General features: G+C 48.2%; 59 protein-coding genes (2 of these 59 cut by a window edge). 38 read left to right on the top strand and 21 right to left on the bottom strand.

Annotation, left to right across the window (positions count from 1 at the left end):
• The 6 genes in view from fliE to AC5YBX_RS17255 are tightly spaced (at most 22 nt apart) and all read left to right on the top strand, a layout consistent with a single transcriptional unit that may run on beyond the window.
• Nucleotides 1–70, top strand: partial view of a flagellar hook-basal body complex protein FliE gene (gene fliE / locus AC5YBX_RS17280; protein WP_494520514.1) — the end only. The gene continues 269 nt to the left of window position 1, outside the view; only the last 70 of its 339 coding nucleotides appear in the window; its start codon lies beyond the left edge, outside the window; it ends in the stop codon at nucleotides 68–70.
• 12 nt (nucleotides 71–82) lie between these two features.
• Entirely contained in the window at nucleotides 83–1,768 is a 1,686-nt protein-coding gene (gene fliF, locus AC5YBX_RS17275) for a flagellar basal-body MS-ring/collar protein FliF (protein WP_494524144.1), read from the top strand.
• Nucleotides 1,769–1,790: 22 nt separating this feature from the next.
• Entirely contained in the window at nucleotides 1,791–2,777 is a 987-nt protein-coding gene (locus AC5YBX_RS17270) for a flagellar motor switch protein FliG (RefSeq protein ID WP_494521559.1), read from the top strand.
• The gene (gene fliH / locus AC5YBX_RS17265) at nucleotides 2,777–3,484 is read left to right on the top strand and encodes a flagellar assembly protein FliH (protein ID WP_494524143.1); all 708 of its coding nucleotides are present in this window, start codon (nucleotides 2,777–2,779) and stop codon (nucleotides 3,482–3,484) included. The genes AC5YBX_RS17270 and fliH overlap by 1 nt, the downstream gene beginning before the upstream one ends.
• Nucleotides 3,462–4,817, top strand: coding sequence for a FliI/YscN family ATPase (locus AC5YBX_RS17260; RefSeq protein WP_494520517.1), 1,356 nt, complete (start codon nucleotides 3,462–3,464; stop codon nucleotides 4,815–4,817). The genes fliH and AC5YBX_RS17260 overlap by 23 nt, the downstream gene beginning before the upstream one ends.
• A complete protein-coding gene (locus AC5YBX_RS17255; protein WP_494520518.1) occupies nucleotides 4,789–5,223 on the top strand; it encodes a hypothetical protein in 435 nt (144 codons plus the stop codon). The genes AC5YBX_RS17260 and AC5YBX_RS17255 overlap by 29 nt, the downstream gene beginning before the upstream one ends.
• A gap of 18 nt (nucleotides 5,224–5,241) precedes the next feature.
• Here the strand turns inward: AC5YBX_RS17255 and AC5YBX_RS17250 are convergent, their stop codons facing one another.
• From AC5YBX_RS17250 to flgA, 3 genes are all read right to left on the bottom strand, one after another.
• Entirely contained in the window at nucleotides 5,242–5,703 is a 462-nt protein-coding gene (locus AC5YBX_RS17250) for a flagellar protein FlgN (RefSeq protein WP_494520519.1), read from the bottom strand.
• The gene (gene flgM / locus AC5YBX_RS17245) at nucleotides 5,696–5,983 is read right to left on the bottom strand and encodes a flagellar biosynthesis anti-sigma factor FlgM (protein ID WP_475515294.1); all 288 of its coding nucleotides are present in this window, start codon (nucleotides 5,981–5,983) and stop codon (nucleotides 5,696–5,698) included. Before flgM ends, AC5YBX_RS17250 begins: the two co-directional genes overlap by 8 nt.
• Before the next feature lie 94 nt (nucleotides 5,984–6,077).
• On the bottom strand, nucleotides 6,078–6,692 hold the full coding sequence (gene flgA, locus AC5YBX_RS17240; protein WP_494520520.1) for a flagellar basal body P-ring formation chaperone FlgA: 615 nt from the start codon (nucleotides 6,690–6,692) through the stop codon (nucleotides 6,078–6,080).
• A gap of 221 nt (nucleotides 6,693–6,913) precedes the next feature.
• On the opposite strand from flgA, the gene flgB reads away from it, so the two are divergent.
• From flgB to AC5YBX_RS17125, 23 genes are all read left to right on the top strand, one after another.
• Nucleotides 6,914–7,264: a flagellar basal body rod protein FlgB gene (gene flgB / locus AC5YBX_RS17235; RefSeq protein ID WP_110458435.1), complete on the top strand. Its 351-nt coding sequence runs from the start codon at nucleotides 6,914–6,916 to the stop codon at nucleotides 7,262–7,264.
• A gap of 8 nt (nucleotides 7,265–7,272) precedes the next feature.
• On the top strand, nucleotides 7,273–7,692 hold the full coding sequence (gene flgC, locus AC5YBX_RS17230) for a flagellar basal body rod protein FlgC (protein WP_494520521.1): 420 nt from the start codon (nucleotides 7,273–7,275) through the stop codon (nucleotides 7,690–7,692).
• Complete coding sequence (locus AC5YBX_RS17225) at nucleotides 7,693–8,355, top strand: flagellar hook assembly protein FlgD (protein WP_475515291.1); 663 nt, start codon at nucleotides 7,693–7,695, stop codon at nucleotides 8,353–8,355.
• A gap of 23 nt (nucleotides 8,356–8,378) precedes the next feature.
• The gene (gene flgE, locus AC5YBX_RS17220) at nucleotides 8,379–9,587 is read left to right on the top strand and encodes a flagellar hook protein FlgE (RefSeq protein WP_494524142.1); all 1,209 of its coding nucleotides are present in this window, start codon (nucleotides 8,379–8,381) and stop codon (nucleotides 9,585–9,587) included.
• Nucleotides 9,588–9,598: 11 nt separating this feature from the next.
• Entirely contained in the window at nucleotides 9,599–10,333 is a 735-nt protein-coding gene (locus AC5YBX_RS17215; RefSeq protein WP_475515289.1) for a flagellar basal body rod protein FlgF, read from the top strand.
• A 13-nt stretch (nucleotides 10,334–10,346) separates the two neighbouring features.
• Complete coding sequence (gene flgG / locus AC5YBX_RS17210) at nucleotides 10,347–11,132, top strand: flagellar basal-body rod protein FlgG (RefSeq protein ID WP_475515288.1); 786 nt, start codon at nucleotides 10,347–10,349, stop codon at nucleotides 11,130–11,132.
• A 9-nt stretch (nucleotides 11,133–11,141) separates the two neighbouring features.
• A complete protein-coding gene (gene flgH, locus AC5YBX_RS17205) occupies nucleotides 11,142–11,816 on the top strand; it encodes a flagellar basal body L-ring protein FlgH (protein WP_475517066.1) in 675 nt (224 codons plus the stop codon).
• Between the two features lie 15 nt (nucleotides 11,817–11,831).
• Nucleotides 11,832–12,947, top strand: a complete 1,116-nt coding sequence (locus tag AC5YBX_RS17200; RefSeq protein WP_475515287.1) for a flagellar basal body P-ring protein FlgI — start codon at nucleotides 11,832–11,834, stop codon at nucleotides 12,945–12,947.
• A complete protein-coding gene (locus AC5YBX_RS17195) occupies nucleotides 12,947–13,351 on the top strand; it encodes a rod-binding protein (protein WP_110458427.1) in 405 nt (134 codons plus the stop codon). Before AC5YBX_RS17200 ends, AC5YBX_RS17195 begins: the two co-directional genes overlap by 1 nt.
• Nucleotides 13,348–14,721, top strand: a complete 1,374-nt coding sequence (gene flgK / locus AC5YBX_RS17190) for a flagellar hook-associated protein FlgK (protein WP_494520525.1) — start codon at nucleotides 13,348–13,350, stop codon at nucleotides 14,719–14,721. The genes AC5YBX_RS17195 and flgK overlap by 4 nt, the downstream gene beginning before the upstream one ends.
• Before the next feature lie 23 nt (nucleotides 14,722–14,744).
• Entirely contained in the window at nucleotides 14,745–15,650 is a 906-nt protein-coding gene (flgL, locus tag AC5YBX_RS17185; protein WP_494524141.1) for a flagellar hook-associated protein FlgL, read from the top strand.
• Nucleotides 15,651–15,662: 12 nt separating this feature from the next.
• Nucleotides 15,663–16,673, top strand: coding sequence for a hypothetical protein (locus AC5YBX_RS17180; protein WP_494524140.1), 1,011 nt, complete (start codon nucleotides 15,663–15,665; stop codon nucleotides 16,671–16,673).
• Between the two features lie 316 nt (nucleotides 16,674–16,989).
• A complete protein-coding gene (locus tag AC5YBX_RS17175; protein ID WP_494524139.1) occupies nucleotides 16,990–17,790 on the top strand; it encodes a flagellin N-terminal helical domain-containing protein in 801 nt (266 codons plus the stop codon).
• Between the two features lie 296 nt (nucleotides 17,791–18,086).
• On the top strand, nucleotides 18,087–19,436 hold the full coding sequence (fliD, locus tag AC5YBX_RS17170; protein ID WP_494524138.1) for a flagellar filament capping protein FliD: 1,350 nt from the start codon (nucleotides 18,087–18,089) through the stop codon (nucleotides 19,434–19,436).
• A gap of 16 nt (nucleotides 19,437–19,452) precedes the next feature.
• Nucleotides 19,453–19,833: a flagellar export chaperone FliS gene (gene fliS / locus AC5YBX_RS17165; RefSeq protein WP_494520530.1), complete on the top strand. Its 381-nt coding sequence runs from the start codon at nucleotides 19,453–19,455 to the stop codon at nucleotides 19,831–19,833.
• Nucleotides 19,802–20,128 carry a hypothetical protein gene (locus AC5YBX_RS17160; RefSeq protein WP_494524137.1) on the top strand — a complete coding sequence of 109 codons (327 nt, stop codon included), beginning with the start codon at nucleotides 19,802–19,804 and terminating at the stop codon, nucleotides 20,126–20,128. Before fliS ends, AC5YBX_RS17160 begins: the two co-directional genes overlap by 32 nt.
• The gene (locus AC5YBX_RS17155; protein ID WP_494524136.1) at nucleotides 20,118–21,395 is read left to right on the top strand and encodes a flagellar hook-length control protein FliK; all 1,278 of its coding nucleotides are present in this window, start codon (nucleotides 20,118–20,120) and stop codon (nucleotides 21,393–21,395) included. Before AC5YBX_RS17160 ends, AC5YBX_RS17155 begins: the two co-directional genes overlap by 11 nt.
• Nucleotides 21,396–21,410: 15 nt before the next feature.
• A complete protein-coding gene (locus AC5YBX_RS17150; RefSeq protein WP_494524135.1) occupies nucleotides 21,411–21,869 on the top strand; it encodes a flagellar basal body-associated FliL family protein in 459 nt (152 codons plus the stop codon).
• A gap of 10 nt (nucleotides 21,870–21,879) precedes the next feature.
• The gene (locus AC5YBX_RS17145; RefSeq protein ID WP_494520534.1) at nucleotides 21,880–22,593 is read left to right on the top strand and encodes an RNA polymerase sigma factor FliA; all 714 of its coding nucleotides are present in this window, start codon (nucleotides 21,880–21,882) and stop codon (nucleotides 22,591–22,593) included.
• A gap of 27 nt (nucleotides 22,594–22,620) precedes the next feature.
• Nucleotides 22,621–23,478, top strand: coding sequence for a flagellar motor stator protein MotA (motA, locus tag AC5YBX_RS17140; protein WP_494520535.1), 858 nt, complete (start codon nucleotides 22,621–22,623; stop codon nucleotides 23,476–23,478).
• Nucleotides 23,478–24,470 carry a flagellar motor protein MotB gene (locus tag AC5YBX_RS17135; protein ID WP_494520536.1) on the top strand — a complete coding sequence of 331 codons (993 nt, stop codon included), beginning with the start codon at nucleotides 23,478–23,480 and terminating at the stop codon, nucleotides 24,468–24,470. The genes motA and AC5YBX_RS17135 overlap by 1 nt, the downstream gene beginning before the upstream one ends.
• 19 nt (nucleotides 24,471–24,489) lie before the next feature.
• Nucleotides 24,490–24,936 (top strand): PilZ domain-containing protein, encoded by a 447-nt coding sequence (locus AC5YBX_RS17130; RefSeq protein WP_494520537.1) that lies wholly within the window; start codon nucleotides 24,490–24,492, stop codon nucleotides 24,934–24,936.
• 8 nt (nucleotides 24,937–24,944) lie between these two features.
• Complete coding sequence (locus AC5YBX_RS17125; protein ID WP_494520538.1) at nucleotides 24,945–25,232, top strand: hypothetical protein; 288 nt, start codon at nucleotides 24,945–24,947, stop codon at nucleotides 25,230–25,232.
• Nucleotides 25,233–25,296: 64 nt separating this feature from the next.
• Here the strand turns inward: AC5YBX_RS17125 and AC5YBX_RS17120 are convergent, their stop codons facing one another.
• Nucleotides 25,297–27,099 carry a DUF885 domain-containing protein gene (locus tag AC5YBX_RS17120; RefSeq protein ID WP_494520539.1) on the bottom strand — a complete coding sequence of 601 codons (1,803 nt, stop codon included), beginning with the start codon at nucleotides 27,097–27,099 and terminating at the stop codon, nucleotides 25,297–25,299.
• Between the two features lie 273 nt (nucleotides 27,100–27,372).
• Here AC5YBX_RS17120 and add point away from each other — a divergent pair, with 273 nt between their 5' ends.
• A complete protein-coding gene (gene add / locus AC5YBX_RS17115) occupies nucleotides 27,373–28,368 on the top strand; it encodes an adenosine deaminase (protein ID WP_494520540.1) in 996 nt (331 codons plus the stop codon).
• A gap of 88 nt (nucleotides 28,369–28,456) precedes the next feature.
• Here add and hemN read toward each other — a convergent pair whose 3' ends face one another.
• The 5 genes from hemN to AC5YBX_RS17090 all read right to left on the bottom strand — a co-directional run bounded on the left by hemN (nucleotide 28,457) and on the right by AC5YBX_RS17090 (nucleotide 33,149).
• Nucleotides 28,457–29,833, bottom strand: coding sequence for an oxygen-independent coproporphyrinogen III oxidase (gene hemN / locus AC5YBX_RS17110; protein ID WP_110458411.1), 1,377 nt, complete (start codon nucleotides 29,831–29,833; stop codon nucleotides 28,457–28,459).
• 176 nt (nucleotides 29,834–30,009) lie between these two features.
• Nucleotides 30,010–30,477 (bottom strand): DUF2489 domain-containing protein, encoded by a 468-nt coding sequence (locus AC5YBX_RS17105; RefSeq protein WP_494520541.1) that lies wholly within the window; start codon nucleotides 30,475–30,477, stop codon nucleotides 30,010–30,012.
• An 84-nt stretch (nucleotides 30,478–30,561) separates the two neighbouring features.
• Complete coding sequence (yihI, locus tag AC5YBX_RS17100) at nucleotides 30,562–31,095, bottom strand: Der GTPase-activating protein YihI (protein ID WP_475515272.1); 534 nt, start codon at nucleotides 31,093–31,095, stop codon at nucleotides 30,562–30,564.
• A gap of 47 nt (nucleotides 31,096–31,142) precedes the next feature.
• Nucleotides 31,143–31,811, bottom strand: coding sequence for a methyltransferase domain-containing protein (locus AC5YBX_RS17095; protein ID WP_494520542.1), 669 nt, complete (start codon nucleotides 31,809–31,811; stop codon nucleotides 31,143–31,145).
• Nucleotides 31,812–32,528: 717 nt separating this feature from the next.
• On the bottom strand, nucleotides 32,529–33,149 hold the full coding sequence (locus AC5YBX_RS17090) for a c-type cytochrome (RefSeq protein ID WP_494520543.1): 621 nt from the start codon (nucleotides 33,147–33,149) through the stop codon (nucleotides 32,529–32,531).
• A 168-nt stretch (nucleotides 33,150–33,317) separates the two neighbouring features.
• On the opposite strand from AC5YBX_RS17090, the gene yihA reads away from it, so the two are divergent.
• Nucleotides 33,318–33,974: a ribosome biogenesis GTP-binding protein YihA/YsxC gene (gene yihA, locus AC5YBX_RS17085; protein ID WP_110458406.1), complete on the top strand. Its 657-nt coding sequence runs from the start codon at nucleotides 33,318–33,320 to the stop codon at nucleotides 33,972–33,974.
• Between the two features lie 726 nt (nucleotides 33,975–34,700).
• Here the strand turns inward: yihA and polA are convergent.
• Nucleotides 34,701–37,460: a DNA polymerase I gene (gene polA / locus AC5YBX_RS17080; RefSeq protein WP_494520544.1), complete on the bottom strand. Its 2,760-nt coding sequence runs from the start codon at nucleotides 37,458–37,460 to the stop codon at nucleotides 34,701–34,703.
• A gap of 386 nt (nucleotides 37,461–37,846) precedes the next feature.
• On the opposite strand from polA, the gene elbB reads away from it, so the two are divergent.
• Nucleotides 37,847–38,500, top strand: a complete 654-nt coding sequence (gene elbB / locus AC5YBX_RS17075) for an isoprenoid biosynthesis glyoxalase ElbB (protein WP_494520545.1) — start codon at nucleotides 37,847–37,849, stop codon at nucleotides 38,498–38,500.
• 31 nt (nucleotides 38,501–38,531) lie between these two features.
• Here the strand turns inward: elbB and glpG are convergent, their stop codons facing one another.
• The 5 genes from glpG to AC5YBX_RS17050 form a co-directional block, all read right to left on the bottom strand.
• Complete coding sequence (gene glpG, locus AC5YBX_RS17070) at nucleotides 38,532–39,368, bottom strand: rhomboid family intramembrane serine protease GlpG (RefSeq protein ID WP_494520546.1); 837 nt, start codon at nucleotides 39,366–39,368, stop codon at nucleotides 38,532–38,534.
• A 19-nt stretch (nucleotides 39,369–39,387) separates the two neighbouring features.
• Entirely contained in the window at nucleotides 39,388–39,693 is a 306-nt protein-coding gene (gene glpE / locus AC5YBX_RS17065) for a thiosulfate sulfurtransferase GlpE (RefSeq protein WP_475515266.1), read from the bottom strand.
• An 88-nt stretch (nucleotides 39,694–39,781) separates the two neighbouring features.
• The gene (tdh, locus tag AC5YBX_RS17060; protein WP_475515265.1) at nucleotides 39,782–40,807 is read right to left on the bottom strand and encodes an L-threonine 3-dehydrogenase; all 1,026 of its coding nucleotides are present in this window, start codon (nucleotides 40,805–40,807) and stop codon (nucleotides 39,782–39,784) included.
• A 90-nt stretch (nucleotides 40,808–40,897) separates the two neighbouring features.
• Entirely contained in the window at nucleotides 40,898–42,094 is a 1,197-nt protein-coding gene (locus tag AC5YBX_RS17055) for a glycine C-acetyltransferase (protein ID WP_475515264.1), read from the bottom strand.
• Between the two features lie 436 nt (nucleotides 42,095–42,530).
• On the bottom strand, nucleotides 42,531–43,184 hold the full coding sequence (locus AC5YBX_RS17050; RefSeq protein WP_494520547.1) for a TetR/AcrR family transcriptional regulator: 654 nt from the start codon (nucleotides 43,182–43,184) through the stop codon (nucleotides 42,531–42,533).
• A gap of 302 nt (nucleotides 43,185–43,486) precedes the next feature.
• On the opposite strand from AC5YBX_RS17050, the gene waaA reads away from it, so the two are divergent.
• Nucleotides 43,487–44,752, top strand: coding sequence for a lipid IV(A) 3-deoxy-D-manno-octulosonic acid transferase (gene waaA, locus AC5YBX_RS17045; RefSeq protein WP_494520548.1), 1,266 nt, complete (start codon nucleotides 43,487–43,489; stop codon nucleotides 44,750–44,752).
• A 77-nt stretch (nucleotides 44,753–44,829) separates the two neighbouring features.
• Here the strand turns inward: waaA and AC5YBX_RS17040 are convergent, their stop codons facing one another.
• Nucleotides 44,830–45,555, bottom strand: a complete 726-nt coding sequence (locus tag AC5YBX_RS17040; protein WP_494520549.1) for a 3-deoxy-D-manno-octulosonic acid kinase — start codon at nucleotides 45,553–45,555, stop codon at nucleotides 44,830–44,832.
• 462 nt (nucleotides 45,556–46,017) lie between these two features.
• On the opposite strand from AC5YBX_RS17040, the gene AC5YBX_RS17035 reads away from it, so the two are divergent.
• The 3 genes from AC5YBX_RS17035 (at nucleotide 46,018) to AC5YBX_RS17025 (ending at nucleotide 49,365) form a co-directional block, all read left to right on the top strand.
• Nucleotides 46,018–47,061, top strand: coding sequence for a glycosyltransferase family 9 protein (locus AC5YBX_RS17035; protein ID WP_494520550.1), 1,044 nt, complete (start codon nucleotides 46,018–46,020; stop codon nucleotides 47,059–47,061).
• Between the two features lie 112 nt (nucleotides 47,062–47,173).
• On the top strand, nucleotides 47,174–48,250 hold the full coding sequence (locus AC5YBX_RS17030) for a hypothetical protein (RefSeq protein WP_494520551.1): 1,077 nt from the start codon (nucleotides 47,174–47,176) through the stop codon (nucleotides 48,248–48,250).
• Complete coding sequence (locus AC5YBX_RS17025) at nucleotides 48,247–49,365, top strand: glycosyltransferase (protein WP_494521561.1); 1,119 nt, start codon at nucleotides 48,247–48,249, stop codon at nucleotides 49,363–49,365. The genes AC5YBX_RS17030 and AC5YBX_RS17025 overlap by 4 nt, the downstream gene beginning before the upstream one ends.
• Before the next feature lie 139 nt (nucleotides 49,366–49,504).
• Here the strand turns inward: AC5YBX_RS17025 and AC5YBX_RS17020 are convergent, their stop codons facing one another.
• Genes AC5YBX_RS17020 through AC5YBX_RS17000 form a run of 5 tightly spaced genes read right to left on the bottom strand, consistent with a single transcriptional unit; the run spans nucleotide 49,505 to nucleotide 54,364 of the window.
• On the bottom strand, nucleotides 49,505–50,641 hold the full coding sequence (locus AC5YBX_RS17020) for a glycosyltransferase family 9 protein (RefSeq protein WP_494520552.1): 1,137 nt from the start codon (nucleotides 50,639–50,641) through the stop codon (nucleotides 49,505–49,507).
• 8 nt (nucleotides 50,642–50,649) lie between these two features.
• Nucleotides 50,650–51,426, bottom strand: coding sequence for a glycosyltransferase family 25 protein (locus tag AC5YBX_RS17015; protein ID WP_494520553.1), 777 nt, complete (start codon nucleotides 51,424–51,426; stop codon nucleotides 50,650–50,652).
• Between the two features lie 18 nt (nucleotides 51,427–51,444).
• Nucleotides 51,445–52,290, bottom strand: coding sequence for a glycosyltransferase (locus AC5YBX_RS17010; RefSeq protein ID WP_494520554.1), 846 nt, complete (start codon nucleotides 52,288–52,290; stop codon nucleotides 51,445–51,447).
• 43 nt (nucleotides 52,291–52,333) lie between these two features.
• A complete protein-coding gene (gene rfaD, locus AC5YBX_RS17005) occupies nucleotides 52,334–53,287 on the bottom strand; it encodes an ADP-glyceromanno-heptose 6-epimerase (RefSeq protein WP_494524134.1) in 954 nt (317 codons plus the stop codon).
• Nucleotides 53,288–53,347: 60 nt separating this feature from the next.
• On the bottom strand, nucleotides 53,348–54,364 hold the full coding sequence (locus AC5YBX_RS17000) for a glycosyltransferase family 9 protein (protein ID WP_494524133.1): 1,017 nt from the start codon (nucleotides 54,362–54,364) through the stop codon (nucleotides 53,348–53,350).
• A 361-nt stretch (nucleotides 54,365–54,725) separates the two neighbouring features.
• On the opposite strand from AC5YBX_RS17000, the gene coaD reads away from it, so the two are divergent.
• Together coaD and AC5YBX_RS16990 are read left to right on the top strand one after the other, a co-directional pair.
• Nucleotides 54,726–55,202: a pantetheine-phosphate adenylyltransferase gene (gene coaD, locus AC5YBX_RS16995; protein ID WP_494520557.1), complete on the top strand. Its 477-nt coding sequence runs from the start codon at nucleotides 54,726–54,728 to the stop codon at nucleotides 55,200–55,202.
• Between the two features lie 10 nt (nucleotides 55,203–55,212).
• A protein-coding gene (locus tag AC5YBX_RS16990) for a capsule assembly Wzi family protein (protein WP_494524132.1) crosses the window boundary here: on the top strand, nucleotides 55,213–56,231 show its 5' portion. 490 nt of this gene lie beyond the right edge of the window; only the first 1,019 of its 1,509 coding nucleotides appear in the window; the start codon lies at nucleotides 55,213–55,215; its stop codon lies off the right edge, out of view.

The raw sequence follows: 56,231 nt of genomic DNA, 5'->3' as shown, positions 1-56,231 counted from the left end.
TTCGGCCATGATGCAAATCCGTAATCGATTGGTGCAAGCCTTCGACGATGTAATGAAGATGCCTTTGTAAGGAAATTGTTGTATGTCTACTTCTGTTATTCAATCTAGCCCGGACATCAACGCCGATGCCCGTACTAGCCCGTTGGCGAGTGTGGCGCAAAAGTGGCGTCAGTTCACCAATGGTGACCGTCAGGTGATGGTATTGGCGCTGCTGTCCAGTGTGGTGGCGAGCGTGATCGTGCTTATGCTATGGACCGCCAGTCAAGGGTATCGCCCGCTGTATGGCAGCCAAGAAAACGTTGAAACCTCGCAAGTTATTGAAGTGCTTGAGGCGGAGGGTGTTAATTATCGACTCGAAGCCAATACCGGTTTAGTGCTGGTGGCCGAAGATCAACTCGGCATGGCGCGGATGTTACTCGCTGCCCGTGGTGTAAAGGCTAAAGTGCCATCAGGGATGGATCAGCTCGACAACGCAGGTCTGGGCACCAGCCAGTTTATGGAGCAGGCGAAATACCGTCACAGCCTCGAAGGCGAATTATCGCGCACCATTATGGCACTCAAGCCGGTTCGTGCCGCACGAGTGCATTTAGCTATCCCTAAGCGTACCCTGTTTATCCGTCAGCAGCCCGAACTCCCCACGGCTTCGGTGATGGTGCAACTCTATTCTGGCTCGACATTGAACGAAGCTCAAGTAGAGTCGATTGTGAACCTAGTGGCGGGCAGCGTCACAGGTATGACGCCGGCTAACGTTAAAGTGGTCGATCAAAACGGTAACTTTTTAAGTGCCGCTATCGCTGATAATCAAGATATTACTCAGGCGCGCGACCGCCAACTGCAATACACCCGCGAGTTAGAGCAGAGCTTAATCGCCAACGCTTCATCTATGTTGGCGCCTGTACTAGGGGCTGAAAATTTCCAAGTCAGAGTGACCGCCAAAGTTAATTTTAACCAAGTGGAAGAGACCAAAGAGTCACTCGATCCACAAGCCGTGATGACCCAAGAGCGCACCAGTTTAGACGATAACAATGCCGCCATTGCGGCAGGCATCCCTGGCGCCTTGAGCAATCAACCACCGCAGCCAAACGAAGAGGATGCAGGCACAGATACTAACCGAAATGTGCGTCAAGAAGAGAGCCGTCAATATGATGTTGGCCGCTCAGTACGCCATATCCGTTATCAGCAGATGCAGTTAGAAAACCTCTCTGTGTCGGTATTGGTCAATAGTGCCACTATCGCCGATGCTGCGCAGGAAGAGGCGCAGCTACTCAAATTAGGCAACATGGTGAAAGATGCCATCGGCTTTTCAGCTCCGCGAGGCGATAGCTTTAGCATCAATGCGTTTGCTTTTGCCCCCATTACCGTGGCCGAATTTAGCCCAATGCCTTGGTGGCAGGCTGAGCATTATCAAACTTACCTACGCTATCTGATCGGTGGATTGTTGGGGATCGGCCTGATCTTCTTCGTGTTGCGTCCACTGGTGAAGCACTTGACTCGGACCTCACAGAAGAAAGCCGACAACACCGAAGCCGAAAACCAAGCTGCACTCCCCACCGCGGCTATCAGCGAGCCCGCGCCAGCGGCCTTACCGCCAAAAGCCAGTGGTGACAAACAGCTTGCCGACGCCGATTGGCTGGGTAGTCAAGGATTGCCAGAGCCGGGTTCACCCTTAACGGTGAAGATGGAGCACCTCAGCATGCTGGCAAATAAGGAACCGGCACGGGTTGCCGAAGTAATAGCTCATTGGATAGGTAATAAAGACGGTGAATGATAATAACGATCTCGACATCAAGATGGACAACTATTCGCAAGCGGCCATGTTGCTGCTGAGCATGGGTGAAGAAGGCGCAGCGATGGTGATGGCGCATCTCGACCGTGATGATGTCCAGCACCTGAGCCACAAAATGGCTCGCCTCTCCAGCATCACTCAACAAAAAGCGGAAGCGGTATTGAGCCGCTTCTTCGAGCGCTATAAAGAGCAGTCGGGTATTGCCAGAGCCTCACGCTCTTATTTACAAAAAACCCTCGATATCGCCTTGGGTGATCGCGTGGCTAAAAGTCTGATCGACAACATCTATGGCGATGAAATTAAAGTGCTGGTGAAACGCTTAGAATGGGTGGAACCTAAACTGCTTGCCAGAGAAATTGCCCACGAGCATAGCCAGCTACAGGCAGTGTTGCTGGGCTTGCTACCACCAGAAAGTGCCGCCGAAATTTTAAAAATGTTGCCAAGCGTCAGCCAAGACGAGGTGTTAATTCGTATTGCTCAGCTGGGCGATCTCGACCGCCACGTGGTCGATGAACTGCGTCAGCTGGTGGAGCGCTGCATGCTGATGGCGATGGAAAAGAGCCACACTCAAGTGGCAGGCGTTAAGCAAGTGGCCGATATTCTTAACCGTTTTGAAGGCGACCGTGAGCAGTTGATGGAGATGATTAAACTGTTCGACAAACAGTTGGCCAGCGATGTTACCGACAACATGTTCGACTTTATTATTTTGGGGCGTCAAAAGTCAGATACTTTGCAGACCTTATTAGGACAAGTGCCAGGTGAAACCTTAGCCCTAGCCCTAAAAGGGATCGACTTAGAGCTTAAAGACGCGCTACTCGATGCCTTACCTAAACGTATGTCATCGGCGATTGAAACTCAGGTCGATGCCCTGGGGAGTGTGCCGGTAAGCCGCGCCAACGGTGCGCGCAAGGATATTATGACGCTCGCCAAGCAGATGGTGGCAGATGGCGAAATTGAGTTACAGCTATTTGAAGAGCAGGTGGTGAGCTAATGGCGGACAAACCTACCCGCTGGCGCTTAGATGACAAGCTAGCACGACGCTATCGATTTCCGCCGCTCTCCAGCGCTGGCGAGCCCGGCAGTGAAGGCTCTGGCTGGCAAGATTATCAGCAAGCGTTCGAGCAAGGCTACGATGAAGGCATGCAGCAAGGCCGCGACGCTGGCTATGAAGTAGGCTTGCAAGAGGGCACAACCGCTGGGCATGCCGCCGGTTTTTTGCAAGGTAAACTTGAAGGCCAGCAAGCAGGCAAAGCCAGTATCGATGAGCAGCTCAATGAGATAATTGCTCCCCTGGGGGCGCTCAAAGCCTTGCTAGAAGAAGGTCATTGCAAACAGGTCAGTGAACAGCAGAGCCTGATTTTAGATCTGGTTCGCCGCGTCTCACAACAGGTGATCCGCTGTGAATTAACCCTGCAGCCGCAGCAAATCCTTAAGCTGGTGGAAGAGACCTTAAGCGCACTGCCCGATGATCAAAGTGACGTTAAAATTCACCTTGAGCCTTCGGCCGTGACCAAGTTAAAAGAGCTGGCCGAAGATAAAATCCGTGGCTGGAACCTAGTACCAGACGCCAGTATTTCTGCTGGCAGCTGCCGCATTGTCAGCGATAAATCTGACGCCGATGCCTCGGTAGAAACGCGGCTCGATGCCTGCATGCAGCAGGTCGAAGCCAAATTGAATGAGGCGGAACTTGAAGCCTGAGTTAGCACCGCAGGACTGGCCTAATGTGCCCGTTGCCCGTGTCTATGGACGGTTGACTCGAGTCAACGGCCTGTTGCTGGAGGCCGTTGGCTGCCAGCTTGGCATGGGCGATCGCTGCCAAATCGAGGGGCGTAATGGCCGGCTTATCGAAGCCGAAGTGGTGGGCTTTCATAAGGATGTGCTCTGTCTCATGCCGATTGAAACCACCCAAGGGCTGATGCCCGGCGCCCGCGTGCTACCCATGGTCGAGCAGCAAACGCTAACCATAGGTGAAGGGCTGCTCGGACGGGTACTCGATGGATTAGGTCAGCCGTTAGACACCTTAGGCGAGTTAACCGGTATCGCCCGCGTGCCACAATCAGACACCAGTTATAACCCCTTGTTGCGTCAGCCAATAAAACAAGCGCTGGATGTTGGTGTGAGAGCCATCAACAGTTTATTGCCCATAGGCCGTGGCCAACGCTTAGGCTTGTTTGCCGGCTCAGGCGTGGGTAAGAGTGTGCTCTTGGGCATGATGACCCGCTTCACCGAAGCCGATGTGGTGGTGGTGGGATTGATTGGCGAGCGTGGCCGCGAAGTACGCGAATTTATTGAAGAGACTCTTGGCGAAGCTGGCCGGCGCCGCGCGGTGGTGATTGCCGCACCCGCCGATACCACGCCCTTGATGCGCCTGCGCGCGATGCGTTTATCCCATGCCATTGCCTGTGGTTTTCGCGATCAGGGCAAGCAAGTATTACTGCTGGTGGATTCGTTAACTCGCTACGCTCAGGCGCAGCGAGAAATCGCCCTCAGCTTGGGCGAGCCGCCAGCCACTAAAGGCTACCCGCCTTCGGCATTTGCGCAGTTGCCTCGTTTGGTGGAGATGGCCGGTAATGGTCAGCACCCACAAGGCACCTTAACCGCCTTCTATACGGTACTAACCGAGGGGGACGACCAGCAAGACCCCGTGGCGGATTCGGCCCGTGCGATCCTCGATGGCCATATTGTACTGAGCCGTAAACTGGCCGAGCGCGGCCATTTTCCCGCCATCGACGTTAATGCATCTGTGAGCCGTTTAGCCACTCAGATCGCCAGCCCAAGTCAGCTAGAGCAGAGCCATATTATGCGCCACCTCTTGAGTCGCTATAACGAGGTGCGTGAATTATTGCCATTAGGCGGTTATCAGGCGGGGCAAGATCCCGAGATGGACTTGGCTGTACAAGCCTATCCCGAGATGGCCAAGTTTTTACGCCAAGCGGCCGACACCAAAATCAGCCGCGCCGATAGTCTGCAACAGTTAGAGCAATTAATGGAAGTGATGGGTTATGCGCCAGCGTCAGCGACAACTGTCTAGATTGTGTCAACAGGAAGAGAAAAAGCTCGCGCAATTAGGGCTAAAGCGTGATGAGGCGTTGCGCCGTATGCAGCAGGCTCAGCAACAACATCAAGCCTTAAGTGAGATGATCAGCGATTATAGCGGTCGCCAATATGGGGCGCATCCGCTGTTATGGCAAAACGCGACCCAGATGGCCCAAGCGTTAGAGCCGATGAAGAGCAAACTGGCTCAACAGCAGACCTTGCTGCAACAAGAGCAGGCACGAGTCGACAATTTATGGCGTAAGCAGTTGGGGCGGCAGCAAGGACTAAAGTGGTTACAGCAGCAGACCAACGAGGCGCTACTGGAGCACAGCATGCGTCAAGAGCAAGCGACCTTAGATGATATGGCAGGGTTTTATACGCGGGGCAATGTGTCTCGCTAACGCAATTTCAGCTTAACATTAGCGAGCTAGGTGATTGCCGTAATCTATCTGTTGATGCTGGCTATCAGGATTGAGCAACCGAGTGAGGGTTTCTTGCTGCAATGCTAATAGACGGCCATTCACTTCATTGGCCTGATGGCTATCTTTCACTAGCAACTGTAAGTTATCCCACAAAATTTTAATTTGTGGACGCAACTGATTCGGAAGGGCGGCCAGTAAGCGCTTCATGCCATTGGCATCGCCATCAAACCCCAATTGTATCAGGATCTCACTACGCTGAGCGGCCCGTTGTGCTAGTTTGTCGCACAGTGCCGTTTGACGCGTATTATGCAGTGATAGCCCTTGGTTGTCGGTGCGCTGCATTAATTCTCTTTGATGTTTCAGCATGCTTTTTAGCTGGCTGTAGTCATCCACATCTAAGCGAATATCACGTAGCAGCGTCTGCACTAACAAGCGCTTATCAACTTGGGGTTTATCCATGTTGGTTAAGCATCTTATCGGCAATCTGATCTAAATCTACTGAGAAGCTACCGTCTTGCAGCGACTGACGCAGTGCGGCAATTTTGTCATGATCCACATCGTCAAGTTGCTGTAGTGCCTGCTGAGATTGTTCAAGCGACTGCCAATCCTGACTGATCGAAAGCTGCGCTGGAGCAGACGTAGCGGCTGATTGAGGCGCTGGGGTGGCTTGAGCATTTACATTGCTCTTATTGGCCCCAATCTCAGCTCCAATAGCGCTGTTGATTTTATTGATTTCCATTGTACTCACTCGATAATTCGGCTTGATACTCTATATGAGCGACCGGATTGTGACATCGCTAAAACTTTTTTAGGGATTTTTTAAGCTAATAAGCCTAAAACTGGGTGCGGACTCGACCTTTGGCCACCACATAGGCGGTGATCACCTTGCCTGAACTGCTATTTTTAACCCGAATAGCATCGCCCTCTTTACCCACATCCAAGGCGACGCCGAGCATATTAGCATAAAACCCCTCACTGCTGGCCTCGATAATCACCTCATCGCCGACATTAATCAGCCTTGGCGCCTCGAGATAGGCGGCGCGAATAGGTTTATTTTTACGCAGTTTGCGGGTTACTTGTTGGCCAAGCAAGTTGGCCTCTTGGGTGATCACATCTTGATCTGAGGCCTTCAGCGGTAACATTTTCCAGTGCAGATCGGCAGATGTCACTATCTCATCTCTTTGCAAGTTCCTATTGGCGACAGGTAAATAGGCGTGCAGCGTCACTTTTGCCCTGACATACAAAGACCAACCTTGAGAGGGGCAACTCAGCTTGCGTTGCACTCGGCCGAAGGGTAAGCCTTGAGGCGGATCTATGGTGATGCTTTGCGGGCAAGGCTCAAGGTTATCAGCCCCTGATGGCACGCGAATCACCATCTTATGTTGCACCTTATCGATAGCCTGTTGCTGTTGCCAGCGGCTCAGTTGTGTTTCGATTGAGCGCCGCATCTGTTGCTCAATTTGTGCGCTGGCGGAAGTTGTGTCTGTCTGGCTATACACCGGCAGCGGAAGTAAACCGAATCCGCCTAAGAGGAAGAGGGAAGTTAGGCTTCCGACTATGGCAGGTCTCAACATCTAAGTGTTTGTTTAATTTGATTTAAAATACTTGGCATATTAATTGTATACTCAGTGCCATAAACATTGTTGAGCATACATTACTAGGAATTGAGATGGCTATCAACCTCGATACGGCGTTGGGAATTCACCCCCAAACACTGAACTTTAGGGTAGAGAGAAGCAAGGTGCTGGCGGGTAATTTGGTGAACGCCGAAACCCCTGGTTACAAGGCGCGAGATCTGGACTTCAGTAAGGTAATGGCTCGCATTGAATCGGGTGCCAGCAACGCTAATCGCTACGATATCGGTTATCGCGTGCCTTATCAAAGTTCTGCCGACAATAACACGGTTGAGCTTGGCAAAGAGCAGGCGAGATATTCGCAAAATGCGATGGATTATCAGACCAGCCTGACATTTCTTAACATGAAAATTGCCGGCTTAAAAACGGCTATCGAAGGTCGCTAGGAGTCCCTATGTCATTTGGAGAAATCTACCAAATAGCGGGTGCAGGCATGAATGCCCAAACCATACGCTTAAATACCGTGGCCAGTAACTTAGCCAATGCCGGAACGGCTGCCGAGTCGCCAGAGCAAGCTTACCGTGCGTTAAAGCCGGTATTTGCCACTATCTATAGCCAGATGCAAGAAGGCAAAGCCGCCAGCGCCTCGGTTGAGATTAGCGATATAGTGCAAGCCGATGCGCCGCTGGATATGCGTTATGAGCCCAACCATCCGTTTGCGAACGAGCAAGGTTACGTGGCGTATTCCAACGTTAATACCGTTGAAGAGATGGCCGACATGATGGCGGCGAGCCGTTCGTTTGAGACCAGTGTTGAAGTGATGAACCGTGCCCGCTCTATGCAGCAGGGCTTACTGCAATTAGGAAACAAGTAAATGGAAGTAGGACGTACTACGGACAGCCAAGCGCAGCAGAGCGCTAATGTGTTGCAAGCGCCAGGCAATGATGCTGCCTCGCTCAAAAATGAATTTATGACGTTGATGATTGCTCAGATCCAAAACCAGGATCCGACTAAGCCGATTAACAGTGCCGAATATGTCTCGCAGTTAGCTCAGTTCTCGCAAGTAGAGAGCTTAGAGTATATGCGCGAAAACCAGTCGAACCAGATGGTGATGATGGAGAACTTAGGCATAGTGCAATCGGCATCGCTGATTGGCAAGAGTGCCATGGTGCCAGCCTCTGGCCTTGAACTAGGCAATGAAGCGGTTGAAGGCAAAGTGTTTTTAGAAAACGGCGTCGAAGACCTAGAGATTGAGGTGATCAACGAGCAAGGCGAAGTGGTGCAAACCGTTAAGCTGGGCGCGCAATCTAAAGGCGATATCGCCTTTAACATTGACCCCGAAGCCTTAGGCTTGCCTGCGGGCAAATATGAGCTTAAAGCCAACGCCACCGTGGGCGAGTCGGTGTTAATGGCACCCACATACATTAAAGCGCCAATCGAAAAAATTCATTTCGCGAGCGCATCAGGAATGATGATGGCCGAGATGGGCCATGGTCTAGGCACAATTTCAGTGCTGAATATTTCTGAAGTTTCATAAATTTATTTTAATAGGGTATTAGAATGTCATTTAACATAGCGCTAAGCGGCTTACAGGCCACGACACAAGATCTCAACACCATCAGTAATAACATTGCTAACTCATCTACCGTGGGTTTTCGTGGTGGCCGTAGTGAATTTGCCGCCATCTATAACGGCGGCCAAGCCGGTGGCGTCAGCGTCATGTCGACCAGCCAAAACTTTTCCAAGGGTGGCAGCTTAACTTACACCGGACGCCAGTTAGATATGGGGATCCAGGGTGAAGGTTTCTTCGTGCTAAAAGGCGTTGATGGCGGCGGTATGTATGCCCGTGCGGGTATGTTCCATCAGGATTCACAAGGTTTTATCGTTGACCCTGTGGGTAATCGCTTACAGGGCTATGCCGCGGGCGCCACAGGTCAAATTCAAACGGGTAACACCACTGATCTGCAAGTGCAAACGGCGGCCTTGGCGGCCAAAGCCACTACTACAGTTGGCTTAGTCTCAAACCTTGATGCTCGCGTCGATGTGATTGACCCAGCGTTAGTGCCTTTCGATCCTGCCAACATGGACAGCTACCACTCATCAAGCACCGTCAGTGTGTATGACTCTTTAGGTAACGAACACGCACTCACCCAATACCATGTAAAAACCGCCTCTAACGAGTGGAGCGTGCACTACATGATGGAAGGTGTTGATGTGACACCTGCTGGCGGTCACACCATGACCTTTGATTCAAACGGTATCTTAACCGCTGGCAATACCCTGACCATGAACATCAACGACCCAGCTATCTTAGATGGCGCGACGGCGATGGCATTCGATGTGGGCTTTGATAAGAGCACCCAATATGCGGCGGCGTACAATAACTCTAGCCTGAGCCAAGACGGTTACACCTCTGGTGATCTAAAGGGCGTACGTCTCGATGACAACGGTTTGCTATATGGCACATACACTAACGGCCAAGAGCAGTTACAGGGCCAAGTGGCACTGGCTAACTTCGCTAACCCTAATGGCCTAGAACCTATCAGTAACAATGCCTGGGTTGCCACAAACGGTGCCGGCCAAGCTATTCTTGGCGCGCCCGCTACCGGCACCATGGGTAACGTTACCGGCGGCTACTTAGAAGGCTCTAACGTCGATACCACCGCAGAGATGGTTAACTTGATGTCAGCGCAGCGTAACTACCAGTCTAACGCTAAGGTGCTGGACGTTAACTCGACCATGCAGCAAGCCTTACTTAACGCTATTTAAGGGCTAACAACATGGACAAGATGCTGTATACAGCCGTTAGCGGTGCTACGCGTATTATGGAAGCACAAACCATTCGCGCGAATAACTTGGCCAACGCCGAGACTACGGGCTTTAAGGCCGATCTGGAGCGAGTGAACGCCATGGCGATCCCTAACACACCAGGTAGCTTTGACACCCGAGTGTTAGCCTTGACCCAAAGCAGCGGCTTTAGCCAGCAGAGCGGCGCGGTGAACCCCACGGGTCGCAAATTGGACATGGCGATTCATGACCAAGGCATGTTCAGTGTCATGGTCGATGGCGGCGAAGCCTATACCCGCGCCGGAGCCATGATCGCCGACGGTGAAGGCCAGTTGACCGTTGACGGTCGCCCCGTGCTGGGCGTCGATGGACCACTGGTATTGCCTGAGCATAAAGACTTGTTTGTCGGTGAAGATGGCACCATCAGCATTTTGCCATCTGAAGGCGGAGTGATTGAGGAAGTTGGGCGACTAAAGCTGGTGAATAGCGATATGGCGCAAATGCAAAAAGGCCCAGATGGTCTCTTGTATCGCCGTGACGGCGCTGATCTGCCACAAGACGATGAAGTGCGCGTCAATAGTGGTTTCCTCGAAGCCAGTAACGTACAAGCGGTGAGCGAGCTTATCGCCTCAATGGATTTGAGCCGTCAGTTTGAAGTTCAGGTGAAATTAATGAAAAGCGCAGAGAAATTGGCCGAAGTCGGCAATCGTCTACTGCGTAATGTGTAAAGGATAGTTCAGCATGCAATCAGCTTTATGGGTAAGTAAAACCGGCCTGACGGCACAAGATACTAAAATGACCACTATCGCCAACAACTTGGCGAACGTGAATACCACAGGCTTTAAACGTGACCGTGTGGCGTTTAACGATCTGTTTTATCAAGTACAGCGCCAACCTGGTGGTCAAGTCGATGCCATGAACGAACTGCCATCGGGTTTGCAACTCGGTGCCGGTACCCGCGTGGTCGGGACACAAAAAATCTTCACCACGGGTGATATGCAAACCACCAATCAACAACTGGATTTAGCCATTGAAGGTAACGGCTTCTTCCAAGTGGAAGAGCCTAATGGTGAATTAGCCTATACCCGTGATGGTCAATTTTATCGCAGCAGCGAAGGGATGATGGTGACCTCTCAGGGGCTACCGTTAGTGCCTAACATAGTGATCCCAGAAGATGCGTTATCAATTTCCATCGCTACCGACGGTTTGGTGAGCGCACAAATGGCAGGCCAAGCGGACCCACAAGAGCTGGGCCAAATTACCTTGATCAACTTCACCAACCCAGCGGGCCTACAAGCACGCGGCGATAACCTGTACCGCGAAACTGCGGCTTCGGGTGTGGCTGTTGAAGGGGTGGCTGGCGACCAAGCGTTAGGCGGTTTGCGTCAGGGCGCCTTGGAAGGTGCTAACGTTAACGTAGTTGAAGAGATGGTCGAGATGATCTCGACTCAGCGAGCCTATGAGATGAACGCCAAAGTGGTATCGGCGTCTGACGATATGCTCAAGTTCCTCAACCAGTCGTTATAAGGAAGTATGATGCGTTGGTTTTACTTGCTGATGACCTTGTTTTTATCTGGATGTATTTCACATATACCAGAGCCGTTAACTAAGCCGGGCGGCGCCGAATGGGCACCACCAGAGATAGATTATAGTTTGCCAGATGCTAAAGATGGCAGCTTGTATCGTCCCGGTTATATGCTGACGTTGTTTAAAGACAAGCGTGCCTTTCGCGAAGGGGATCTATTGACTGTTGCCTTAGATGAAAAAACCTATTCCAGCAAGAAAGCCGACACCAAAACCAGCAAAGCGCAAGATATGTCCTTTGGATTAGCCGCGGGCTCCAGTGGTTCAATTGGCGCCAATAATCTGGGCGCCGACGGCGATGTGTCTTTAGGGCGTGGTTTTAATGGTACTGGGTCAAGCACCCAGCAAAACCAGCTATCAGGCTCGATCACAGTAACCGTCGCCAAGGTATTGCCCAATGGCGCACTGCTGATCCGCGGCGAAAAGTGGCTCAGGCTCAATCAGGGCGACGAATACTTGCGCTTATTAGGACTTATCCGCACCGACGATATTGGTAACGACAATACTATCTCGTCACAGCGCATCGCCGATGCACGTATTATTTATGGTGGCCAAGGGGCGATTGCCGACAGTAATGCAATGGGTTGGGCTTCTCGTTATTTCAACAGCCCATGGTTCCCTCTTTAGGCAAGGATTTTTAGCATGCTACGTTTGTGTTTATTACTGTCAGTGTTTATCTGTGCCCAGCTTAACGCTGCTGAGCAGTCGCGCTATTTGATGGATATCGTCGATGTACAAGGTATTCGTGACAACCAGCTGGTGGGCTACGGTGTAGTGGTGGGCCTCAATGGCAGCGGTGACCGTTCGCAGGTGAAATTTACCAGCCAGTCTGTGGTCAACATGCTCAAGCAGTTTGGCGTGCAAATAGATGGTAATAGCGACCCTAAATTGAAAAACGTCGCCGCTGTTGCGGTGCACGCTACCGTGTCGCCTATGTCTAGCCCTGGGCAGACCATAGATGTGACAGTGTCATCATTGGGTGATGCTAAAAGCTTACAAGGCGGCACCCTGTTGATGACGCCACTGCGCGGCGTCGATGGCGAAATTTATGCGGTGGCCCAAGGTAACTTAGTGGTCGGTGGCTTTTCGGCATCGGGACGCAATGGCTCCTCGATCACCGTCAATGTGCCTACCGTGGGCAGTATTCCCAATGGCGCCTTACTTGAGGCCGCCATTGGCAGTAGCTTTAATGATAACGCCGATATCATCCTTAACCTCAAAGACCCCAGCTTTAAGACTGCGCGCAATATTGAGCGCGCGGTTAATGCGCTATTTGGCCCCAATGTGGCAAGAGCGGAAAACCACGGCAAAGTCTTAGTGCAAGCGCCTAAATCGAACCGTGAGCGCGTGACCTTTATGTCGATGCTCGAAGAGTTACAGATAGAGCAAGGACGTCGCAGCCCGCGCATCGTATTTAACAGCCGCACAGGCACGGTTGTGATGGGGGGCAATGTAGTGGTGCGCAAGGCGGCTGTCAGTCATGGCAACCTAACGGTGACCATAGTTGAAGGGCAAAATGTTAGCCAGCCTAATGGTGGCTATTTTGGCAACAATAATGGCGAAACTGTCGTGACCAATGAAAGCCAAGTGTCGGTCGAGCAAGGTGATAACCGCATGTTTGTCTGGCCAGAGGGTATTGCTATCGAAGAGATTGTTAAGGCGGTTAATAGTTTAGGTGCTGCGCCTATGGATCTGATGGCCATATTGCAGGCGCTCGATGAAGCTGGCGCCCTAGAAGCTGAGTTAGTGGTGATCTAATGAAACTTGAAAATAATAACGGTTATCTTAACCAGTTAAATGCTGGCGATCTGATTAAAAGCAATGGCGAGCTGGGAGCCCTTAAAGTGGTGAGCCAGCAGTTTGAAGCGCAGTTTTTGCAAACCGTATTAAAGCAGATGCGCTCAGCCTCCGATGCGATGGCCGATGAAGAGAGCCCGTTGTCGTCAAAAAATGATGGTTTATATCGCGATCTACACGATGCCGAACTGGCTAGCCGTTTGAGTCAGATGCAAGGCATGGGCTTGTCTGAGGTGATGACTAAACAATTGTCTGGCGCGCTTAAGTCGAGCGCCGATCCTGTCGCCTATGATCCGCAACAGATGACAACCACAGCTATGCAGCCCGCACTTTTTGTGCCGCCGCACGCTAAGGACAATAAATGAGCATGTTAAACATTGGTAAATCTGGGCTGTTAGCCAGCATGGCGGCGCTCAATGCAACCTCTAATAATGTGGCCAATGCCATGGTGGCGGGTTACTCGCGCCAGCAAGTCATGACCAGCTCTGTGGGCGGCGGTGCTTATGGTGGCGGCGCTGGGGTGTTTATCGATGGCGTTAGGCGCATTTCAGACCAATATGAAGTGGCCCAACTATGGCAGACCACCAGTAATGTGGGCTTCGATAATGTGCGCAGCAGTTATTTAGGTCAAGCTGAGCAAGTCTTTGGCGCCGAAGGTAATAATATTTCTGCCGGATTAGATCAGCTATTTGCGTCGCTCAACTCGGCGATGGAGCAGCCTAATCTGGTTGCACATCGTCAAGGGGTGTTAAACGAGGCGAAAGCCTTAACCCAGATGATTAACGGCATCAACGATAGCTTAGTATCTCAGCGCGATCAGGTGACAGGTCAGTTAGGTACATCGGCCAAAGAGGTCAATGCCCAGCTGGAGATCATCGCCCGTTTTAACCAAGACATTAAGGCCGCCAGCGCCAGTGGTACTGTGCCAGCCGCATTGCAAGATGGCCGTGATGCGGCTATCGATGAGCTAGCAGCCATTGTCGATATACGTGTTATCGAAGATGACAAAGGCATGGTGAACATCTCGCTAGCACGTGGTGAACCTTTGTTGTCGGGCAATACCGTGGCTAAATTGTCAGTTGTGCCCGATCCGGCCAATCCGTTGGTCAGTAATGTAGACATCAATTTTGGTCAAAGCCATTTTACCCTTGAAGCCTCGGCCGGCGGCAGCATGGGCGCGTTACTCGATTATCGCGATAATGAATTAGCCAGCTCGCAAGCGTACCTTGATGAATTAGCCGTTAAATTGGCCGATGAGTTTAATGCTGTGTTGGCAGGCGGTACCGACTTAAATGGTGCTGCGCCAACTCAAAACCTATTTAGTTTTCAGCCGGGCAACCCCGCTGGCAGCCTACAGGTGACCAATGGCTTTACCGCGGAAGAGTTGGCTTTTGGTACCGATGGTACCCAAGGTGACAACAGCAACCTAAAAGCGCTGGTGGCCTTAGCAAACAAAGATTTGGCCTTTACTAGTTTAGGTGTGAGTACCAGTTTCTCCGAATCCTTTAGCAGCAAAGTGGGTCAGTTAGGCTCGGCGTCGCGTCAAGCCATTGCCAATGCCAAGACCAGTGTCGAGTTACAAAAAGATGCGCAGTCTCAGTGGGCCAGCACCAGTGGTGTTAACCCTGATGAAGAGGGGGTTAACTTGATCATTTATCAGCAGTCTTATATGGCTAATGCCAAAGTGATATCGACAGCCGATCAGCTGTTTCAAACCATGCTAAGCAGCTTTTAAGGGGGCCGAAAATGCGCGTGACAATGCAAAATTTGTACACTAACAATATTCACAGTCTGCAAAATACCACCATAGATTTGGCCCGCTTGAACCAGATGTTATCGACGGGAATGTCGATATTGCGTCCCTCAGACGACCCTATTGGTGCGGTGCGCGTTATGGCTAATGAACGCGATTTAGCCTCGATGGAGCAGTATGTTAAAAATATCGATTCGCTGAGCACCAGCTTAGGCCGCTCAGAGACTTATCTGTCGGGCATGGTTGAGTTGCAACAACGGATGCGTGAAATCAGCGTGGCCACTAATAATTCGACCCTATCGCCGGAAGATCGCAGTGCCTATGCTCAAGAGCTAGATGAGTTACTCGAGGCGATGGTCGATAACGTCAATGCCAAGGATGATGGCGGTAATTATCTGTTTTCGGGGAATCGCACCGAGCAGCAGACTATTACCCAAGATGCTGCGGGGCGTTATGTCTATCAAGGTGATAATAGCCAGCGTGAGGTGCAAACCTCGGGATCATCATGGATGACGGCCAACGTGACGGCCGAGCAATTCCTGTTCTCTAACGCCAGCCAAGACATTCTAAATCAGACTGCCGATTATATTGCGGTGCTCAAAGACCCCACGCTTGCGCCAGACGATGCCGCTTTTGCAACAGCTGCCGATGCGATGCAAACCTCGCTTAATGATACTTTAGACAGTATTAACAGCGCGATCACCGATATGGGTGGCAAGCAAAACAGCCTGTCGTTGATGAAAACCTCTCACGAGGAGATGGTGCTGTTTAATAAAAAGGTGATTGGCGAAACCCAAGAGCTAGATTATGCCAGCGCTACCGCTGAATTTAATGTTAAACTCACGGCCCTCAAAGTGACTCAACAAACTTTTGTTCAGGTGAGTCAGTTAACCCTGTTCAATCATTTATAAGGCGTGTGTTAGATGGTTAATGCGATAGGTGATTCGCTCAATGTGTTACGACAGAATCAGACTGTTAGCAGTAGCCATACAGCGCCAGTCGCCCCTGTACAGCAGGGGCCGCAACCCACTCGGGCCCTACCTAAGCACCGACTGGCTTCTTATGGTCGCTGGGCCAGTAGCACCAAAGAGCAGCATCAAGTGAGTGCCTCTCAGGTGGCACTGCAAGCGCTGCAGCAGGCATCAAGCTTGTTGAGCCACATTCGCCAGCAGTTGTACAGCGTGATCCGCTCAGGCTCTGGTGAGATAGGTCAGCAGACCTTATTTAAAGCCGAGCAAGAGCGGCAACGTCTGAGCCAAATTCGGCCCTTTTATCGCGGTCAACTATTACTCGATCATCATTTTAACCTGCTATCGCAAACACCTGCAGCCACGCATGCTTTTGTGTTGCGCTCGGTCGACTTAACTGTGCCGAAGCAACGTGACGAGCGCATATTGGTGCAGCTTGGTCAGCGCTCATTACATGTGACCTTGGCTGCCGGCTTGGACCGGCAGCAGCTTAATCAGGTGTTAGCTAATGCACTCGCCCCTTTAGGGCTTAATGTTGAACGGATCAATGGCGAATGTTTGTTTAAGGCACCCAGCTCTGTGTGGCAACAGGTACAAGAAGGCTTGCTGATGATGGGCGAGGGGCAACGCTTGCCCGCTGGCGAGTTGCGTAATATCCACTTGGATGAGCGCTTTAGTGTGCAAGATCCCCGCGAGTGGGGTTTAAAGGCCGACAGCAACTTAAAGCAGACCTTAGCTAAAGTAACCAAGACACAACAAAAAATCGATAGTCAGATCCAGGTGATCTTAGCCACCCACGCCGCATTACTGAGCCAGATGCAGACATCGATGGCGGCCATTCCACCACAGACGGAGTTACAACTACTGGACAAGTTTATGCAGCCGCAACCCTTTGTCTACCAGTTGACGTCATTGATGGCGCAGGGCAATGCCAATCGCGATCAAGTGACTGCGCTATTGGGTTAAATTGTGCACATTTCTGCTGGAATCATTGACTTCAACGAGTGAGTGAGAATATTAAGCCGACCCTAGGGTCGGCTTTTTCATGACAATGAGGTAACTCTTGCCGTGTCGTTATGCTTTTTCTGTATCGTGTTCTTAGCATCTTTTTATTTTGGAGGAGTTGATAACCACCACAGCGGCTATGGCGATCGATGCTCGAATGACAGGTTAGATCAATTTATTTAAAAATTTTTAGATTTTTATTTTCAGTTTTCTTTTGCACTGCCGTCTTATCTATTGTGAATCACGATGAAACATTTTAATTTCTTGGAGAATACACATGCTTTCAGTTCATACTAACTACGCTTCACTGGTTTCACAAAATGCGGTTACTAAGAGCAACGATCTACTGACTAACGCTATGGAGCGTTTATCTACTGGTCTTCGTATCAACAGCGCATCTGACGATGCTGCAGGTCTACAGATTGCTAACCGTATGAATGCCAACATCCGTGGCATGGAAACTGCCAATCGTAACATTTCTGACGCGACTTCTATGCTACAAACTGGTGACGGTGCGCTAGAAGAGTTGACTAACATCGCTAACCGTCAAAAAGAATTGGCCACTCAAGCAGCCAACGGCGTGAACTCGACTACAGATATGGCGGCACTTGATGCAGAATTCCAAGAGTTGGTTACTGAATCTACTCGTATTATGGGTGAAACCACTTACGCGGGTAACGACCTAATGGCTAAGCTAACTGGTGGTGTTCAGTTCCAAATTGGTGCTGGTACTACTGAAACGCTAACTGTCACCATGACTGCTCCAACTGCCCTAGCTGGTGATTTAACAACGACTGCTGGTGCAACTGCTGCAATTACAGCGATTGATACTTATATCGATGAAGTGGGTGTTGCGCGTTCTGAGCTAGGTGCTAACATCAACCGTCTAGGTCACACTGCGGCTAACTTAACTAGCATCACAGAAAACACTAAGTCTGCTGCTGGTCGTATTATGGATGCTGATTTCGCGACTGAATCTGCAAGCATGACTAAGAACCAAATGTTAGTTCAAGCAGGTACCACTATCCTGTCTTCTGCAAACCAAAACACTGGTTTGGTTATGGGTCTATTACGTTAATTGTAAGCACCTTAACCATCAAGGGGCTGCGGCCCCTTTTTTTATCCTCTTAAATTGACTTTTCTCCCCCTGCTTATTTCAGCTCCAGCCCGTTTCGGTCGCCTATTTGAGCTATCCACATCGATTGTTGTTACCCACTGAGCGCATTGGCGCGGAAGCATTACTTCCCTTTGTGTTGTAACAACGGAAGCCTCCTCACCTAATAGGATCTCGCTTCTTTTAAAAATATATTAAAAACAATTAGATAAATCTTGGTACAAGGTTTGCTTTAAGGTTATCAATAAGAGGATTTTTTCATGATTTCAGGTATGAGTGCGGCGCAGTTTTCCGAACAGCTGATTATGGTTGAGCGTGCGGGAAAAGATGCCCTATATAAGAACAACCTTAACACCTATAACGCCAAGTTAGATGCCTATAAATTGCTTGAAAAAAGCATGGACAAGCTAACGGCTAAATTAAGTAGTTTTGACACTGAAGCCTTCAAAGGCAAGACCTCGAGCGTCAGTGACGACAAAGCCAGCGTAACAGTGACGGCCGATGCCCCTAAGGGAAATTATGAGCTGCATATCGAGCAGTTGGCGCAGGCGCAGCAATTAACCAAGAGTTATGCCTCAGAAGATGAGTTATTGCCGGCCTCAGGTGTGTTTAGTATTCAGCTAGGTAGCGATCCTGCCCAGCGCTTAGAGATTGATTTTGCGACGGTTAATGGTGGCGCGCCCATGACGGTGGCGCAATTACGCGATGTGATTAATAAGCACCCAGATAACCCTGGAATGCAAGCCTCTTTGGTGCGTACGGGCGGCCAAGTTGAATTAATGATGTCGGCGACCGAATCAGGCGTGGCCAACAGTTTAACCGTTGAGCTTGATGGGGTTGATTTCGGTCTGACCGAGCGCCGCGCGGCGCAAGACGCCAAGCTAAGCCTTAATGGTATCGACATTACCAGTAGCAGCAACTACCTCGAAAATGTGGTCGATGGCGTCAGCTTAGAGTTAACCAGTACTCACGCCGTTGGCGAAAGTAGTTGGGTTAAAATCGAAGAAGATTTCGAAGGTACCCAAGATGCAGTGAAAGACTTTGTTGAAGCCTTTAACACCATGTTGCAGCAGATCAATCAGTTGACTCGCTCGATGGGCAGTTCGGTGATTGAGGAAGATAACAATACCGATAAAGACGATGAAGATGAAGTAGCCACTACGGTAAAAGAGGGACAAATCGGCGTCTTGAAAGGGGACGCTTCTATTCGTCAATTGCAAAGCCAGATGCGTGACTCGATATTTGCCAGTGCACCAAACGGCATGCGTTTATCGGATATCGGCATTGAATTAGACCGCTACGGCAAGTTGAAAGTTGATGAAACTAAGTTGACCGACGCGCTAAAGGGTGATGCATCGGCTATCGAAGCCATGTTTACCGATGCTGGCAGTTATGTCGACAGACTCGAAACAGTGATGAAACCCTTTAACGACTTTCAAGGCTTGATGGATCTGAAGAAAGATACCCTCGATGGCCAGATAGACAGAGTCAACGAGAACATGGAGCGTCACGATTATCACATGCAGCAACGTTACCAAATTTACTTGGCCCAATTTACGGCCATGGAAGCGACCATAAACCAACTGAGTGCAGCCAGTGGTTTGTTTTAAAAGGAAAATAGTATAAATGTTAAATGAGCACGATCCCTTTAATGCGTATCAGCAAGCCTCTTTAGATGCCCGCGTTGCCGCTGCGAATCCCCACGATATGGTTCGTATGCTACTGGAAGGTTTGCTTGAAGAGTTAGAGCGCGCCGCAGGGCACATGGAGCGAAAACGCTATGAGGCTAAGGGTATTAGCATCAATAAGTGTCTCAATATTGTTCATGGGCTCGACTCCATGCTGGACTTGGAAAACGGCGGAGAAGTGGCCACCAGCCTAAATCGTTTATATGACTACTGCAGCCGTCAATTAATCAGTGCCAGTATTGAGAACAGCGCCGAAGCGCTCCAGCCTGTAACCGAGGTTATTACCAATGTTAGAGAAGGATGGGCCAATCTCAATTGAGCAGTGGCAGCGTTTTGGCGTCGCGTTACGTCAGTATGCAGATCAAGCTGATTGGGAGAATGTCACTCGGGTCAATGCCACCCTTATCAGGGCGTTGACCAAGGCGGGTGCGGTAAGTAGCGAGGCACAACGACAAGCCCGCGCCGATCTTGGACAGATCCATGCTCAAGTTTTGCGTGAATTGGAGGCGGCGCGCGATGAACTCAGCGAAGAGATGAAGCGCTTTAAACAGCAACAACCGGGACTTGCGGCCTATCAATTAACCCTAAGCAGCGGAGCTGTTGATGATATCTGATTTTATAATGGCGCGACCCGTTGCGGCCGAGGCCAGTGGTAAAGCGGCGAGCGTTACGGCTAACACGTCTTCGGCTAACACGTCAGATCAGGAGGAGATACCGCAGTTTGCCCTATTGCCTGCCGATAAGGATACGCCAGCTTTAGTCGATACTGCAGCGCAAGGTGAGCAAACTGACATCGCTTTAGCGATGCTTGAGCAGGCATTAGCTCATGAGTTGAGCGGCGGCCCTATGCCTATGGGCGCGATGAGTTCAGCTAGCATGACTTCTGTGAATATGGCCCCCGCTAATATGAGCTACCGTGGCCAGCTTAACCCTGAATTGCTGTCACCACAGAGTGCACCATTGGCCAGTATCGTCACCACCGCCAGCCCTTATGCGGCGCAGTTGGGATTTTCAACCGCCATGGCTGACGGCGGCAGCGATATGGCAATGCGATTCGCCGCAGCAGGCAGCGATAGCGCCGCACAGGCCAATGCCTTGGCGACCTTGAGCAACACCATGAAAACGGCAATCAAGATCCCTGCTGGTACCTTAGCCACCCCTATACAGGTTGGTGCAGTAACGGCTGCGGACAATAGCAGCGTGGCATTACCCGCGTCGCTGATCAAAGGTGGCGGCCCTGGAGCCGAGTTTATGCCACTTGCCAACATGGCCTTGGCATCAAACACCAGTGCTTTCCCTGCAACTGGCGTGACTACGCTTCGCAGCGACCCAAGTTTGTTGCCAGCGATGGCAGAGCTTCGTCATAGTGAGGCGATGGATATTGCCAGTCAGGCCACGCAGCAAGCGGGTCGACAGGGTGCCAATGTGAGCCAATGGGGGCCAGTGTCGGTTAGCCCGCAGGCCAGTGTTGCTCAGCAGGCGCATGAGATGTTAACTCCGATGCGCGAGCAGCTGCGTTTTCAGATTGATCAACGCATTAAACACGCCGAATTACGCCTCGATCCGCCAGAGCTTGGCAAAGTTGAGCTCAATATTCGCCTCGATGGCGATCGTCTACATATTCAAATGCATGCGGCTAATCCAGCGGTGCGCGAGGCATTACTAACCGGACTTGAGCGGCTACGCAATGATTTGGCTCAAGACCATGGCGGTCAAATTGAGTTAGATATTGGCCAAAGTAGCAGTGGCAATGAACAGCAGCGACAACAACAGAGTGCAGGTTTGAAGAGTCCAAGTCTCAGTGGGCATGATTTTGAACCTATGACGGAAACAGAGGTGCCGGCGCAATTGCACCAGCATCAATTGAATTTATTGGCGTAATGCCGGAGTAATTACATGGCACTAGCGAAATCGAGTGTAGTTAAAAGTTTAGCCATTATCTGTGTGTTCCTTGGATGGACTGGCGGTGCTTTATGGTTGGGTTGGCAAGGTCCTGAGTTAACTAAACCCTATCTACAGCCTGAAGAAGAGCCGGCAGAGGTGGCGAAATACTATCCATTGGAAAAGTTCATCATGTCGATTCCAGGCGATAAGTATCCCCATTACATGTTACTTGAGATGACGGTAAAGAGCCGTAATCCGCTACTCGAAAGCGAGTTGCTTGAGGCCGACCCAGTGATCCGTAACTCATTGATGAAGATGTTTTCACGTAAATCATTTCAAGAGTTAAATAACCGAGATCAACTCGAAAGCCTACAGTCAGAAGCCTTAGTGATGATAGTGAAGGTATTGTCTGAAAATGATTTTCAGTCGGATATCGACGAAGTGCTCTTCACCCGCATGGTGCTCCAGTAAAGGGTCGATAATGAATACTGACGGTCAGCTAGCCTATCAACAAGTGTACGATGAGCCACAGCAGCGCATGAGTGAAGCGCAGCTAATGCGCCAGTATTTGCCTTTGGTAAAACGCGCCGTATCTCAGTTACGTAGCCATTGTGGTGCCATGTTGGCCATAGAAGATATGGAGCAGATAGGCATGATGGCACTGCTGGAGTCGTCTCGGCGCTACCCTGGTGAGTATGACAATGGTTTCATCTCTTTTGCTGGTCAGCGTATACGTGGCGCGATATTGGATGAGTTACGCCGTCAAGATTGGCGTCCGCGTCCGGTGAGGCAGCAGGCCCATGAGCTTAACGATGTGGTGCGCACGTTGAGCCGTCGTCTAGGACGAGAGCCAAAAGATCTGGAAGTGGCTGCCGAGATGGGCTTGAGTCAGGAAGCCTACCGTGAGCGCCTTTATGCCTCGCAAGCAGAGACCATGAAGAGTCTAGATGAGATGTTGAGTCTGGGTAATGACCCCATTGCCGGTGGCAATAGTGTCGACCAATTTATCCTCAAAAAGACCCTAATCAAAGCCATGGCAAAATTAAATGAAAGAGAACAGCTAATCCTGTCGCTTTACTATCAACATGAGCTCAATTTGAAAGAGATTGCCGCGACGCTGGGGTTAACCGAGACCCGCATCTGTCAGCTGCATAAATTGGCCGTAGCACAGCTGAAAGGCGTCCTGCAGCAATAAATCGTTATTCGGAGTAAGTAAAGCATAATGAGTAAATTAATTGGGTTACTGATCATCCTGTTCTCTGTATTTGGCGGCTATTTATGGGCAGGTGGCACACTGAGATCCTTATGGCAGCCCGCTGAAATTTTGATTATTTTTGGTGCGGGTCTAGGTGCGATTGTGATAGCCAACCCTAAACCCGTATTGCTCGAGATGGCTGAACAAATTAAAGAGCTGTTTACCAAAGAGCAGGAAGACCCTGAGTTGTACCCGCAACTGTTTGGTTTGATGGGGGTCTTAATGTCTCAAATTCAGATGCAAGGGCTTAAAGTGTTAGACGAACACATTGAAAATCCGCAGGCCAGTTCGCTATTTTTGATGTACCCCGCCGTGTTAAAGCATCCCGATGTGTTGCAATTTCTGATCGATAATCTACGCATCCAGTCGATTGGTAAAATATCGCCTCATGATCTTGAGCACCTGCTCGAAGAGGAGATCCACCGCATCGAAGAGGACAGGTTACGCCCATCAGAAGCCTTACATAAAGTGGGCGAGGCGATGCCGGGCTTTGGTATTTTGGCCGCCGTATTGGGGATTATTATTACCATGTCGGCTATCGATGGTCCCATCACCATGATTGGTGTGAAAGTGGCGGCCGCCTTGGTCGGTACCTTTATCGGTATTTTTGCCTGTTACTGCTTTTTTGACCCTTTATCAAAAGCTTTGGAGCATCTGGTTGACCGTAAGTCTGCTCAACTGCGGTGTGTTGCCGCCATTTTGAGCGCTTTCGTTAAAGGTAAGCCCCCTATGATGGCTATCGATGCTGGTCGTAAACAGATCCAGAGTGAAAGCCGCCCATCATTCATCGAGCTTGAGCGCTGGATGGAGGAGCAGAAAAACTGATGATCCAGAAAAATGAACCTGTCATCATCAACCGCCGTAAGCGGAGTAAACGCGGCGGCGGTCATGGTGGTGCTTGGAAAGTGGCCTTTGCCGACTTTACCTTGGCGATGATGGCTTTGTTTATGGTGCTGTGGATCATGCAGATTGCTGACGAAAGTGAGCGCACCATGATAGTCCAATACCTGCGCGGTGAGATGAATGAAACTGGGCCGATGAACCCGTTTAGCATGAGTGATGCCTCATCGATGATCGATTTAGAGGGGTCGATGGCGGTGCAGCAGGCTGTGATCCCCACCCAAGGCACTGGCGCCGAGCGCGCGGGGCCTGCGGCGTACAATAATGTGCCTGTGGGAGAAAGTGAGCCTAATGCGGGTTTGGGCCCAGAGCTCAATGCCATGGTACCTGGGCAGTACGAAACCCAAGCTCAGTTAACCATGTTAGCCCGTGAGCTTAATCGTGTAGTGCAAAGCTCTGAAATGGCTGATAATATTGCTATTACCTTGGTGCCACAAGGAATACGGATTTTAATCCACGATAATATTAACCAGTTTATGTTTACCCGTGGCAGCGCCAAGATACAACCCTATTTTGAAGACTTACTGTTAGCGTTAGGCCCAATATTGGGTCAAATCACCAATGCCATGGTGATCTCTGGCCATACCGATTCGACTCCTTATGCAGGCACAGTGTTCACCAACTGGGAATTATCCAGTAAACGGGCACTGCTCGCGCGGCGAGTGCTTGAATATGGCGGCGTTAAACGTCAACAAGTGATTCAAGTGACAGGCATGGCCGATCAGGTGCCTTATATTGCCGATGAGCCAGCCGCTGCGGCCAATCGCCGTATTGAAGTGTTGATCTTAACCTCATCGACCGAACAGCTGATCCGTGACATGGTTGGGGTGCCTGCAGAAGTATTGGAAGCGGGAGTGGACGTACAAGAGGCCAAGCAGCAAGCAATGGCTAATCAACCTAGAGTCCGCTACCAGTAGTAAACAAAAGGATGACAGTGTGATTAAGTACGAAGATTTAGTTCATTTTGACGATATACCTAAGGATAGGTTCAGCGACTCACCGATATCTGATGAACTTGAGCATGACAATCGCCGCGAGCATAAGCGTTTTAGTCTGCGGCCAAACCCGAGCGCTTCGCTCGTCTTGGCTTGCGATGGCGTCGCCGTCACCCTATTCGAACCGGGTTGGTTGACTGCTAAGTCATTAGGCGCAGCCAGTATTAAAGACTTTAGTTTAAGTGGTGTGGGGCTATTGGCGAGCATGAATTTGGCTATCGGGCAGCAACTCTATATTCAATTTGAGCAGCAGCGGCTGCTATGTGAAATCACTCGCACTCACCAAGTAAAGGGGCGGCTTCGGTTCTGGGGGGCTCGTTGGGTCGAAGCCGATAATATGCAGCTGTTATCGCTACTGCAGCAACTTAAACGTCGTTCTGTAAATTAGAGGTAAGCATGACAACATCTTTTAAGCGTGTAGGTACCAATAAGTTACAGAAGTTTTTTCTTTATTTAATCCTACTCGACTGGGTGTTGTTGATTATTACGGCGTTAAAAATGCAGTCGCTCAGTTTTAGCTATGGCGCTATTATTTCGGTGATGTTGTTTGTCTACAGCCTATTTTTAACCAACTTATGCCGTATTCGGGCTAGGCGCGCCAATGACGCTTACATGATCTATCCGGTGATCATCGGTGCCATCGTCTCGTTTCTCTTAGTGGTGTATTTTTTCTTTTTTATTTAACCCTGTGCTGCTTAAGTTAATCCATGAAGGTGAGCCAGAAACAGGCTCACCCTCCTATTCTCAATTAGCCTTTTTGCGCCGCAATAAAGTCCTCTATTTGTGCCTCGAGTACCGACATGGGTACCGAACCGTTGGCTAAAATGGCATCGTGAAATGCGCGGATATCGAAGTCTTGTCCGAGCGCCGTCTCGGCCTGATGGCGTAAGCGTTTTATGGTCAGTTCCCCTACCTTGTACGACAGTGCCTGCCCAGGCCATGAGATGTAACGGTCGATCTCCGTAGTGACATTGTGCATCGACAGTGCGGTGTTGCTGGCCATAAAGTCGAGGGCTTGCTGGCGAGACCAACCCTTGGCGTGCATGCCTGTGTCGACCACCAGACGCGCCGCGCGCCACATCTCATAGGTTAAGCGGCCAAAGTTACTGTAGGGATCTTGATAAAAGCCTGCCTCTAGACCTAAAAACTCAGCATACAATCCCCACCCCTCGCCAAAGGCTGAAATATAGCTGTAACGGCGGAAATTGGGTAAGGATGTGAGCTCTTGATTGAGCGAGATCTGTAAATGATGTCCCGGCACAGCTTCATGCAAGGTTAAAGCTTCCATCTCATATAGGGGGCGCTTGTCTAAGGCGTAGGTGTTAACCCAGTAGTAACCGGGCTCGTCGTCTCGACTCGAACCCGAGTATCGTCCTGTGGTGTACTTAGGCGCAATTTCGGCAGGCACCTGTTGAATGCCGTAAGGCATTCTGGGTAATTGGCCAAAATAACGTGGCAATATGGCATCGGCTTGCTTAGCAATATAAGCGGCTTCTTTTAGCAGCTCCTCGGCGGTTTGGGGGTAAAACTGCGGATCGGTGCGCAGGAAATGCAAAAAAGCGTCAAAGTCCCCCTCAAAGCCGATATCATCGATGATGGTTTGCATCTCTGCGCGGATCCGTTTGACCTCTTTAAGGCCAAGCTGGTGCACTTCATCGGCAGTCATGGGTAAGGTGGTATAGTAACGCACGCGGTTTTCATAAAAGTCTTTGCCATTGGGCAGGTCGCTGGCGGCGATGCTGCTGCGGGCACCGGGAATATACTCTTGGGTCATAAAGTCGAAATAAGCGCGATAGGCGGGTAATACTGAACTGCGGATCAACTCGAGCCCTTGGGCTGTGAGCTGCGCTTGTTGTTGTGGGCTAAAGTGGGCCGGATATTGAGTAAAGGGCTTGAAGTAGCCACTTTGTTCAGCCGGAATGATAAACGCGCTGATGCTGTCTTCAAAACCAGTTAACACGACTTTTGCCGGAGTGATACCTGCGGCTAATCCCTGTTTTAACCAATAGGTTTGCTGGGCAAAGTAGTTTGGCAGAGCCTGCAATTTAGCTAGGTAATCTTGGTAATCTTGCGCTTGAGTAAAGCGTCCTTTGGCTATCGAAGCGATATAAGCATGAAAACCGCTTTCTGCTGAAATAGGCAGGTAGTGATCATGATAGCGGTACATGTCGACACTGTTTTGCAGCTGATACTGCAAAATTTGGTCGTTGATCTGCTCATCTTTAGTAAGCATGGCGCTGTCGAGTTGCTGTAAGCGTGTGAGCAAGGCTTGTTGCCGTTGAGCCTGCAAAGCTAACGCTTGCGGCGACAAGTTAACCAGTTTGCCTGCTGCGGCGCTATCACCTAATGCGTAAGCCAGTTCAGGATCAAAGTCTAAGCGAACTTGCCATGCGTCATCGATAACCGATTGTAACTCCTGCGAGGTTGCATTTTTAGTGGCGCTTACGCTAATGGGATCTGCCGCTGATGATGACGTTGCTGGAGCCGATGGCTGTAATTGGCAGGCGCTGAGACTAACAAGTAAGAGACACGGGGCGAGGCGAGAGTACATGGGAATCCTTCCATTTATAGCTATTATTTATGGTTGTTATTTGTGCTGTTAACTCATCGGTGTGAGTCGTAGGTGAAACATTATGCACGGCTGTGTGTTGCTTGTCATCGGTGTGGCTTACGCTTCATTATCCGCCAACTAGCAAGTGGCGCTATGAAGGTGCGATAGCTGAATTAAGTCGTACAGTCGATTAAATAATGCGTGTTATAGTGCTGACAACTTCAGACCAGATAAAAAATAATATTGGCTGAGGGGTTTACATAGGGGTTAAATATGATTGATACATCCATTCCGTTGGTGGACCTTCATCGTCACCTTGATGGCAACGTCAGGGTTAATACGATTTGGGAGCTTGGTCATCAACATCACATTGCGTTGCCATCCGATACATTGGAAGGGTTAGCGCCTTTTGTACAAATTCAAGGTAAAGAGTCGAGTCTGGTCGCGTTTTTAAAGAAGCTCGATTGGATGGTGGCCGTGCTTGCCGATCTTGATGCCGTTAAACGCGTAGCTTATGAAAACGTGGTTGATGCAGCCGTGTCAGGCTTAGATTATGCTGAGTTGCGTTTTAGCCCATATTACATGGCGATGAACCACCAATTACCGCTCGAAGGGGTTGTCGAAGCGGTGATCGACGGTGTCAATGCCGGTGTAAAAGAGCATGACGTGAAGATTAATTTGATTGGTATTATGTCGCGCTCATTTGGCCAGCAAGCCTGTATGCTGGAGCTCGACGCGCTGCTGGCCCATAAACAGCACTTAGTGGCGATGGACTTGGCTGGGGATGAACTCGGTTTCCCTGGTGCACTGTTTAACAGCCATTTTAATAAGGTGCGTGATGCGGGCCTTGCCGTTACGGCTCACGCTGGTGAAGCGGCTGGCGCCGAAAGCATGTGGCAGGCGATTTTGGAGTTAGGTGCGACTCGTATTGGCCATGGTGTTAATGCGGTGCATGATCCTAAGTTGATGGAATACCTAGCTAAACACAAGATAGGTATCGAGTCTTGCCCAACCAGTAACTTGCACACATCGACGGTTGCTAATTATCAACAGCATCCGCTGCGCACCTTCATGGATGCAGGGGTGTTGATTGGGCTGAATACTGACGACCCAGGTGTGAGCGCTATCGATATTGAGCATGAATATCGGGTGGTGAAGGCTGAAATGGGCTTAACCGATGCCGAGTTAGCGTTATTGCAACGCAATGGCGTGGAGATGGCCTTTTTATCTGACAGCGAACGCAAAGCGTTATACGCCGCCAAAGCGTAATGACCTGAGCGTGATAAACAAAAAAGCCGATGAATTATCATCGGCTTTTTAATGGACGGTCATTATCGCTAGCGGTTAACTGCAGCGATTAGATCACACGTGAGAACTGTTGCTGACGTGCCTTATCGCGATAGTAAACATCGAAACAGATGCAGATGTTACGAATAAGCAGGCGGCCTGTATTGCTAACGGTGATCTTTCTGTCGGTGATATCGACCAGTTTATCGTCAACAAAGGTTTGTAGCAGCTTAAGATCTTCTGCAAAATACTCTTCGAAATTAATTCCAAGTTGCTGGTCAATCTTGGCCATATCCAGATCAAAGTGACAGATGAGCTGTTTAATCACTACGCGGCGGATCTCATCATCACGGTTAAGCTTACAGCCTTTCCATAATGCATGGCCTACGGCGTCGACAGACTCATAATAAGGACGAATGTCTTTTTGGTTTTGTGCGTAACAATCGCCAATCTGGCTAATGGATGACACGCCTAAACCCAGTAGGTCGCACTCTTCTTGAGTCGTGTAGCCTTGGAAATTACGATGCAGTCGACCTTCATTTTGCAGGATAGATAGCTCATCGTCAGGTTTGGCAAAGTGGTCCATACCAATATACTGATAGCCAGCGCCTGTGAGGGTTTCGATGGTCTGATGTAGCATCTCTAGCTTTTGCTGCGGAGAGGCTAAATCTTCATCCTTAATTTTACGCTGCGCAGCAAAGCGTGCTGGCAGGTGCGCATAGTTAAACACAGATAGGCGATCGGGCGATAAGTCTAAGACCCGCTGCATGGTTTCTGCAAAGGTTTCTGGTGTTTGGTGTGGCAGACCATAGATTAAATCGATATTGGTCGATACAAAGCCCATCGCTTTAGCTTTGGCCATAAGGTCAAAGATAAACTGTTCATCTTGTTCACGATTAACCGCGACCTGTACTTTTTTGTTGAAGTCTTGCACGCCAATCGAAATACGGTTAAATCCAGCTTCTTTGAGGGTATCGAGCATAGATAGCTCAATTTCCCGAGGATCGACTTCGATTGAATACTCACCTTCATCGGCAATATTAAAATGCTCGCGCAGTAGCGAAGAGAGTCTAAGGATCTGCTCAGGATTAAGGAAAGTGGGAGTTCCGCCGCCCCAGTGAATTTGTGTTACTAGGTAGTCTTTAAACAGGGGCGCACGCTTAACAATTTCGGCCGCTAAATATTCAATATATTGGTCAGCTTTGTGCTGATGACGAGTGATCACCTTGTTGCAGCCACAGTAATAGCAAAGCTTAGCGCAAAAAGGGATGTGCAGATAAAGCGACAACTTATCGCTTTTACTGTTCTTGATTGAAGTCAGCAGATCGTTTTCAGTAAAAGAGTCATCAAACTCGAGTGCGGTCGGATAAGAGGTGTAACGGGGACCGCTGTAATTATACTTTTCGATCATTGACTGATCCCAATTAATTTGGGTGGGCTGCTTCAAGGCGTGTCCTCCGAAGGTGGTAAATTAGCAACAAGCGAAGTATGCAATGTTATCAGATTAATAACATTGATCTCTGTTGCAAATTAACACTGCAAGTAATAGTAGCCGATGAATATCCTTGAATTTAGACCAAATGTCTGTGGTGCGAGGTGAAATTTGTGCGCCGACTCACGCCGCTATTTTTGGATAGGGGCGTAATCTTTAACCAGTTGCTGTGTTTCTTGATTGATATCGGCCTCGAGTGCCGCCTCTGATTTCATTCTGACTAAGTCGAGTTTCATGCGCTGCTGTTTACTGAGTGCTTTACGTTGCTCCATGATCGGGTGCTGCTCAATCACTTCGAAATGGGCGAACAAGGCTGGGTAACGGCTGGTGGCTTGTTCTGTTTGACCCAAAATACCAAATAGTTTGCCGATACGCATGACTCCCTCAGACAGTTCACAGCGCTCCTCTAGCATCGCGGCAGCAATATAATGAATATTGCCGAGCAGCTCTTGCTCTCGAGCCTCGACCGCTTGTTGCTGAGCGGCCTGTTGTGCTTGCTGTTGCCGAGTCTGCTGCTTTAATTTTATCAGTAGGTGGGCGGCGTAGCCTGCAAGCCCAATAATAATTAAGGCACCGATAATCATAAGTGAAGTCGTCATAATCAGGTCCAAATAAGCTGTGTTAGGGGAGTAGATATAGAAATGGCATCGAATTCGATGCCATTAAGTCCTCATGCGAGTGCATTAGTCTTTACGTTGGTAGTCTTTTAGTAGATCAGCGCCAGACTCAAACTTCTCCAGCAAATCATCATCAGACGTTGCTGTGGTTTTCATTACGTGCTCTAAATCATCTTCTTCATTGATCCCGAGACGCTCCATTAAACGTTCGATTTCAGTCAGCTGTTTTTCAAGCCAGCTCTGATCGGCTGCGGTTAATGTTTTGCCCTCTTCTAGCATGTCGAGTAGCGAATTTAGACGCGGATCATCTTCTAATTTAAGTAGCTTCTGCTCATCACTCATTTTAGGAGCCGCAGGCTTTTTCTCTACCGGTTTAACGGTTGGTAGATTTAAGGCCACAGGCTTCTTACTGCCGTGACGAGGATCTTTGGCTCTCGCCGCTCCCGATTGTGTTTGCTGGATCTGCTTTTCGTCATGACGGCTGCCCGGTTTGTTGCCCGAATTTTGCTTTTTGCCGGCAACTACACGGTCTTGCTTTTTCGTTCGTGGCTGTTTCTTAGGCGCATTTTCATTGATTTTGCGCGATTTGTTACGGGACATAGCAATAATCTCAACTACAAAAAATATCGTGAACTTATCTAATCAAATTAGACAAGAGAACTTGGGTCGCGTGTTATATCAGATTTTGGTGGTTTTTGCACCAAAATGAGATCGTTTGACGCGAATAATAGCTTAAATTCAGCTTGGTATGCTAGATATTGGAAGGTGGCCTGCTGATAAAAACTGACGTGGGTTAAATTATTCTTATGGTGCCATTTGGAAAAGCCAGTTAACTCGGTGATCAATTGCGTATTTATCGCCATCCATCCGCCCGGTTTTAGCAATGAACAGAGTAAACGCCACTCTCTATTTGGGAAGCGAAAGTGTTCAAATACTTTATAACAACAGATAAAGTCATATTGCTGTTTTAGCACTTTATGTTGTGGTGCGAAAAAAGGGTCGTATTGATACAGTTGGTGGCCATTAATGGCTAACTCATCGATAAGTGCAGGCATAACGATACGGCCAAAATTAAGTCCGGTTAAGGGGCTTGTGGTCTCTTGTTCGATTTGGCCGACGAGGCTCAATATTAGTTGGCGGGTGGCTTTATGTTTTTGGGTTGCCGTTTGGTATTTATTGAGTTCGGCCTTGGGCGGCAAATGAGAACTGGCATCGGCAAATAGTAACATGCAGGTTTTACAGCGGTGTATGCAACGTTTTCTATCTTGATAGAAGGGGGTAGTATTATCGTTATGGCACAGGGGGCATCTTCGCATCGGTAACGAATGACTCTTCTAGGTGATTCCATTTAGTGTACATTTTGTCATAAAAAAAGGCGACAGTATGACTGTCGCCTTCCAAAAAAGTACCCTAGGTACTCAATTCTGACTCCAAGTTTCCTTACTTGCTATGCGACTTTCCCAGTCGGATTCCATCTTATTTTTTGTCTGCTATCCATGCAGTTTTTATCGTTTGTGGTCTTCCAGACACTTTCTTATTAGCCTGTCGCCTTCCTGACAACAGTTTCCGTAGATGGTCTTAATGACACATCACAATATTGCTCATCATCTTTGATGATAAATCAACCATCCTTGTTGGTGTAACCTTGAGTTCAGTTGTAGCATTTCTGAACGAGTAAGGAGAGTGCTAATTAGCGAATTGGCCTTCCTAACCAATAATCCTTACCAAAATCGAACATGACCTGACTTCAAATTCGAAGTGCGACTCTATATTGTTTTATTAGTGAGTGGTCTTAATATTATTATTGTTATGGTTTCACTTTATTCTTATATCTTAAGCGATGTTACATACCGAAATCTGTTTAATATTATTAGATAAATTTTGGATAAACAGTTGGGTTCACCTCGGTACGGGCACAATTAAACCGAAATCTGTGATCTATGTCAAGCCCGAATTTGCGCAGTTGACGTAAGCGTCAGCTTTTTGAGGTTAAAAAAGGTGATCGTAACCACCTTTTTCATTAAGCTTAATAATTACTTAATACTGGCAACATATTTTGCTAGTGCTTCGATATCTTCGCTAGTTAATTTCTTAGCGACATCTTGCATCATGCCATTTAAGTCGTTGTTACGAGTAGAGTCGTGGAACTTAGTTAGCTGAATTTTGATGTAATTAGCGTGTTGTCCTGCAATTGCTGGAAAACCTGCTGCTTCAGAGCCTTTACCGTTAGGGCCGTGACAAGCGATACAAGCGGTAATTCCACGGACGGTATCGCCACCTTTGTAAAGTTGCTCACCCAGTTCAGGTACATCTTTTACTTCAGTCACTGTGAGTGGTAATGAAGCATAGTAGGCGGCTAGATCTTCGATATCTTGGTCGCTTAATCCTGCTGCCATAGGGCTCATTAGTGGCTCGTTACGGCCCTCTTTACCACCAGTGTGAGCCGCTTGACGTAAATCATGTAGCTGTTTCTTCAGGTAAGTCTCTTGTTGCCCTGCAATTTTAGGGTACATGTCTATCATGCTGTTACCATCAACACCGTGACAGGCAGAACAAATGATTGCTTTAGTTTTTCCCGCTTCAGCATCACCTGCTGCAATAGCGGGAGTCGATAATGTGGCTAAAATTGATAGCGCAATAGCTAGCTTTTTCATGGCGTTCCAACTTTTAGTTAAATTTTTTGTCCTGAGCTTACGAGAGTGACCTGCAAGCGTGATAAAATATGATTTATGTGATCGGAGTAATATTTTACACGAAATTGTGCAAATGTAAGCAACTCTTCGATATTTAAACTAAAGAATGAACAAATTTTGGAGTGGGTAGTGACTGATTCTCGTATCGATTTTCGGCAGGCAAAGTTTTTGATCAGCGCACCTGATATCGCGCATCTCAATGAACATTTGCCTGGAGATGTGGGTGTTGAAATTGCATTTGCAGGCCGATCTAATGCCGGAAAGTCCAGTGCATTAAATCAGCTTACAGAACAAAAAAGCTTAGCTCGAACCAGTAAAACCCCTGGGCGTACGCAATTAATTAACGTATTTGCCCTCGACGAGCATCGCCGCTTGGTGGATCTGCCTGGTTATGGTTTTGCGCAAGTTCCATTGGCGTTAAAGAAGAAGTGGCAACAAGCGTTAGGTCAATATTTACAAGAACGTGAATGCTTAAGTGGCCTAGTAGTACTGATGGATATTCGTCATCCGTTAAAAGATCTCGATATGCAGATGATAGAGTGGGCTGTTGATAGTCATATTCCGGTACTTGCGCTGCTGACGAAATGCGACAAGTTGGCTCAAAGTGCCAGAATGAAAACCGTTAACGAGGTTCGCAAGGCGCTAATTGATTTTGGTGATGCGGTTAAGGTGGAGCCCTTCTCTTCACTGAAAGGCACTGGTAAACCTAAGGTATTAAGCATACTGAATGAATGGTGTCACCCTGACTGGTTAGTTGAAGCATTGGCCGAGGCCGATCAAGAATAGTATTTATTGTACTGTTAAAACGCTTCCTTCGAGGAGGCGTTTTTTTTGTTTCATAGTTGAACGGGCATTGCAGATAGCAATGAAGAAGAGGGGTATAGCGGAATTTTAGGCAAAAAAAACCGACGGTGTAAACCATCGGCGAATAAATTAGCTCTTTTGAGGAGAAGCTAAATTCAACAAGACTCAAGTTCCATCAATCGATGATCAATGGCTCTCAATAACTGCATGATAGCGCGAATCTCGACCAACTTAAAGTATTTGCTCTAAATTAAATTTTAGGCGAAAAAAAGCCCCAGCAATTAAATCGCTGAGGCGCCATAATTCGGCTATCCACTTAACAAGTGAATTAAAAAAGGTCTGAAAGATAGAACATCTTAACCTCTGTACCCTACGCCGAGAATAATACTGCATTAGCCGTTATTTGGGAAACTGTTTTTTATAAAAAACGACAATAATGTGAGCAACATCTAAACTTTAGGCGATAAAAACAGCATTTTTTTGATCTTAAAGTTTCATATTTGCACTTTAAAATAATAATTTAGCTGTTTTAACACTCAAAATGAAAATAAATTACTTTTTCAGGTGCAGATGCCCCGCAATGACTTAAGATGAGCGCGTTGATAGTCTATGTGGCTTTTTGCTGCAATAAAAAGCCTCACACTAAGTGAGGCTTAATCAATTCAAATATTGCGCCTTTAGTCAGTTGGCTACTGGATATGCATTGTATTAGTGCGCCTGTTCCCAGTTGTCACCAATACCCGCCTCGGCCAGTAGTTCGACATCAAGACTGGCTGCACTGGCCATTAATTGACAGACTTTTTCTTTTAAGCTCTCGGCTTTATCACTATCAACTTCGAAAACCAATTCATCGTGTACCTGCATGATCATGGTGATCTCACCTTGAGTGTCGCTTGCAATCCAATGCGCTACATCAATCATCGCTTTCTTGATGATATCGGCAGCGGTGCCTTGCATCGGGGCGTTGATTGCGGCGCGTTCAGCAGCTTGGCGCCGCATAGCATTTCTATCTTTGATGGCTGGTAGGTAGAGCCTGCGGCCAAATAGCGTCGATACGTAACCTTGTTCGGCTGCCGCGGCGCGTGTTTCTTCCATGTACTTGAGTACGCCTGGGTAGCGTTTAAAGTAAATATCGATATATTTTTGCGCTTCGGCACGAGGAATATCGAGCTGACGCGCTAGCCCAAAGGCGGACATGCCATAAATGAGGCCAAAGTTGACCGCTTTGGCGCGGCGACGTTGTTCGCTTGTCACTTCACTAAAATCGACATCAAAGACTTCAGCAGCAGTCGCGCTATGGATATCTTTACCCTCGGCAAACGCGCTCAGTAGGCCTGAGTCTTGCGATAGGTGTGCCATGATGCGTAATTCGATTTGCGAGTAATCGGCAGCCAGAATTTTACGTCCTTCACCCGCGATGAAGGCGTGGCGAATGCGGCGACCCTCTTCGGTGCGGATTGGGATATTTTGTAGGTTAGGCTCACTCGACGATAAACGACCGGTTGCAGCATTGGCCTGATGATAACTGGTGTGTACTCTGCCAGTATTTGCATCGACCATCAAAGGTAGTTTGTCGGTATAGGTACTCTTTAATTTAGATAAGCTTCTGTGCTCTAGCAGTATTTTAGGTAAAGGGTAGTCAAGCGCCAGTTCGACTAACACTTCTTCGGCTGTCGATGGTGCGCCTTTGGGGGTTTTCTTAATCACAGGGTAGCCGAGCTTCTCAAAAAACAGGGCTTGTAACTGTTTAGTTGAGCTGAGATTAAAGGTTTCGCCGGCGATGTCGTAAGCTTTTTGTTCTAGCTCATCAATTTTTCGTGCGAGTTCTTCACTTTGCTGGCCGAGTAACATGCTGTCAATTAGCACGCCTTGGCGTTCAATTTGTGATAGTACGCTCACCAGCGGCAATTCGATATCACTGAACACGCTCGCAAGTTCAGGGGCCTTGGCTAATCTTGGCCACAAATGCTGATGTAATCTTAGGGTGATATCGGCATCTTCAGCGGCGTAAGGCGCAGCTATCTCTAGCGGAATTTGATTGAAGGTCAGTTGCTTGGCGCCTTTTCCTGCAATCTCTTCGAAACCGATAGTCTTATGTCCGAGATACTTCAGAGCTAAGTCGTCCATATTGTGTTTCGAGGCGACCGAATTAAACACGTAAGATTCGAGCATGGTATCGAAGGCTATGCCGCGTAGCGTGATCCCCACGTTGGCCAGAATACTCATATCGTACTTTAGGTTTTGGCCAACCTTTTTGATACTAGCATCTTCCAGTAGTGGGGTTAATTTGGCTAAGGCTTGCGTCATGTCCAGTTGTTCTGGCGCGTCGGGGTAATCATGTGCCAGTGGCAGATACGCAGCCTGACCCGCTTCAATAGCAAAGGATAAGCCGACTAACTTAGCCTGCATATAGTTAAGGCTGGTGGTTTCGGTATCGACGGCAAAGAGTTCGGCGCTAGCGAGTTTTTCAATCCACTCGTCCAGTTGTTGCCAACTTAAGATGGTGACGTAATCGGCATCGATATCTTGTGGTACAGGAGGGGTATCTTCGTCCTTAGCGTCATTGGTTATGTTATTTGCGCCCTTACCATCGAGCACTTCTGCAAGCCAGCGCTTAAATTCCATTTCGCTATAGCATTTGATCAACTCTTCATTATCGGCTGGAGCGATATTCAGCTGATGCCAATCTTGCTCTAATTCTACATCTAACTTAATGGTCGCGAGCTCATATGAGAGTCTTAGCATCTCGCCATGTTCGGCAATTTTGGCCGGCATGGTTTTAGCGCCGCGAAAGCCGAGCTCTGGCATTTTTTCAGGATGAGCTAAGATCTGCTCAATACTACCAACGCCATTAAGCATCGCCAGTGCGGTTTTTTCACCCACACCAGGTAAGCCTGGAATGTTATCGGCTTTATCGCCTTGCAGTGCTAATAGGTCGACAATCAATTCTGGGCCGACGCCAAACTTTTCGAGCACTTCTTCAGGCCCTAATATGGTATTGGTCATGGTGTTGATAAGGGTAATATTATTATCGACTAGCTGCGCCATATCCTTATCGCCAGTGCTGATCAGTACCGAACGCCCCTCTTTACTCGCTTGAGTAGCAATGGTGCCAATAACATCATCGGCTTCGACGCCAGGCACACAGACTAATGGCAGGCCAAGTGCTCGCACAATACGGTGTAGCGGTTCAATTTGAGAGCGTAGGTCATCAGGCATCGTTGGGCGATGCGCCTTATATTCTGCATACAAATCATTACGGAACGTTTTACCCTTGGCATCGAATACCACAGCCATCTGTGTCGGCTTGTATTGCTTTAGTAAGCTACGCAGCATATTAATTACGCCATAAACGGCGCCAGTGGCTTCGCCTTTCGAGTTCGTTAGGTGAGGGGGGGCATAATAAGCGCGGTAAAGATAAGAAGAACCATCCACAAGGATCAGTGGGTTTTCAGCAATAGTAGGCATAATATCTATTCATTTATCGGTATTCGATGATGGCGCTAGCATGCCACATTAGGACGATTTCGGCCACGCAAAATTACTCACTAGGCTGTGGATAAGTCTGTGAGCTAAAAAAAAATCAACGAGCAGGCTTTATAACCGCGACGACATGGTGTGATTTTAAGTTATTGATTTTATGTGATGTTTATTTTTTGTGTGAACTAGGTATTACTTCCAAGTAAAATTTCCTAATGTGTGGACTTTTATTTTCATTCCATTTATCGGCTCTGGCTTGGCGAATTGACAGCGGCTTGCTAAAGTCGATGCACTAACTTAGCACGAAAAATAAACAGATCAAGTTGTTTGTTTCATTATTGTTAAAACTGTTGGGTATATAAAAGGAGCTGTTAATGAAAAAATTCGCAGTGTTATTGAGTGGCGCGGGGGTGTTTGATGGTAGCGAGCTCCAGGAGGCGGTGCTGACCTTGTTATCCCTCACTCAAGCTGGTGCTTGTTACCAGTGTTTTGCGCCTGATATTGACCAGATGCATGTGGTTAATCATCTTACTGGTGAGGTAGATGTCGAAGATAAACGTAATGTGCTGGTGGAGTCGGCGCGTATTGCTCGTGGTGAGATAAAGGCGACGACAGATCTTGTTATCGGAGAGTTTGATGGCTTACTGATCCCCGGTGGTTTTGGCGCCGCCAAGAATCTATGTAACTTTGCTGTTGCGGGCAGCGAATGCGAAATCGCACCAGAGGTGAGCCATTTTATTAATGAGTTTATCGAAGCAAAAAAACCAGTGGGCTTTATCTGTATTTCTCCGGTGATGATCCCTAAGTTGTATCATCAGGCTCGCGGCACCATTGGGCATGATACCGAAACTGCACATGCCTTTAATTTGATGGGGGGGCAGCATGTCGAGACTAATGTGGAGCAGATAGTGGTTGATGAAGCCAATAAATTAGTCAGTACACCAGCTTATATGTTGGCAGAAAACATTGCCCAAGCACATATAGGTATCAATAAACTGGTGAGGAAGGTGATTGAACTGGCCTCTTAGGCGGTTAACACTAAGCCCTAGGCGCTAGCGCCTAGGTGCGTTTTCTACTGTCGATAAAGCCCTGAATAACTCCAACAATCAATCCGCCAATATGGGCACCGTTGGCTATCGAGAGTCCAAATATATCGGTAAAGCCTAGTACTAGCCAGAGTAGCATAAAGACAATATAGGCGGGTGGCAGACCTATGCCAGCTTCAGGGCGTTTAACGCCCATCACCCAAGTGTAGCCAACTACCGCATAGACGACGCCAGAAAGGCCGCCAAAGTTAGGGCCAGTAATAAAATACTGCACAATATTGGGTAGGGTTCCGGCGACTAACAGTATGATAAACAATGGCGCTACGCCGAGCTTGTTTTCGATTTTACCGCCTAAATACCACCACCAGAGTAAATTAAACAAGATATGCATGGCTGAAAAGTGCATCAGGCTGGGAGTAAAGACGCGCCATACTTGCTCAAAGCCACTATTGGGGACGGCGCCAAAGAATGACAGGTGCTCAAATAGCACATTGGCAAAGCCAATATTAAAGCCTAAATAGATCACGGCACAAATGGCAATAATGCCTAGCGTGAGTGGTCCTGCGCCAGAAATAAATTGGCTTAGCAGTTGTAAGCTAGGTGCACCATAATCTAATTTTGTTGCTGGGCTGCCATTATCCCAAGAAGCCTGCAGGTATTTATCATCATGGGGATGTTGAATAAATTGCTCATACTCGGCGCGGGCTGGAGCATAGTCCTGTTCGCGCTCGACAGAGACGATAACATCTTGTTCATCGTAGGATAGTTGGCAGCTTACACCTTGACCTTTTAAATAGTCGATAAGTGCCTGTGCGGCACGTGCGTTGGGTAAGCGACCAATTTCTAGCATTAGCATCTTCTCACTGAGGTTAGTTCGCTTCGCGCCACGCTTGAAAGCCGCCATCTAGGCTATATACGTCATCGAAGCCTTGTTCGTGTAAATAGTTTGCGGCATTTTGGCTACTAATGCCATGATAGCAAACCACCACCAAGGGCTGATCCATATCGGCTTCAGCAATATAGGCTGCAAGATTGTCGTTAGTCAGGTTGGTTGCGTCTGCAATGTGTCCAGCCTCGAAACTAGCATTGTCGCGAATATCGACTATCTGGAGCGGACTGTTTTCTTGTTGCATTTGCAGCAGTTGATTAACGCTTAAGTGTTTAAAAGCTGACATAGTAAACCTGTAGAAATCAATAATTATTGGTGAGTGTGTGATAGGAGGCTGCAGCTGAACAGCCTCCTACTAGCTCAATTATACCGAGTTAATCCCAGCTAAGGATCACTTTACCAGATTGACCAGAGCGCATGGCGTCAAAGCCCGCTTGGAAATCATCGACATTGAAGTGGTGGGTAATAATGGGCGAAATATCTAAACCCGACTGGATCAGGCTGGCCATCTTGTACCAGGTTTCAAACATTTCACGACCGTATATGCCTTTGATAATTAATCCTTTAAAGATCACTTTGCTCCAATCGATTGCCATCTCTCCACCAGGAATACCCAGCATAGCAACTTTACCGCCATGGTTCATGGTATCGAGCATTGAGTGGAACGCCGCAGGAACCCCCGACATCTCCAGCCCCACATCGAAACCTTCGGTCATGCCAAGTTCGTGCATCACATCTTCGAGTTTTTCGGTCGCGACGTTAACGGCGCGAGTGGCGCCCATCTTTTTCGCTAACTCAAGGCGGTATTCGTTAACATCGGTGATCACCACGTGACGCGCACCGACATGGCGACATACGGCTGCCGCCATAATGCCGATAGGACCCGCTCCGGTGATTAAGACATCTTCACCTACCAGATCGAATGACAATGCGGTATGTACTGCGTTACCAAAGGGATCAAAGATAGAGGCTAAATCATCAGAAATATCATCAGGGATCTTAAAAGCATTAAAAGCTGGGATCACCAGATACTCTGCGAAGGCCCCTTCACGGTTAACCCCAACACCTGAAGTGTTACGACACAAGTGAGTACGACCTGCGCGGCAATTACGGCAATGTCCGCAGGTTATATGGCCTTCACCCGATACTCTATCGCCAATGGAAAAGCCACGTACCTCTTGGCCAATCTCAACCACTTCACCTACATATTCGTGACCCACTACCATAGGGACTGGGATGGTATTTTGTGACCATTCGTCCCAGTTATAAATATGTACGTCGGTGCCACAGATGGCAGTTTTACGAATTTTAATCAGTAGATCGTTATGGCCAACTTCAGGTTTTGGCGCATCGACCATCCAGATGCCTTCTTCAGGCTTTAATTTGCTTAGTGCTTTCATGTTCCACCCTATGACTGACTCACCCTAGCGGTCAGTAAAAAATGTCATTCAATAAGGGCTACAACACAATGTAGTCCCTTTGGTTTTATATTAGCCGATAATGCCCATCTCTTTACCGATACGGGTAAAGGCATCGATGGCGCGATCTAACTGCTCACGGCTGTGGGCGGCAGACATTTGGGTGCGAATACGCGCTTGGCCTTTCGGTACCACAGGGAATGAGAAGCCAACGACGTAAATGTGCTCTTCGAGTAATCGGTTGGCAAAATCGCCCGCTAACTTAGCATCACCAATCATCACAGGAATGATGGCGTGATCGGCACCGCCTAAGGTAAAGCCGGCAGCAGTCATTTTTTCGCGGAAATAACGGCTGTTCTCCCACACGGCTTCACGCAGTGCTTGGCCAGATTTGAGCATTTCAAGGACATGGATCGATGCGGTTACAATGGCTGGCGCTAAAGAGTTAGAAAACAGATATGGGCGTGAACGCTGACGTAACCAGTCGATGACCTCTTTTTTACCCGCGGTAAATCCGCCCGATGCGCCGCCTAATGCCTTACCTAAGGTACCAGTGATGATGTCGACTCTGTCCATCACATCGCAATATTCGTGGGTGCCACGGCCATTTTGGCCAATAAAGCCCACGGCATGAGAATCATCGACCATGACGAGTGCGCCATACTGGTCGGCAAGGTCGCACACACTCTTGAGGTTCGCAATAACCCCATCCATAGAAAACACGCCATCGGTGGCGATAAGGATATGGCGTGCACCTGCTGCTTTGGCGGCCTTAAGCTGTGTTTCTAAATCGGCCATATCATTGTTGGCATAGCGAAAACGCTTGGCTTTACACAAGCGTACGCCATCGATAATTGATGCGTGGTTAAGCGCATCGGACACAATCGCGTCTTCGGCGCCCAATAGGGTTTCGAACAGGCCGGCGTTCGCGTCGAAGCAAGAAGAGTAAAGAATGGTATCTTCCATGCCGAGGAATTCACTTAGGCTGGCTTCAAGTTGCTTGTGGATATCTTGTGTGCCGCAAATAAAGCGCACCGATGCCATACCAAAACCGTGATCGTTTAATCCTTGCTGCGCCGCGGCGATAAGCTCAGGGTGGTTGGCAAGGCCGAGATAGTTGTTGGCACAGAAATTCATCACTTCGCTGCCATTTACTTCGATTGATGTCTGTTGAGGAGAGGCGATTACACGCTCGCTTTTGTATAAGCCTTCAGCTTTTACTTCAACAAGTTGCTGATTAATTTGGTCGTAGAATGAGGTTTTGGTCACAGGAGGTCTCCTTCTTGGGGATAATTTTATTGTTATCATTTGCGCTTGATTCATCGAGCCTATTTAGACGCAAAATGAACGAAATGGCCTCTAACTAAGGGCCCATTTCGTCGCCGGAGTCGCGGCTTAGATGTTGTTTGAGCTCATTACGCGAACGTCAATAAGTTAGGTTTACTTGTCGATATTTACTGCCATGGTGGCCGTATTATCGACACATGAACACAGCGAGCACCAGCCACGCTAAGCGATAGGTTGGCCGAATTCTAACCTTAAATGGGCTCGGCACCACACTCTTTTTTTCATCATTAACTTAGCTAGTGCAATAACAACTTTTGCATAACAAAAAGTAATGTGAAATGTCACATAGACAACATTGTGAGGAGCAGCTTTATGTTGACTAAAGCTGCGGGGGGGATGAGTGATTGCTCCTTGGTGCTTAATCAGCGTGTTGTTCGTTCTGCGCTAGCGTCTGATAATGTTGCTCGAGTCGCATAAAGGTGGGCTTAGCATTATCACTGGCGTAAGCTCTAAAAATCATCAACACCCTAAGTAAACCCTCATACAAGGAAGTTTTGGTGATTATGGTGGTTTCAGAGTGGGTGAGGCGATTACTTATCCAGAAACAAGCGACCATTCTAATGGTGTCGGCCAACGGGGCGATATCATGATCATCGATGGTTAGTACGCCGTCTTGTTTCAGTTGGTTTAAAATGTTGCTCGCGCGTGCAAGTACCTGTTCTTGCACCTGGGTATATTGCTTATTGAGCTCGGGATCGCGGCCTAAAATGATCACTAAGTTAGAGTACATAAAGCGGAACTGCCACAGGGTATAAAATAGGGCATCGAAATAGCCAATTAATAGGTCAACATCCACTTTTTTGTCTTGATAGGGCTGAAAGCCTGATTCAAGGTGTTGCTGGTAGAGGGTGAAAATAGAGCGAATAATGTCTTCTTTATTGCGAAAGTGGTAATAGAGGTTACCCGGACTGATCCCTAAATGCGCGGCAATATGGTTAGTGGTAATGCTTCTTTCGCCGTGCTCATTAAAGAGTTCTAAGCTGGCATGGACAATTTTATCGCGGGTTTTCATGCAGATCCCAAATTAGGTCGATTAAGAAAAATGCTTAAGGTAAAGCCTTTGTTGTCGTTAGGCTCTAAGGTTGGGGTCGTTATTGTGCAAGCCCGTTGAGCTCAGGCTCTAAATGCCAACTTAAACAGCCCCTAGGCAAATGTCAATCGATGGCTTATCAGACCAGTTTGAGAGACAGTATGTATCAGTGACACATAATCTCCCTTATTTTTAAGCTGTTAACCTTGGGGGGAAAGTGCCTATAACGGCCTAGCATGCTAATATTAGGTCTCCTGTGCTTAACCGATTGACAAGCCTATCTCATGAACCGGATTTTATACTCAGCTCTACTTTATTTAGCTTCACCCCTGTTATTGCTTTATTTGACGTTTCGCGCTATAAAAAGTCCCGCTTATCGAGGCCGCTGGGCAGAACGTTTTGGCTTAAGTCGTTTACAGGCTACCGATCTGTTAGTCCATTCAGTATCGATGGGAGAAACCCTCGCGGCCATCCCGCTGATTAATAAAATAATGACCCAGTATCCGCATCTGACTCTCACCGTCACGACGACCAGTCCAACAGGGTCGGCAGAGGTCATTAAGGCGTTTGGTGACCGAGTACAACATTGCTACCTCCCTTTCGACCTGCCGCTATGTGTGGCTCGCTTTCTCAACCAAGTGCAGCCTCAACAGTGCATTATTATGGAAACCGAGCTGTGGCCTAACTTACTGCATCAGGCCAAACAACGTGGCGTAAAGTTGATGTTGGCCAATGCACGTTTATCTGCCAAGTCGGCCAAGCAATATCAGCAGCGGCCTAAACTGGTGAGCCCCATGTTGCAGACCTTAGATGTGATAGCGGCGCAGTCGAGCCCAACCGCAGAGCGTTTTATCGCCTTGGGGGTGCCGGCCAGCAAAATTGAGGTGACAGGTAGCTTGAAATTCGATCTCACCATTGGTGAGCAGCATATCGCCAAGGCAAGGCAGCTGCGCAGCGAGTGGCAGCGCCTAGAGACGCCGGTATGGGTTGCAGGCAGCGTGCATCCGGGGGAGTTTGACGCCATTTTATCGGCGCATAAAAATGTATTGATCCGCTTTCCTCATGCGCTGTTGGTCATGGTGCCAAGGCACCCTGAGCAGTTTGAGGCTGCAGCCAGTCGAGTTAACACTGCGGGATTAACGCTGGCGCGTCGCAGCCAAGCAGACAAGGTAGATACCGATACCCAAGTGTTGCTGGGCGATACCATGGGAGAACTACTCAGTTTCTATGGCGCCGCAGACCAAGCTTTTGTCGGGGGCACGCTTATTGAAAATGGTGGCCATAACCCGCTCGAACCTGCCGCCATGGGACTGCCTGTTTACGTGGGGCCCAATTTCAGGGACTTCGCCGAAATTGCGCTCATGCTACAAGAAGCAGGTGCCTTATCTGTGGTGAAATCTGCCGAGGACTTGTCACTACAATTAGTGGATAAATTTGATGACAAAGAGGCGTATCTGCTGGCTAGGGAGGCCGGGCTTAAAGTGGTGGAAGACAATAAAGGGGCGCTTGCTGCCCAATTTGCACTGGTGTGTGGTTTGCTCGACCAGTAATGCTGCATCACTTGTCGAGTACCGAGGCATGCTTGCGTTAATTTATCTTTATCAGATAGCGCCGTAATCGTCTGAGTTTACGCTTGTGAATAGCCAGCCATTAACTGCTGCCAATTGTGGTCGTTAAAATGCAGCGTGGCGAGTTTAGTTTTCTCTTTGTTAAATGAGCGTAATAATCGGTCTAGATTAGCCTGCTGCCATTTGGGCGAGGGCGTGCGCAGTTCACCGCGGTCGAAATCAATCAAGGTGAAGTTGTCATTGCCGATTAAGATGTTTTTGGCATTAAGATCGGCGTGGTAAACCCCGCGCTGGTGGAATGTGGCGATAAGCTTACCCAAGGCTTGCCACTGGGCGTCTGTCATGGAAGCATGAGATAACTGAGCCACTAAGTCTTGTGCGCCTTCGATGCGTTCAATAATGATATCACCGCGATAATGCATACCGTGACGCTGAATTTGCGCCGCGACCGGTTTAGGTACCGCAAAGCCTTCGCTAAATAACTGTTCGAGTAATGCCAGCTCGGCGATAGCACGGGTGCGCTTGAGTCCGGTATAAAGGTAGCTGTCTCGGCTGAATTTAGCCATCACGCCGCCGCGGTAATAGTGACGTATCACCCACTGAGCATTCTTGTGGCGGGTAATATGTTGTGGGTCGACAAACCAAGTGGTGTAACGGCCAGTTGAAGATCCTGTGATGTCACCCAGATCCTGCCAATAGTCAAAGGTAAACCAATCGGGTGTGATGGGTTTAAGTTCTGGCTCACAAAAGGCGATATAACCGGCGTCGGTACGTTTGATTTGCATAAAATTACAAGCTAACTCTGATGGCATTAAGCGAATGGCTTAATTGTAACTGATCTTCAGCGTCGAGCAGAACTGTTTCACCGACTGTTTAAGTGCTTGAATCACAGTGTTGATATTCTTCTACTAGGGCTTGCTCAAGCGATTGTCCGCTGGGTTGCCGCGAGTCAGGTGGTGCGTTTAATTGTGAGCTTGATAGACAACATCATCAGTGGGTATTTGTCAGAATATTTAGGCCCGATTTCAGATAATAACTGCGACGCTAGTTTGGTGCGCCGCCATACTCTTGCCGTCTGGGGGAGCCTACCAATGCGAGCCTTTGGATCTTTTGGCGACAGGGCTGTAATAGCGCGCTTAAGGCTATTTGCCCGGTTTTGGGGGCTAAACATGGAACCTAGCAGCATTCTACATTAAACTCGTTGCGGATCTTTAACGGCTATTAATCCCAGTGAACCCTGAAATCTTATGAGCTTAAATTTACAGTCCGCCCACTCTTTATGTTTGCTTCGTTTATCGGCCATTGGCGATGTTTGTCATGCCGTTGCCATGGTACAGGCGATCCAGCGGCATTATCCTCATCTAGAGATCACTTGGGTGATAGGCAAGGTAGAATATCAATTGCTTAAGCATCTACCTGGGGTGCAGTTTGTGGTGTTCGATAAGTCACAAGGCTGGCGAAGTTATCTTAATCTTAAGCGTGCCATAGCTGGGCAGCGTTTTGATGTGCTGCTGCATATGCAGGTGGCGCTGCGGGCAACGATTGCTTCATTGGCCATTACCGCAAAATACCGTTTGGGATTCGATTGCGCTAGGGCTAAAGAGGGCCAATGGTTGGTGACCAATCAGCGGGTTGCGCCGTTAGCGACTCCCCATGTGTTAGACGGTTTTATGGGGTTTGCTAAAGCTTTAGGGGTAACCGATTTGCAGCCATCGTGGAATATTCCAGTCCCAGCCTCTGACACTGAATTTGCGCAGAATTTGATCCCCAGCGGCCAGAATACCTTAGTTATCTGCCCTGCAGCCAGTAAAGCCGAGCGTAATTGGCTACCTGAACGTTATGCCGCAGTTGCCGATTATGCGGTCGCGCAAGGTTATCACGTCATATTGTGCGGCGGACCTACAGCGTTAGAGCAAGATTTAGCCATTGCAATTCAAGGCTTTGCCCAGCATGAGTTGGACAATCAAGTCGGGCGCACCTCTTTAACGCAATTATTGGCCGTACTCAAACAGGCCTCCATGGTACTTGCGCCTGACACCGGTCCCGCTCACATGGCTGTCACTCAAGGCACTCCAGTGATCGGTTTGTATGCACACTCTAATCCTGGGCGCACAGGCCCCTATACTTGCTTAGATTTAGTGGTGAGTGTTTATGATGACGCTATCAGGGCACAAACATCGGGTAAGGTGGTCTGGGGTACCCGTGCAAAAGGTGCTCAACTGATGCAGATGATTAGCGTCGAGAGCGTGCTTGCTCGCTTTAATCAGCTCTCGCAACGGTTAAGCCACTAATGGTAAACTGACCAGCGCTGTGCTTACTTGGGCAAGTTACAGCGAGCAATAGTCAATAGGTACCCAATATCTTAAGGGTTGCTTACGTGGTGAAGCAATAGGGAAAGAGTGAATGTCGATAGCGCCAAAATTTCTGTTTGTCCCAGTTTCCTCCGAAGAGGGAATTGGAGAGTATATGCGCTCAAAAATTGTCGCCGATGAGGTGTGTAAACGTTGGCCTAATGCCCAAGTTGAATTTGTGCTTAATAGTCATGCTCCATATGCTCAGTCTTGCCCCTATCGTGCTCATTTAGTCGATGACACACCGACAAAACATATCAGCGCCGTCAATCAGTTGATTACCCAATTTAAGCCCGATGTGGTGATTTTTGATGCGTCGGGTCGCAAAGCCCAGCTTAAACACGCCAATTTACATGGGGCAAAAGTGGTGTTTATCAGCCAGCATCGCCGTAAGCGTGCCCGAGGCATGAAAATTGAGCGCGCACTGGTGACCGACAGTCATTGGGTCGTTCAACCTGAATTTGTCATTGGCGATATTAATTGGTTGGATAAGTTAAAACTCAATTTGATTAAACGTGAGCCGCCCATTTTTACCGGTTCAATCTTTGCTAACCCGACTCAAGCCGAGCAAGCGGTTTTGCAGCAACACTATCAGGTTAACCCTAAGCAATATCTGCTCTACAGTGCCGGTTCCGGTGGGCATAAGTTGAAAGGTGGGTTAGCCGCCGATCTGTTTGCGCAGGCGGCGCTGGCGGTGTTTAAGCAAACTGGCGTGCCAAGTTTGATGGTGTTTGGTCCTAATTACCCCAAAGCCTTACCCGAGTTTGAGGGGGTTATCGCCATTAAGCAGCTTAATACTGACGATTTTATTAATTTACTCGATGGCGCTAAGGCGGCGGTATTGAGTGGGGGGGATACCTTGTTGCAAGCCATTGCATTAAGAGTCCCGACGCTAGCCGTGGCGGTGTCGAAAGATCAGCCCAGTCGTATTAAGCAGTGCACAGCAAAACACTTGGCGCTTGACTGTGAGCCGGAAGTTGCGTCAATGAGTGAGCAGATCATGCGATTACTGCAAGAGGATACCGCCAAGCAATTAACCCAGCAGATGCAGCAAGTAGCAGAGGCTAAAGGGTTAGACATTTGTATGGCTGAAATTTCCCGCTTATTAGGACAACCCTTGTGCAAATGAAACGTATCGGCATCGCCATCGACAGTTTAGCGGGGGGCGGAGCAGAAAAAATTGTATTAACCCTTGCAGCTCAGCTTAAAAAACTAGGCCATGAGCCTCACCTCCTAGTACTGACACCTAATTGTGACTACGAGTTACCTGACGATATTCCGGTGCACTTTTGTTTCTCGCCAGAGCAGAAACAGATCGATAGTGTATGGCGCCTGCGTCACTCTGTGGCGCAAGTGCAGCAATGGCTAGAGGGGCTTGTCGAGCAGTTTGGTCAATTCGATCTGTTTTTATCCAATTTAGATAAGACCAATTTATTATTTACCAAGGCCAGCATCACTCCGCTTTACTGCGTGATCCATAACTCGATTGAAGAGGAGTTAACCCGGCAATTAAAGCTAGGTCCCTTGGCTTATTTTAATATGCTACGAGCTAAAAAAGCGCTTAATGGTCAGCACTTGGTGACGGTGTCCGAAGGGATTGAGCGTGAAATTGTGCAATCAAAGCGCGTGAGCCCCGCCTCAATTCGTACCATCTACAATCCGTTTGATATTGCGCAGATCCGTGCGCGAGCCGACGAGGAGAATAGCGACATTCCTCAAGGCAATTATCTTATTCATGTCGGACGAGTGGCTAAGCAGAAACGTCACGATATTTTATTTAAAGCCTTAGCCAAGATGCGCCAGCCATTGCCGTTAGTCCTATTATGTAATAATCCGAAAAAGGCGCTTAAATTGGCTAAAAAGCATGGCGTCGCCGACCGAGTGATCTGCCCCGGTTTTCAGGCCAACCCGTTTCCTTGGATAAAGCAAGCCAAATTGCTGGTGCTGAGCTCTGATTATGAGGGGTTTGGTAATGTGCTGCTCGAAGGGCTTGTTTGTAACACGCCAGTGGTGAGTACTCGCTGCCCTCATGGGCCCGATGAGATCTTAACTCAGGGGTTAGCCCAATATCTGGTGCCGAGACGAGATGCTGTGGCGTTGAGCCAAGCCATGGACGCCGCATTAACGGCTTATCCCGATATTACTCATATTGATATGTTTGATCGTGTGGCAATAGCTGAGATAACTCAGGCTTATTTGGCCCTGTGTGATGCGGAGTCTGAGTCAAACCAATCAAACTCATGATCCCTCTAGCGGGGGAGCTTTAATCATTATTGTCGCATGCTAGCCATTCAGAATGGTTAGCATGCGATTAAGCTCAGTGAGGCAGCAGAGCATCACTTTGCACAGTGACGCTCTGCTGCTGTATTAGTCGCTAGTGGGCTTAACGAGGCTGATACTTGCTAGTGCCGTTAAAATGAGTCTCAACTTGGCACGTAAATGCCTTGCAAACTTGCTCTGGCGTCACCGTTCTAGCCTTACCCGTGCCCTCTAAAACTAGGCTATCACCCAAAGGTTGCCACAGCTTAAAATCGCTCGCCATGATAGTCACTTGTGGTTTGCCCATACAAACGGCTAAATGCGCCGTTGCCGTGTCGACACTTATCACGATATCGCACAGACCAATCAAGGCGGGTAGTTCGAAAAAGTTATCCAATGCTGTGAAAGTGAGTATGGGTAATGGCTTCAATGTCGTATCTTGATTGATCACATCTTTGACAGCGTGTAATTGATCCGGCGGAGTATTAATCACAAAAACCAGATTGTTATATTGGTGATTGAGTTGCAATAGTAGGGCTTTGACTTGCTCCCAAGGGTAGTCTTTCTTGGTTGCGGTAGAGAGGTGGTTGATAAACACCACTAACTTATTAGGATCGCTATCGGTTAACGCTGCAATAAGCGGCTTTACGCTGTCGTGGTATTGAGGTTTGATATCGATACTAAGCTGGGTTTTGCCATCTAACAGATCTTTTGTTTCCACTCCCAAGGCTATTTTAAAGCATTGACGGTAAAGATCGGTTACATGTTGGCTATTGTTGGCAAGCTTATCGTAGTTAAAGGTCGCATCTAGCTTTTTAAAGTGTTGGTAGCCTTTAATCGTACGGATAAGGCTGCCACTTTTAGATGCCACTATGGTAGCGGTGGGTGAAATTTGCCGAGCAATTTTGGCAAATTGCTCGGGTCTATTTTTACCAATAAAGACGATCGCATCGTAATGCTTATCTTGGGCTCGTTTGATGGCCGCTTGGCGTTCATCTAGGTTGCTGACAATGGGGTAAGTTTCATTAAAGTCACCAATGGCCTCAATCCACTCCCCTAAAATCTTATTACGTCCAGTAGCCCAGTCATGGGGTTTAGTGCGGCAATCATCAAACCAAATATCTATGATTAAATGTGGGTATTTTGCTTTTAAAGCGCGTAACCACACACCTTGGTACACAAAGTCACCAATGGCAAGATGAGTCATATACAAAAGGCGCTTGGCGCCCTGCAAGGTTGAGTGATTAATTAAAGCTGCCACATAAATCCTTACTTCAGGCTCTTACTAAATAAGCTAAAAGCGTTATCTAATTTGGGCGTTGACACCAGCCGCATAAAGGCACGTTGCCAATTTAAATACAATTTATGCAGACGACGTTGTGGTAATTTTTCTAGCCCACCCGTTGGATTAATATCTGATTGTCCTTGTAAATCGACCGAGACACAATAAGGAATTAAACCAAATGGATAGATACCTAATGTCCACCAAGACTTTAAATGCCCGTCAACCGGTTGTACTACATAGGGCATACGCTGCAATAGTGTTGTCGCCCCTTGATGGCTAATCACCTGCGCTACCGCGCTGAGAGGAAACTTGTGGTAGCTAATAAACTGGTGCTGCTTATAAGTGACCGATTGGCGAATATTTTTGGGACTTCCTTTGCGCAATGGATACAGCTTAATAAAGTCCCAATTGGCGTGAGGTAGCCCAGCCATCAGCTCGACTACGTCGGCAAAGTTGCTTTCAAGATCGATATCATCTTCTAAAATAAAAGCGAAATCCAATTGATCATCGACTATCTGCTGCCAGGCTTTTTTATGGCTTAAACTGCAGCCGACTTCGCCCTTATTCAGTGCTCTGTAATAATGCTTTTTAACTAAAGCGGCCGGTGATACTTGTTCAATTTCGGCATCGGAGAGCAAATTACCATCGACTCCTTCGATGCGTTCAAAGGGGACGTTGGCGTCTGCTAACTGCTGGCTTATACGAGCCATACGTTCTGGCGAGCGAGCCAAGTTAATCACAAATACTTTGTATTTCAGCATGATGATCTGTCTTATTCGTTATATGGTGACGAAGCTTTTAGCTAGCGTATTGATAATTGGTTTGGGCAATTTATAGCGTTTATGCGCTTTATCGATAAACAGCTGCCATCCTGCTTGTTGCAGATCTGCTAGGGTTTCGCTATCAAGATGCTGGTCGAACAGTTCACAAAAATCATTGATAAACCTTACTTCGCGCTTTAGTGATGAGTTGGTATATCCTCGTCCAGCATAATGAATAAAGCTAGCCTGCTTGTAACCATCGAGACCTAATACATCCATTCTGTTAAATTCGGCAGAAATGCTTTGATGCTTTAAATTATCTCTATGAATAAGATAGTTAACATAGGTTTGCTCGTAATACTTAATGTGATTACATATTTTTTGTAAATCATCTAACTGTGCAATTTCAAATAAAGGGCACTGCTTTGAGATCAGCATGCAGCCTAAGTTGTAGTACACAGGGCGTTGATTAACCTGAGGCCAATTGGGTAGGTCACCCATGATGTGGGTAATTTTATCAATAACCGGTTGGCGTTCGAGTAACTCACCTTCATTAAACAGATACAGGGTTTCGAGGTCATCGTACACCTCAAAAATATTGTTAGCATCTGGAGTGATAATGATATCGGCATCGACATACAAAACCCGATCATATTCTTTAAGTAGCTCTTTAATATAGAGCTTTTCTGTCCATGCAGGGCTTGCAGTATGTTTAGGTTCGCTAATCGTGATCGGGTAATGCAGCTCTTTCGAAACAATGAGATCGGCACCGACTTTTTTGGCGTACTGTTCGAAGCTCAGTAACGCCGCACGATACATCGGATTTTCATCGCCAATAGCAAGAGTGAAAATAGCTTTTTTCATCATTGTGTCCATGTTGAAGAATTAGGTACGGTGAACTTGCAGGTCATTGGCCAATGAAATGCTGTGTTTTAAGCCAGTTTAAGTATTCAGGCACGGCCTGCTCAACGGTCTTAAATACGTCGGTGTAGCCCGCCGCCCGCAGTTGAGTCAAATCGGCTTGGGTGTAACTCTGGTAGGCACCTTTTAACTTATCGGGGAAAGGAATGTACTCAATGTGGCCTTTCGCGTGATAGTCGATAACGGCGTTGGCGACATCATTAAAGCTCTGGGCTTGGCCGGTACCGCAGTTGTATACACCTGAAATACTGGGGTTTTGCCATAACCACAAGTTAACTTTGACGACATCTTCAACATAGACGAAATCACGTAATTGCTCACCATTGTCGTAACCATCGATGCCTTCGAACAGACGGCAAATACCGTTAGCATTAATCTGATTATTAAAATGAAAAGCCACGCTGGCCATGCCACCCTTGTGTTGCTCGCGAGGTCCGTAAACGTTGAAGTAACGTAGGCCAGCGACTTGGGTATTAACGTTTTGTCTTCTCACATATTGGTCGAATAAAAACTTAGAATAGGCATAAACGTTAAGTGGTTTTTCTAACTCACGCTGCTCGATAAACTTGTCACTGCCGCCATAAACCGATGCCGATGAGGCATAAATAAACTGGCAGTTATTTTGGGCACTAAAGTGCATTAACACCTTAGAATACTCATAATTATTGGTCATCATAAACTTGCCATCCCACTCTGTGGTAGAAGAGCACGCACCTTGATGAAAAATAACTTCGAGTTGGTTGTCGAACATGCCACTGGTTATTTTGGCAAGAAAATCATCTTTATCGAGATAATCGGCAATTTCACAATCGGCCAGATTGAACATTTTTGTGCCATCGGTCAGATCGTCCACCGCGATAATATCGCTGCGGCCCATGTCGTTGAGGGCCTTGACTAAGTTACTACCAATAAATCCTGCTGCACCTGTCACTACTATCATATTATTCTTCCAAATTTTTTAGCAAACCTAAGGATAAGCGCAATGATGAAGCTCGATTGCTTATTGCTGATCCGCGTAATGAGTATCTAAAAAAGCCGCGATGTCGTTGGCCGCGGCATCAAAATCTATCAGCGCCATATTACGGCCAGTTCGCTTGCCTACCGGTGGGGTAAACGCTAAACGTTTGTGGCTTTGAGTTAACGTTTGCCAGCGTATCTTGGGTGCTGAGCGTCTACCCGCATAAAAACCCACTGTGGGTACGTCATGTAAGCCGGCTAGATGCAACGGACCAGTTGAGCCCGCGATAAACATATCCGCCGCGACAATGGATTCGGCAAAGTCGGCCAAGCTGGGCAGTGGCTTAGCCATCACCACTTTAATGTCATCTTGGCGTAAGTTGTCATAAATGCTTTGCGCCAGCACCTCTTCGTCACCACTAAAGGTTAGAACAAACTTGCAATCTCGCTGCGTCTGCTGATTTACCTTACGTAACAGGGCGGCAAAATCTGCTGGCGCTAAAGCGCCAGAAGAGCCTCCAGTGCCAGCATGAGCAAAAATTAATAACTCATTACCTTGTTGACCATAATATTGCTGCCATTTCTGTCTGTGTTGACTCATGTCCCAATATTGCTTGGGCAGTGCAGGGATAGGGTAGCCGTGATGACGTAAAAAATGCTCTACAAGCATGCAGCTGCCGCGCCAGCAGGGTTCATCTTTACGGTAGGTGACATTGGCTCTATGACGATAGAGATACTGAAACCAAGCGTGCTTAGGAGCCAGCTTGTAAGGCACATCTAAATGGCGGATCAGTTTATAGGTGCGCAACTCTGATAATGAAACCAAAATCGCATTATATTGGCGCTCGGTAAATTGTTGGCTGATGGCGGCGTCGTCGCCATTATCGACGATGACATGGTCAATATAGGGGCACGCTTGGGCAAAGGCTTTGACTGCAGGCGAGACAAACACTTCAATGCTGGCTTGAGGCAATGCCGTTTTGAGCAGATACAAAGACGGCCAAGTGAGGACAAAGTCCCCAATCTTATCGTGTTTTATCAGTAAGACTCTTTTTATCATATAAAAATCAACCAACTACAGTTTATTACGTCAAGCGAGGCCCAGTCTTGTTCGCGATAATCACTCCCGAACCGCCTGCGACAGGATAAAATTTGCAGCAGTATAACAATTATAACGCTTTTGATCTGTGTTTTAAGCGTGAGATATGCAGGGGCTATCTCAGTTTATTCTGGGTAATTGAGAACGTTACTGTCATCGGGCGGTCATGAAGGTAACAATGTTGGCCGATAGTTGTGGCAGCTATAATCACTGATAGTAGATCGCAGTTTTGGCGGCGATTAAGCTAAAAAGATTGGTTCATTCTAGCAGATAAAATCGTTACACTATGCGCCATTACGACGTGAGCTAAAGTGAGTCAAATATGCACACGAAAGCGATTTACCCTGGAACATTTGATCCTATTACTAATGGCCATGCGGATCTCATAGAGCGGGCCGCCAAGCTATTTAAGCATGTAGTTATCGGTATTGCCGCTAATCCTTCTAAGCAGCCGCGCTTTACTTTGGCCGAACGTGTCGAGCTAGTGAAGTTAGTGACCGCTCATTTGGATAATGTCGAAGTGGTTGGTTTTAGTGGGCTATTAGTTGATTTTGCCAAAGCGCAGCGGGCCAGTGTCTTGGTGCGTGGCTTGCGAGCCGTGTCCGATTTTGAATATGAATTTCAGCTAGCCAATATGAATCGACGTCTCAGTGCCGATTTAGAAAGTGTGTTTTTAACCCCCGCCGAAGAGAATTCGTTCATCTCATCGACATTAGTGAAAGAGGTGGCATTGCATGGTGGCGATGTCAGTCAGTTTGTTCACCCCGCAGTGAGCAAAGCGCTCGAACTCAAGGATTAAACCGTTCGTTATGATCATCAATAAAATCAAAGCTTATTTTACCGCCGCAGTGGTTACGGCTAGCCTGCTATTTGCTTCAGTCGCGCATAGTGCACCTTGGGTCGATGTGTCTGATATTTACCTGCGTGCCGATATTCAGGCGCTAGCCGATGCGGGGGTGATAACGGTACCAGTTAATACCTATCCGCTTATGTGGTCAGGGATCGGCGTCGATTTGAATAACATTGAGCCGTCTAAGTTAAGCCCAGCCTTGGCGGATGCATTTGCGCGGGTTAATTTTTATTACAATAACGCAGTAGGTAACCGAGGCAATACCAGTATCAAAGCGGTGGCAGCCACTGATGCCGCAAGGTTCCAACACTTTGGCTCTGATTATCGTGAAGAGGCTGAGCTACAGGCGAGCCATGAATATATGGGCGAGCGTTTTGCCTTTAAGCTTGCCGCAACCGCCACTCTTGATCCACTCGATGAAGAGGAATTTCGTCTCGATGGTAGTTATGCTGCCATGGCGCTTGGCAACTGGATGATCACTGCAGGCGCGATAGAGCAGTGGTGGGGACCTGGGTTTGACTCGGCGCTACACAAGTCAAACAATGCTCGCCCCGTTCCTTCGGTAATGATCAGCCGTAATAACGCCGCGGCATTTGCAACGCCTTGGCTCTCTTGGATAGGGCCATGGACCGTGACCACTGGCATTAGTGAGCTCGAAGAGGAGCGTGCGGTTGCTAACCCCTTGTTATGGAATATGCGAGGTAGCATCAGGCCGCTGCGCCAACTCGAGATGGGCCTGTCGTGGACCACCATGTTTTGTGGTGATGGGCAAGAGTGTGGTTTGTCTACCTTGTGGGATGCGATTGCCGGTAATACTACCTGTGTCAATGGTGAATCAAGTTGCGATCCTGCGCTGCAAAGCAAAATCGGCAACCAAATGGCGGGTTTCGATATTCGTTACGCCGACACCTGGTTTGATATTCCTGTGGGCATCTATTTAGAGCGTACCTGTGAAGATTCTAGTGGCCCGATGCCGTG

This window comes from Shewanella sp. 492 (assembly GCF_059338445.1).
The sequence above is the reverse complement of the archived record's forward strand: the minus strand, read 5'-3'. Positions and strand labels throughout refer to the sequence as shown.

Excerpts from the sequence above, each read along its gene's own strand:
- AC5YBX_RS17000 (WP_494524133.1), bottom strand. The coding sequence starts at position 54,364 with ATGATAAAAAGAGTCTTACTGATAAAACACGATAAGATTGGGGACTTT.
- flgL (WP_494524141.1), top strand. The coding sequence starts at position 14,745 with ATGCAAAATTTGTACACTAACAATATTCACAGTCTGCAAAATACCACC.
- flgK (WP_494520525.1), top strand. The coding sequence starts at position 13,348 with ATGAGCATGTTAAACATTGGTAAATCTGGGCTGTTAGCCAGCATGGCG.
- yihI (WP_475515272.1), bottom strand. The coding sequence starts at position 31,095 with ATGTCCCGTAACAAATCGCGCAAAATCAATGAAAATGCGCCTAAGAAA.
- add (WP_494520540.1), top strand. The coding sequence starts at position 27,373 with ATGATTGATACATCCATTCCGTTGGTGGACCTTCATCGTCACCTTGAT.
- fliD (WP_494524138.1), top strand. The coding sequence starts at position 18,087 with ATGATTTCAGGTATGAGTGCGGCGCAGTTTTCCGAACAGCTGATTATG.
- AC5YBX_RS17120 (WP_494520539.1), bottom strand. The coding sequence starts at position 27,099 with ATGTACTCTCGCCTCGCCCCGTGTCTCTTACTTGTTAGTCTCAGCGCC.
- AC5YBX_RS17160 (WP_494524137.1), top strand. The coding sequence starts at position 19,802 with ATGTTAGAGAAGGATGGGCCAATCTCAATTGAGCAGTGGCAGCGTTTT.
- AC5YBX_RS17035 (WP_494520550.1), top strand. The coding sequence starts at position 46,018 with ATGAGCTTAAATTTACAGTCCGCCCACTCTTTATGTTTGCTTCGTTTA.
- flgH (WP_475517066.1), top strand. The coding sequence starts at position 11,142 with ATGCGTTGGTTTTACTTGCTGATGACCTTGTTTTTATCTGGATGTATT.
- glpE (WP_475515266.1), bottom strand. The coding sequence starts at position 39,693 with ATGTCAGCTTTTAAACACTTAAGCGTTAATCAACTGCTGCAAATGCAA.
- fliF (WP_494524144.1), top strand. The coding sequence starts at position 83 with ATGTCTACTTCTGTTATTCAATCTAGCCCGGACATCAACGCCGATGCC.
- AC5YBX_RS17175 (WP_494524139.1), top strand. The coding sequence starts at position 16,990 with ATGCTTTCAGTTCATACTAACTACGCTTCACTGGTTTCACAAAATGCG.
- flgA (WP_494520520.1), bottom strand. The coding sequence starts at position 6,692 with ATGCGGCGCTCAATCGAAACACAACTGAGCCGCTGGCAACAGCAACAG.
- AC5YBX_RS17025 (WP_494521561.1), top strand. The coding sequence starts at position 48,247 with ATGAAACGTATCGGCATCGCCATCGACAGTTTAGCGGGGGGCGGAGCA.
- motA (WP_494520535.1), top strand. The coding sequence starts at position 22,621 with ATGAGTAAATTAATTGGGTTACTGATCATCCTGTTCTCTGTATTTGGC.
- flgB (WP_110458435.1), top strand. The coding sequence starts at position 6,914 with ATGGCTATCAACCTCGATACGGCGTTGGGAATTCACCCCCAAACACTG.
- AC5YBX_RS17150 (WP_494524135.1), top strand. The coding sequence starts at position 21,411 with ATGGCACTAGCGAAATCGAGTGTAGTTAAAAGTTTAGCCATTATCTGT.
- elbB (WP_494520545.1), top strand. The coding sequence starts at position 37,847 with ATGAAAAAATTCGCAGTGTTATTGAGTGGCGCGGGGGTGTTTGATGGT.
- AC5YBX_RS17010 (WP_494520554.1), bottom strand. The coding sequence starts at position 52,290 with ATGAAAAAAGCTATTTTCACTCTTGCTATTGGCGATGAAAATCCGATG.
- AC5YBX_RS17270 (WP_494521559.1), top strand. The coding sequence starts at position 1,791 with ATGGACAACTATTCGCAAGCGGCCATGTTGCTGCTGAGCATGGGTGAA.
- AC5YBX_RS17200 (WP_475515287.1), top strand. The coding sequence starts at position 11,832 with ATGCTACGTTTGTGTTTATTACTGTCAGTGTTTATCTGTGCCCAGCTT.
- flgE (WP_494524142.1), top strand. The coding sequence starts at position 8,379 with ATGTCATTTAACATAGCGCTAAGCGGCTTACAGGCCACGACACAAGAT.
- AC5YBX_RS17090 (WP_494520543.1), bottom strand. The coding sequence starts at position 33,149 with ATGAAAAAGCTAGCTATTGCGCTATCAATTTTAGCCACATTATCGACT.
- AC5YBX_RS17180 (WP_494524140.1), top strand. The coding sequence starts at position 15,663 with ATGGTTAATGCGATAGGTGATTCGCTCAATGTGTTACGACAGAATCAG.
- AC5YBX_RS17155 (WP_494524136.1), top strand. The coding sequence starts at position 20,118 with ATGATATCTGATTTTATAATGGCGCGACCCGTTGCGGCCGAGGCCAGT.
- glpG (WP_494520546.1), bottom strand. The coding sequence starts at position 39,368 with ATGCTAGAAATTGGTCGCTTACCCAACGCACGTGCCGCACAGGCACTT.
- AC5YBX_RS17215 (WP_475515289.1), top strand. The coding sequence starts at position 9,599 with ATGGACAAGATGCTGTATACAGCCGTTAGCGGTGCTACGCGTATTATG.
- AC5YBX_RS17135 (WP_494520536.1), top strand. The coding sequence starts at position 23,478 with ATGATCCAGAAAAATGAACCTGTCATCATCAACCGCCGTAAGCGGAGT.
- AC5YBX_RS17145 (WP_494520534.1), top strand. The coding sequence starts at position 21,880 with ATGAATACTGACGGTCAGCTAGCCTATCAACAAGTGTACGATGAGCCA.
- fliS (WP_494520530.1), top strand. The coding sequence starts at position 19,453 with ATGTTAAATGAGCACGATCCCTTTAATGCGTATCAGCAAGCCTCTTTA.
- AC5YBX_RS17125 (WP_494520538.1), top strand. The coding sequence starts at position 24,945 with ATGACAACATCTTTTAAGCGTGTAGGTACCAATAAGTTACAGAAGTTT.
- AC5YBX_RS17030 (WP_494520551.1), top strand. The coding sequence starts at position 47,174 with ATGTCGATAGCGCCAAAATTTCTGTTTGTCCCAGTTTCCTCCGAAGAG.
- AC5YBX_RS17095 (WP_494520542.1), bottom strand. The coding sequence starts at position 31,811 with ATGCGAAGATGCCCCCTGTGCCATAACGATAATACTACCCCCTTCTAT.
- flgC (WP_494520521.1), top strand. The coding sequence starts at position 7,273 with ATGTCATTTGGAGAAATCTACCAAATAGCGGGTGCAGGCATGAATGCC.
- polA (WP_494520544.1), bottom strand. The coding sequence starts at position 37,460 with ATGCCTACTATTGCTGAAAACCCACTGATCCTTGTGGATGGTTCTTCT.
- rfaD (WP_494524134.1), bottom strand. The coding sequence starts at position 53,287 with ATGATAGTAGTGACAGGTGCAGCAGGATTTATTGGTAGTAACTTAGTC.
- AC5YBX_RS17260 (WP_494520517.1), top strand. The coding sequence starts at position 3,462 with ATGAGGCGGAACTTGAAGCCTGAGTTAGCACCGCAGGACTGGCCTAAT.
- AC5YBX_RS17015 (WP_494520553.1), bottom strand. The coding sequence starts at position 51,426 with ATGCTGAAATACAAAGTATTTGTGATTAACTTGGCTCGCTCGCCAGAA.
- AC5YBX_RS17250 (WP_494520519.1), bottom strand. The coding sequence starts at position 5,703 with ATGGATAAACCCCAAGTTGATAAGCGCTTGTTAGTGCAGACGCTGCTA.
- fliH (WP_494524143.1), top strand. The coding sequence starts at position 2,777 with ATGGCGGACAAACCTACCCGCTGGCGCTTAGATGACAAGCTAGCACGA.
- flgM (WP_475515294.1), bottom strand. The coding sequence starts at position 5,983 with ATGGAAATCAATAAAATCAACAGCGCTATTGGAGCTGAGATTGGGGCC.
- AC5YBX_RS17225 (WP_475515291.1), top strand. The coding sequence starts at position 7,693 with ATGGAAGTAGGACGTACTACGGACAGCCAAGCGCAGCAGAGCGCTAAT.
- tdh (WP_475515265.1), bottom strand. The coding sequence starts at position 40,807 with ATGAAAGCACTAAGCAAATTAAAGCCTGAAGAAGGCATCTGGATGGTC.
- AC5YBX_RS17255 (WP_494520518.1), top strand. The coding sequence starts at position 4,789 with ATGCGCCAGCGTCAGCGACAACTGTCTAGATTGTGTCAACAGGAAGAG.
- coaD (WP_494520557.1), top strand. The coding sequence starts at position 54,726 with ATGCACACGAAAGCGATTTACCCTGGAACATTTGATCCTATTACTAAT.
- AC5YBX_RS17040 (WP_494520549.1), bottom strand. The coding sequence starts at position 45,555 with ATGCAAATCAAACGTACCGACGCCGGTTATATCGCCTTTTGTGAGCCA.
- waaA (WP_494520548.1), top strand. The coding sequence starts at position 43,487 with ATGAACCGGATTTTATACTCAGCTCTACTTTATTTAGCTTCACCCCTG.
- AC5YBX_RS17050 (WP_494520547.1), bottom strand. The coding sequence starts at position 43,184 with ATGAAAACCCGCGATAAAATTGTCCATGCCAGCTTAGAACTCTTTAAT.
- AC5YBX_RS17105 (WP_494520541.1), bottom strand. The coding sequence starts at position 30,477 with ATGACGACTTCACTTATGATTATCGGTGCCTTAATTATTATTGGGCTT.
- AC5YBX_RS17195 (WP_110458427.1), top strand. The coding sequence starts at position 12,947 with ATGAAACTTGAAAATAATAACGGTTATCTTAACCAGTTAAATGCTGGC.
- flgG (WP_475515288.1), top strand. The coding sequence starts at position 10,347 with ATGCAATCAGCTTTATGGGTAAGTAAAACCGGCCTGACGGCACAAGAT.